Source organism: Bradyrhizobium sp. UFLA05-109 (assembly GCF_054185165.1).
The window spans coordinates 55648-113318 of record NZ_JBBIAR010000015.1; the positions used below are offsets into that span (position 1 = coordinate 55648).

Sequence of the window (57671 nt, forward strand, 5' to 3'; positions counted from 1 at the left end):
ACTTTAAGCTCTCGCGCAATGATCTCCTGATCGGTCATTAGTGTGTTATGGATCGGCGCGCCGTGGAAGTCGCCATCGCGCATAACTTCGTTTCCGCCGAGAACCTCCGTGTAAAATTCGAAGGCACGGTCCATATTTTGGACGGTGAGGCCAAAGTGCTGGGCTCCTTGAAGCCGTGCGCCTAAAGGTCCGTTATCGCGATCAATGCGATTTTGCTGCGCTGCTACTGGCGAAGCAGAGGCTAGAATCGACGAAGCGGCTCCCGCGAGTGTTGCGCCTCCGGCCGCAAGAATGACTTCGCGACGGTCGTGAGTTATCGGCTCGCTGCCAGGATTTGTCCTTCTCACAACTGCATCTCCTGTTCCGCCGTTTGATGGTGACTGGCGAAAACAATTACAGGCAGCGGCGCGCCGATGCATATCAATTGGGGTAAATTCCGATAAAAGGCGTTGCCAGCGAAGGGAAGACGCCATCCAACGTCGAAACGACAATTGTAGATTGTTGCGCATCTTCAATTGGCTGCAAGGCAACGTTAAGCCGGACCAAAGAACGTCCAACAGCGGTACCTTCCGGCTTCGAGCCTTACGGATTGCCGCGCAGAAGGATGATGATGAATTCGGTAAAATCGCCCGGCTCGGTAGCCACGTCGATCCTGCCGCCATGCTGCTTGACAACAATTTCATGGGTCATCGAAAGACCGAGCTCCCGTTCCTTCCCGTCGGCTCGGCGGTGAAGAAGAGGTTGAACATCTTTCTCGCACCTCAGAGAGATGCTGGCGCCGTTGTCGCGAATGCTGGTTTCGACAGCGTTGCCAAGATTCCTCGCACAGGAAACCGGCTTTGGATCGCAAAGGCAATTTCGTCGGAGTCTTTCGGGAAAGCGACGGGGCTGACGCCAGGTCAATATCGCGCTTGCTTCAACCATGAGGCGCGTGCTGGGATTCACCGTTTCCGCCCGCGCGTAGCAAGATTTGCGCATCGGGCCGTAATATTCGGTAGCACGCGCGGTTTCTGGGCGGTAGTATTTGTGAAGGCTCTTGCTTAGGACCGCAGCGGCGCGGGCTCCTTGCGCGTCGCTTGCGACTGAACCGATGTGAACCAGCGCTAAAATGGATGCAGTTCGCTTCGCTAAAATTGGGGATAGTAGCTTCCACATTGCGTGGAAGGACGGTGGGCGCGTTTTCTGCCGGGGATGGCACAAGGGCCCTGATGGCAGTCTCGTCGCTATACTAGCAGTGAGGCCTGCCTCGGAGCATCCGCATCCGGCCATCATCGATCGCCTTGCGCACGAATATGGATGGAAGGACGAGCTGGATCGCGCGTGGGCGGTATGTCCGTTAGACTTCCTTCATGAAGGCGGTCAGACTGTATTGCTTCTCGAAGACCCGGGCGGGGAGCCGCTCACGGCGTCGAGCGGCGTACCAATCGGCGTCGAAAGCTTCTTGCGCCTCGCCATAGCTATCGCCGTGGCGGTGGGCAAGCTCCATGAGCGGGGTCTCGTCCACAAGGATATCAAGCCGCAAAACATCATCGTAGATCACGCGAGAGGCGAGATCAGACTGACGGGATTCGGCATCGCGTCGCGGCTTCGGCGTGAACGTCAGGCCATCCAACCGCCCGAGACCATCGCCGGCACGCTGGCTTACATGGCACCGGAACAGACCGGCTGGATGAATCGTTCGATTGATTCCCGCAGCGACCTCTACGCGCTTGGCGTCACTCTGTACGAGATGCTGACCGGAAGCCTGCCGTTCGCTGCTTCCGATCCAATGGAGTGGGTGCACTGCCATATTGCGCGGAAGCCGGCGCCTCCGACCGATCGGGTGGGAAGCATCCCATCTGCGCTGTCCATGATCATCATGAAGCTGCTCGCCAAGACGGCCGAGGACAGATATCAGACCGCCGGCGGACTTGTACGGGATTTGCGACGCTGCCTGGCGGAGCTCGAAGATCGGGGCCAGATCGGAGAGTTTCCGCTGGGCCAACACGACACGTCGGACCGGTTGACGATTCCTGAGAGGCTCTATGGACGCGAGCGCGAGATCGAGACGCTGCTTGCCTCGTTTGATCGTGTTGTCGAGGGTGGAACGCCGGAGTTAGTGCTGGTGTCCGGCTATTCCGGGATCGGCAAGTCCTCAGTCGTCAATGAATTGCACAAAGTGCTGGTGCCGCCGCGCGCACTTTTCGCATCCGGCAAGTTCGATCAGTACAAGCGTGAGATCCCGTACTCGACCTTGGCACAAGCCCTTCGAGCCTTGATCCGGCTGCTCCTGGGCAAGAGCGACGCCGAGTTGGCCGGCTGGAGGGAGGCCTTTCACGAGGCGCTCGGCGATAACGGCCAACTCGTGGTCGATCTCGTCCCCGAGTTGAACCTCATCATTGGCGATCAGCCCCCGGTCCCTGTGCTTAGTCCCAGGGATGCACAATACCGATTTCAGCGTGTCTTCCGCCGCTTTATAGGCGTGTTCGCCCAACCAGAACACCCACTGGCTCTGTTCCTCGACGATCTGCAATGGCTGGACGCTGCGACGCTCGACTTGATCGAAAACCTGCTGACGCAGTCAGGGCTGAACCATCTGATGCTGATTGGCGCCTACCGCGACAACGAAGTGGATGCCTCACACCCGCTCATGCGCAAGATTGAGGCGATCCGCCAAACCGGTGCGCGAGTGCAGCAGATCCAGCTTGGACCGCTTGGCCATGAGCATCTCCGCGAATTGATAGCGGATGCCATCAGGCGCGCACCGCAGCCGGCATCACAGCTGGCAAACCTGGTTCAGGAAAAAACCGCCGGTAACCCGTTTTTCGCGATTCAGTTTCTGCACATGCTCGACGACGAGGGTTTGCTCACCTTCGATGTCGATCAGGGACGGTGGTCCTGGGATCTCGAGCGTCTTCACGCTAAGAGGTACACGGACAATGTGGCGGACCTCATGGCTGCGAGGTTGGTCCGCCGCCCGGAAAAGACGCAACAAGCCCTGCAGCAGTTCGCCTGTCTCGGTGCCGTCGCCGATACAACTACGCTGGCGATCGTTCTGGAAACCTCACCAGACCAGATACACTCCATTTTTTGGGACGCACTTTCTCAGGAATTGGTCGAGCGCCGCGGAGATTCCTACCATTTCACGCATGACCGCGTGCAGGAAGCCGCGTACTCGATGATCCCAGAAACCTCGCGAGCCGATAGTCATCTCCGGATTGGAAGGTTGCTAACGGAGCGAATGCCGGCCGAGCAGCGCGAAGAGGCGATCTTCGAGATCGTCAGCCAGTTCAATCGGGGCGCTGCCTTGATCTCCTTGCGGGAGGAGCGCGAGCAGGTCGCGCAACTCAACCTCGTCGCCGGCAAGCGCGCAAAGGCCTCCACAGCATACGCCTCGGCTCTCTCATACCTCAATGCAGGTATGGAGCTGCTGGCAGAAGAGGCGTGGGAACGCCGACAAGAGCTGGTGTTCGAGCTAGAGCAGCACCGGGCTGACTGCGAGCTCTGCACGGGTGCGTTGCAGAACGCCGAGGAGCGCCTGGCGACACTCGCAACGCGTGCCGTCGGCACGCTCCAACGTTGCGCCGTGGCGCACCGCCGTACGCATCTCTACATGATGCTTGGAGCGAACGAGCGTGCAGTCGCTGTCGCCCTTGAATGCCTGCGGCATGTGGGCATTGATTGGTCGGCACATCCTACTGAGGCGGAAATGCGCCACGAGTACGAGCGCTTCTGGTCACAGCTCGGAAATCGCACGATCGAGGACCTCGTTGACCTTCCGATCATGCAGGATCCGGAGGCTCTGGCGACGCTCGGCGTGCTCACGGGACTGGGCTCGCCGGCCTGCTACACTGACCTGAACTTGTTCACGCTTAGCGTCTGCAAGGCCACCTGTCTCAGCCTCGATCTCGGCAACAGTGACGCCGCACCATATAACTATGAAGACATGAGCCTGATCGCCAGCACTCGCTTTGGCCACTATGATCAAGCTTACCGACTCGGAAAGATGGCTTGCGACCTGCTCGAACGTCGCGGCTGGCATCACTATGGAGGACGCACCTATTTCGTTTTTGCTTCTCACCTTCCGTCGACACGACCGCTTAGGGATGCGATCGATCCGGCGCGGCGCGCATTCGAGATGGCGCAAGAGCACGGCGACCCTGCTTTTGCCGCGATGGCCTCCCGCGCTCTGAATTCCGTCTTTCTTGCCACAGGGCATCCGCTCGATCAGGTCGAACTTGATGCAGAGCACGGATTGGAGTTCTCGCGGCATTTTGGATTTTATCAGGACAGAATTTCCGCGCCCCTCGCGTTGGTGCGGACACTGCGTGGGGAGACCACGAAGTTTGGCTCTCTCGACGATGGTCGGTTCAACGAGCTAGCATTTGAAGAGCGCACAACAGGTCGACCCGTCCAACCCTTCCAGGAATGCTATTACTGGATCCGGAAGCTCCAGGCGCGTTTCTTCGCTGGCGACTACGTTTCGGCAATCAATGCAGCGGAAAGGGTTGAGGAATGGTACATGAACTTACCCTCGCTGTCGCTATTCATGCTGGAGGAGGAAGAGTATCACTTCTATGCCGCGCTGGCTCGTGCTGCATTGTGCGAGTCCCAACCGTACGAAGAGTATCGGGAGGCACTTGGACACCACCAGCGACGGCTTCGAGGCTGGGCGGCAAATTGTCCACAGAACTTCGAGGATCGGGCAGCGCTGATCGACGCAGAAATCGCCCGTATCGAGGGACGTCCGCTTGAGGCCATGGAGCTGTACAAGCGCTCCATCATGTCGGCACGCGACAATGGCTTTGTCCACAACGAGGGGCTCGCCTGCGAACTAGCGGCGCGCTTCTACGCGGCGCGCGGCTTCGACATCAATTCTTATGCGCACCTACGAAAGGCACGGCAGTGCTATGAGAGTTGGGGGGCCGATGGAAAGGTGCGGCAGTTAGATCAGCTCTTTCCGTTCCTGAAAGACAAAGAAACTGCTCTCATCGCAACCGACACCATCGGTGCACCGGTTGAACGCCTTGACCTGACCACCATAATCAAGGTGTCGCAGGCTGTATCTAGCGAGATCGTCCACGAAAAGCTGATTGACACACTGATGCGTACCGCGATCGAACAGGCGGGCGCCGAGCGAGGCTTGCTGATTCTTGCACAAGGCGCCACGCCGCGGATCGCTGCAGAAGCCACTACTGGCGACGATAAGGTGGTTGTGCATCTGCGCGACGACGCCGCGACCGGGACCGTCTTGCCGGAGTCAGTGCTGCGCTACGTCCTGCATAGCCGTGAGAGCGTTATTCTTGATGATGCCGCCACCCAGTCCCAATATGCCGCGGACCTCTACATTAGGGCTCGCCGAGCACGGTCTGTTGTTTGCCTACCCCTGGTAAATCAGGGCAAGCTTGTCGGCGCGCTTTACTTCGAGAACGGCCTCGCTCCAAACGTCTTCGCGCCCGCTCGCATGACGGTCTTAAAACTGCTGGCGTCACAGGCGGCAATTTCCCTTGAGAATTCACGGCTGTACGGCGATCTGCAAGAGCAGGAAGCGAAAGTTCGCCGCCTGGTCGACGCCAACATTATCGGAATCGTCATCTGGGATTTCGAAGGCCGCATCATCGAGGCTAATGATACGTATCTCCGCATGCTGGGTTTCGACCGAGAAGATTTTGTTTGTGGTCGCGTGCATTGGACGGATTTGATACCGCCGGAGTGGCGTGATCGAACTGCGCCGGTCCTGGAGGATATCAAGACCACCGGAACGATACAGCCGTTTGAGACGGAGTATTTGCGGAAGGATGGCGGTCGCGTGCCCGTGCTGATCGGCGCGGCGCGCCTTGAACGAAATGAAAATCAGGGCGTCGCTTTTGTACTCGACCTGACTGAGCGCAGAAGGGCCGAATCCGAAGCGCGCAACAACGAGCGGCGTTACCGCGAGACACAGGCGGAGCTGGCGCACGCGAATCGCGTCGCGACCATGGGTCAGCTAACGGCCTCGATCGCCCATGAGGTCAATCAGCCGATCACCGCGATGATGGGCAACGCTGAGGCGACGCTGCGATGGCTTGCTCGCCAGCCACCGGATTTGCAGGAAGCTCGTCAGCTTCTTGAAAGAATCGTCAAAGATGGTCGTCGCGTAGGGAATGTTGTCGAGCGAACTCGTGGTCTTGTCAAAAAGGCGCCGCTGCGGATGGAGCGCATCGAGATCAACGGGGTCGTCGGAGAGGTGATTGAGCTCACGCATGGCGAAACCGTAAGGAGCCACGTCTCCGTCCGAACGCAGCTGGCGAAAGGCTTGCCTCTCGTTGAAGCCGATCGGATCCAAATTCAACAAGTGGTGCTCAACTTGATTATCAATGCCGTACATGCCCTGGAAGAGGTCGGCCAAGCCCGCCGCGAGCTGCTAATCAGCTCTTCCAAGAACGGCTCAGACGGTGTGCTTATATCCGTCCGAGATACCGGGAAGGGCACAGACCTTGAACAACTCGAGAAACTCTTCGATCCATTCTACACTACCAAACCGGGCGGCATGGGAATGGGATTGTCGATCTGCCGTTCAATCATAGAAGGCCACGGCGGAAAGATTTGGGCGGAAGCAAACCTTCCACAAGGCGCTGTCTTTCACTTCACGATTTCTCCGGCTCGACAATATTAGCTCCGTAATCTAGGCCTCGAAGAGGTCTTTCGGATGCGGCTTCAAGTTTCCGATCCTTTCTCGATGCAGCTAACCAGCATTCCGACATCCAATGGCTTGTCACGTGGCGCTCCACTGGAAACAGCCCTTCCTCCCAGATATCACTAATGAATGATCCATGCCTAGAGAAGGGGAGCCGCTCGGTTACTACAATGGAAGAAGCGACGGTGACCATAACCAAAGCGGCGAAGGAATTCCTCGTGGCAACATTTCATCTGAAGGAGTGACAACGAACCGCAAGACGAACTTTATCGGATGTGTTGCGCGCACGATGCAAGCGCAGCGGCGCGAGATGCCGGGCGGTCATAGCCATCGGCTTCATATTGGGCCGCCAAACCCGGCTGCCAAAGAGGCCCATCGCGACACTTCGGTGGGAGGCTAAATTTGGTCGCGACCGTGGGCATAGCGGAGATGAATGCACCTTCCTGCTGTTATCACGGCGGCGGTCGCCTGACCACTGTGGCGCCGATCCTGATCGCGTTTGAGGTCATCGCGCTACGTGCCCCGTAAGAGACCAGCAGCGCTTCTCTGATGCTCCTTGATTTGGCTCAACAACTCTCGTTGGTTGCGGTGCAGCCCCGTTGGCTGAGGCGGGGGCGAGAACACGGTCCGCCGGTCTTTCAGTATCGCCTCCGGCGACGGGTCGGATTGTCTCCGCTGCCGGGGTGAATCGCGCCCTTTTGCAATCCGCCAGCCGAGCCAGTGGTGCCACTGGCCACGGCTCCAGTACCAGTAGTCCCGGCGCCTCCAGCACTCGACGACGCGCCGCCCATGCCCGTCGATCCGCCGGTGCCGACACCCGCGCCAGCGCCACCAGCACTACCTGATCCGCTAGATTGGGCATATGCAACGCTAGCGGCCCCTGCGAGTACCACTGCTGTTAGGATCGTAATCATCGTCTTCCGCATTTTAGGCTCCATGGTTCTCCGAACCTAACTAATGGTCACGCGCGGTAGGCGTTCCTAAACACGCGCGCTCGCTGGCGGTCTGCGCTCGCAGGAAGTCAGTCCGGCGCTTCACGCCCTGCGTAGGCAGTTCGTATCAATGGCCGTTTTTCGTCAGCCAACCGCCTCAACCATGCGGAGTACCAACGATTTCGTGCCAACTCGATGAAAGGCGCCCGGGTGATAGATCTGGTCGTTTCGCTCGACCAAGTAGCCGTAGAGCCGGACCTGCCGCAAGGTCCTGCGTACTCCTTCTGAAAGCAACATCATAACAGCGTTCAAGCGTCGGCTTGACAGAGCGTTGCAACGATGGCGAGGCCCTGCAGGGTGCTTATGGCCGCACGCGGTCACAGCTCCCGTTCCATAGCGGGGTGGCTGCGGTTCTTGACCTTGATCCAGAACTTTTGCCAGCCGCGCGGTACGGTCGATCGCGATGCTTGGAGACCAGGCCTTCCAGGCCCGTGCGACAGCCTGCTCGGAATAGGTCTGGCCCGATCTCGCCGCGCTCGAAGGGCGCATCGGCGATGCCGTCTGGTCGGCGCGCGAGCTGTCGTTCCAGGTTCGTCTTGCGCAGGTGACAGCGGAAGGCTCCGCAAGTCGTCGCCGTCCATCGCAGGGACACTCCGAAGGCAGTGAATATCGGCCCGCCGGTTCACACTGACGGGAGATGCCGGCAAGTACTCTGGAGAAACGGCGGCAGAGAACACCACACGCTATGGTCATTGGATGCGGCGGCATTCCTTGAGAGGAGCGGACCCGCGGAGAGATCGTCTCGGCCGAGCTGGGACTGACGAGCCGCGGCGCCCACGAGGGGAATGGGTGCGTCTATAAAGTTGTGCTGGTTAGGGGCAGTAGCCGAGACAATCACGCGGCTACGCAGGCTAAAAACTCGTTCAGCAGATGCTCTTTAATCGCCGCCGGCTCTCGCTCCCCTTGCGAGGCGAGCCACAGAATGCGCTCCGCGACCTCCACAGCAGAATGATGCTGCTGCCGAGTGAGGGCTGGGCTCGTGAGTACTTCATCGAGAATGGTGCGGAGCAACTGCACTGTCGGTGTGTCGTACGCCATGTGCCGAATACCCGATACTGACCTATTCACAGCTCAAAAGGTCCCCGCGTAGTGTGGATCGCAAGCGCGTCTTCTCGTTACGTTCGACCAGCAATTGGCCGGAACGCAATAATGTACGACGGTTTGATTGCGGGTGTATGACAACGGTGGAGCATTTCGTCGGAGGGAGGACGGAGTCCGCTCACTTCAAAAATAGAGAGGCAACGGAACCAACGAAACCCGCTCAGAAACAATTTCTCAGTGGCAGTGTTCCTGTCTCGCGGCTTTCGATTTATCTGCCTTTTTACGGAGAGTCGTCACGCCAGCGTTGCAACAAGCGACCACCCTCCGCCTACCGCTTTCGCGGTCTATTCTAAGGGAGAAATCATTATGTCTAAAAAAGCAGCCGAACATCACAAACAAGCAGCCGAACATCACACTCACGCGGCTCGTCACCACGCGGAGGCGGCGAAGCATCACGAATCAGGCAGTCACGAAAAGGCCGCGCATCACGCTCATTCGGCGCATGGCCATGCCACACATGCACTTGAACACGGTGAGCACGCCAGCAAGGCGCATACCGAAGAGCACGGACACAAGTAAACGGTCGCTTGGCTTCGATCTTCTCAGGCCGCCTCCGCTCGGAAGCGGCCTTCGTTGACATTGATGGCGCCGCCCTCGGCTTAGGGACCCCAGCTACCAGGTAGCAGTGTTGGAAGCGTCCCAAGTTGAGGAAAGTTCGGCTACGCCAAGCCTGACGTTGGCCGGAATGCCCGCTTCTCCGCATCAGATCGCAGTTCTTACACGGCGCCCGAAGTCGCGAGTAGTTGCGGCCTCGGCCGATCCTAGCCAGCTCACCGTAGGCTCAGCGAGAGATAGCTTACAGAGGAGAGCCGCGCAGACGTGCGATCCCAACTAGCAGTAGACGCATTGCACTATATTGCATCACCCGCCTTCGGGCGGGTTCTCTTTGTACTATGCTACCGAGAAAGAAAGTGGTGAAAATCCTACAAGCTAAGCTAGGGCGCGCGGCGTTAATTCACTATCCGAAGGTTATTAACGCAGGGGGATTACCACTTTTTCCCGACTGCTTTGGATGCAAGCGTTATGTTATTAGCTTTGGCGCATCATTGGTTTTTTCTCGTACCGATACAATTTGGATGAGTTTCCTTTGAGATTCCGATTGCAGACGATCGTCCTATCGGCAGTGCTGTTGACGTCGAGTCCGGGGATAGCTCGCGATCCCGGGGGCAAATATGCGCAAGCCGATCCGGAAATGCACAAATGGTTTGAGCGGTTGAAGTCCGAAGGGGGCGAAGCTTGCTGCGCACTCAGTGACGGCAACACCTTGCGAGATACTGACTGGCGAAGCCGGGACGGCCGCTATCAAGTCTTTATGGATGACGAGTGGGTTGACGTGCCGAACGCGGCTCTTGTCACGGTACCCAATCGTTTCGGTCGAACGGTTGTTTGGCCATACCATGAAGATGGTCGTCCGTACGTTCGATGCTTCATGCCCGGAAGCATGATGTAGGGCAATGGAGCATCGACCAGCAAACGGCTGAACCGCAGGGATGACGCTATTGACTGTGATGCATCCGCCTGGCTGCCGCAGAAGAGGCCGCCGGCTTAACTGGCCTTACCAAATCACGGAAAACACGGTCGCGAGCGCGAACCGCTACCAACGCCTAGGACAGCGAATGCCGTAAGCCGATCATCGAACGCGTAAAGCTGCACTTCGTCATCGTGCTTGCGGTAGTGCAGGGCGTTGAAGTCGGAGATGCCGTCGACACCAAGGATCACAGCTTCCCCGTCGATGACGAAATGCTTCCGCCGGTTTTTCGGCGCGGCCTCGGCGATCCAGGGATAGCGCTTCACGCATCTGATGGTAGCGTGAAGATGGTCGGCTCAACGCCGCATGTTCCGGCGAGGCTGCGAGCTAAGAAATAAAGCAAGAGGCCGCCTCAGTTGGCGGCCTCTGTCTTCACGAGGCGGACGTATGTGCCGGACTCGTGCAGCTCGACCCATCCGCGCTCGACTGCCTTTTGATCCCGGGGATGCTGGTGATCAATTCGCGGATTTGGCTATGGTAGTCTTCGTCGAGTTTGCGAAGTAAGTCGAGCGTTCTTCTAAGAGAACAGCCAACTTACTAAGTTGTACGTCATTGCACCGAGAGCGTAAAGCCAACCCGTGGTGAGCGCGAGTGCGACTAGCAAAAAAGCAGCTTCGAGGGCTTGTCCAGATGCGGGGCTTGGCTCGGCTGCCACTTGGTTCGGCATTCGCAGCTGATTGAGGATGGCGAACAGCAGCTCCTGCTTGGGCATGGTGCTGGCATTCTCGACCCCGTTCTCTTCCGCAAATGAGATAAGCTCGGCCGGCGTCTTGGATTTGAGGTTTATACAATTACTAATATCCCAGGAAAAGTCGAAGACCGGGCGTCGCAGCAGAAACTCGATAAGGCCGAGTGCTACGACCACCATCATGCCGATCAATACCGCCAGGGGATGTAGCGGCCCGTGCCAGAATCCGGCTGCCGTGCCGATCGTCTGTAAGGCTGTCCGTTCGAGGTCATCCAGTGTGTGATTTACGGGTGGCCCCGTTGTTGGCGCGTCCTCGTGTTCGATGACGGGGGGCGGGCTAACCTGAGCGGCATCCGCCGAGGGATTTGGCGGCTCGTGCCAAAATCCGTCTACCGTGCCGATCGTTCGTTCGGCTTGACGCCCGATGCCATTCGGCGTGCGATTTACCGATGGCTTGCCGACAGTCGCATCATCATCTGCGCGGGCACGAGAGTCCAGTGACGTTCGCGCGCCAAACTGCTGCACAGAGTCCTGATCAGGTACCGCCTTCAGGATCACTTCGCGCGACTTGAGCAAGTCGTTTGTTCGCTGAGCGTTATGAAACTTGCGAAAATCGCGCTCGAGCGTGGCATACTTCCGGCTATGCCACCGAGCCTGGCCGGCGCGTTGCTGGAACGGGACCGACGAACTAAATCCGCCACCGCCAAACCAAGCCTTGTGGCTCCTGTGGCCCAATCGGTTCGGGTAAGACCAATGGTACGCACCGGGATAAGGATTTCCCCCACCATAACTGCCACCGCCAATACCACTGATGCCGGCGGCTCCCACACTACCGCTGCCGACTCCCGCACCAACTCCTGTCCCGGCACCATGCCCCGCTCCACCGCCGCCAGCTCCTGCTCCGCTGGCACCGGCTCCACCGCCGCCACCGGCATTGGCACAGGCCTGGTTAATCACGGGCGGAGCGATCTGGGCCGTTAGCAACGTCGCTATCAGGGCAAACGTGATCAGCGATCTGGGCACTTCTGCCTCCTGGTCGTTAAGCGAGCTCCCTAACGCCGATGGAGTGATAGATTTGCAGATTGCAAATTAGCGTAGCGTGCCGGCCGTACTGGGAATTCGCTGCGTGGTAGGGTGTGAGATGGATCGAGCCTCGCTGTTGCAGTATCTTGCTGAGGCGGGGCGTCATCTTGAAGAAGACGAGCGGCATTTTGCCAGCCAAGAACAAGTGGTCGCTGAGTTGCGTCGGCATGGGCACGACGCCAAAGAGACCAAGGAAGTTTTAACATGCGGCACTCGCACGCTCTTCATGTTGATCACCGAGCCCATACACTGCGTGAACTGATTGAGCGTCGTTGAAGCATGGAAGGGGTTTTTGGCGTGCACTGCGCCTGACCGAGCAGCTTACCCCCATCATGATCGTCCTGATGAACCGCGCGAGGTCAACAACAGAAACGGCTCCGTGCTTACATCCGGCAGCAAGACCGTCTCAGGCTAAGATTGGAGGTCGAAGCGGTCCCGACTTCGGCACCACGAAGGGGTTCCCGCTATAACTTGGGATAGGTTTTCTTCTTGAGCTGGGATGGGCTCATGGAAGATGGGCCAGCAGGCCTGACGCCTTTCTAGTCGCAAGAGCCATTTCCGAAGCAGAACATCGCTGAACCGAAACGTTCGGAGGAGCTTCATCACCTCCGTGAAGGGGCGCTGAGGTGCCTTCGCGGAGGCACTAGCCCGGCCAGTACTGGCGTGCCTCTTCCATCGGCTTCGCGCGGTTATCGCGGTCTCGGATGCAGGTTTGATGTCTGCGCCGACAGGAGAGGGTGGACCTGGCTGTTACCGGACTTGGATTGGGCATCGACACGGCAGGTGGCGCCGCTCCTGTCCGGCTGCGGGCCATTGGTCCGGCGCGCTTTTGACTTGGATCAACCTCGGCTCCCCTAGCCAGTGTCTAAGTTATTGCTTGACGCAGCCTTCGGCTGAAGACGTGTGACCAATCGTGGAGCTGCTATTTGTTGGGACGGCGTGGCCGATCGGAAAACCAACGATGCGTTCTATTTTGACCTTAAGTCTTTTGGTCACCCTGTGTGGCTCTGCGAATGCGGCGACGACGCATCCCGCACACCGGCGGCACGCTCATGTTCGTCCCAATCAGGGTATGACCTACGCGCCACCTCGGCCACCGATCCAGTACCGGGCCGCACCATACAATAATTTCAATGAACCGTATTATGGAGCTTCCCAAGGTTACGCGCCTGGCGAGAAACAACGATTTCTCGAAAGTGTGAGACGCCAGATGTAACGTCCGACTTCCACCAGCCGCCGAGGCGCCGAACTCAGGCGGTCCGCGCCGTTGTATTGTCTAGAACACTCGCGATTGGAAAGTCACACAGTAGATTTTCAGAAGTTTTAGCGTGGCCGCCCAGCGTGAAAAGCCCAGCCACCGAAGGGTTCGATATGTTGCCAGCATATTGCACCTCTTTAGGAATGAAACACAAGCCGCCGCCGATGGCGCGTGGCGGCAGCAGGCGAATGCCTGATAAGCTTAGACACTCCTACCTTGCGGCGCTCGGACCCAACCACTCTAGCGCTTCGCGGTAGGTTAGAATGTGAAAAAAATGTCAGGTCGCTTGCTACTGTAATCTAGCATCCGCGAAACAACATCTCGTTTTATTGTCCAACGGCCTACGTGACGACGACTGGTGCTTTGGTCTGGGGCAATAGCGGAAGTGCGGTCTTATTCGGCGAGCAAGCCGCGGGGCGAGTTCCGCGCGATTAAAGACTTGAGCTTGTTGATGGCGCGGATGGCAATGGCTAACGGGAACGGAGTGTTCAGGCGGAGGAAGGCGAGCTTCTTCACATAGCCCTCGACGTGCCATCTAGCGTGCGCACCGCTGCGAAAAAATATCACGTCACCCACGCCATAGCGCCTCGGCGGCATGCCCTCACTCTCAAGCACGATTGATCCTTCGAGAATCACGATGGTCTCGTCGAGATCGTAGTACCAGTTGAATTTACTTTCCGTGCACGACCAAATTATGGTCTTGGCGGTGTTGCATGCGCTCGTCAACAGCACGCGCGAGCGAACTTCCGGCTTACCTTCGATGATCCAGGATGGCTCAATCGGTGATGGCGCGAGATCCATCCTCCAATTCCCAATTTCAGTGGGCGCAGGCATTGGTCACCTCCGCTAAAATGCATCCGCCGCTTCAAAACATGCCCGCAGCGCGCTTTGCCGAGCGTTCCCGTGTGCCTGATAATCAGAGTTTCGCGAAAGGTGTCTGTCTACGAGTAAACATAGCGTAGCCTGCCGTTATTTCCCAGATCGGATTCGCATATGTGATACCGACCTGGGGTGGGTCGGTGTATCCCTCCAATAGCGGCTGAGGAGATTGAGGGGCCTTCGTAGTTCGGAGGCGGCGATGATCGCTGAGATAGTGTATTTTACCGCCTTACTTGATCCGCTTGGTCCACCCTATTACGCCAAGCTACCTCCAAAGGCCCCGGCATTTAGGGTTGTGCTGGGGATGTCTCTATCGATTGGTGCCTCATGATCAGAACACCGATTGGCGCTTCGATGGCAGCCTAGTAATCGCCGCTGAAGCGCATCGGTCGAACTGCCGGCGACGCATAATCGGCGCGGTCTGCTTTAACAGGACTCGAAGCGTGTATTACCGGCGGGAGCAGCAGACGATTGGAACTCTCGAGCAGGGCTCTTGCTGCCCTGTCCGCATCGGGTCAAAGCAGCGTTCGAAGCAAGTGCGGCACGCCTCCCGGTTTACCGCCGACGGCCGACATCACAGCGGCTTGGGCGCTATTCGGCTTGGGCCACCCCCGGACGAGGGTACGCGCAACCCACCGGTCGCAACTACGCTTAGCCGACGATTAGCCGCGGTGTTCCGGGGCCCCAAATAGCCATGTTGTCGCTGAGGTTTTCACCTTAATATGGGTATCGAGTGATCCTACCAGGCCCTCGGTGAGGTAAGCCGAAATGGCACCCAGCAGCAGGGGCGACCTCAACCATCCTTCTGCATCCGCGACTGAGGGTGACGGGAACAATCGCGTAGATGCACCGGTCGAGCTGACCTTCTCGTTTGGCCCGTTTCGCCTCTTTCCGCGGCGGCAACTATTGCTTAAGCGAGATACTCCGGTTCCACTCGGAAGTCGTGCCTTTGAGCTTCTGCATGCCTTGGTTGAGCATGCCGGCGAGATTGTCGACAAAGATTCGCTTATGACTCGGGCCTGGTCGGACGTCACGGTCGATGAATCCAACCTACGAGCTCAGATCACCGGCTTGAGGCGCGTACTCGCCGACGGAGGCACAGGCGAGAACTATGTCGTCACTTTGCCCGGTCGCGGGTATCGATTTGTTGCGGTAGTTGCGCGATCCACAGGCGAAGCCGAGATCAAAGAGACCGATAAGGCACGTACCCCCCTCGATCGGCCCACCCGACTGATTGGTCGCGCCGATATCATCGCGATGGTCGGTAACCGCTTGCAGCGAAGCCGGTTCGTTACGATCACTGGACCGGCCGGAATCGGCAAGACATCGGTCGCTTTGGCGGTGGCTGACAAGCTGCTTCCCTCCTATCGAGGCGGAGCGCGATTTGTCGACCTTGCGCCTCTCAAGGATCCCGGGCTCGTGCCCAGCGCGCTCGCATCAGTGCTTGGCGTCGCCGTTCGCTCGGAGAATCCCTATCCCGCGCTGATTTCTTTTCTGAAGGACAAACAGACCCTGATCGTCCTGGACAATTGCGAGCATGTCCTGATGGCGGCCGCGGGTTTGGCCGAAGAATTGTTAAAAGCAGTACCGGGCGTCCATGTCCTTGCGACAAGTCGAGAACCCTTGCGTGCGCAAGATGAGCGTGTACAGCGTCTTCCACCGCTGGAAACCGCTCCCGTCGCGGCAGCGCTGACAGCCGCTGAAGCATATACCTATCCAGCAGTCCAACTCTTTGTCGAACGTGCAACGGCAAATGCCGGCGGTTACGAGTTCAAGGATGAAGATGTCCAGTTTGTCGCACAAATCTGCCGCCGTCTCGACGGCATTGCACTGGCAATTGAGCTTGCTGCAGGCCGAGTCGACGCCTTCGGAGTTCGCGGAGTGGCCCGTCGGCTCGATGATCGATTCCAACTCCTGACACGCGGTCGACGGACGGCGCTGCCGCGGCATCAAACACTCGGCGCAGCATTCGATTGGAGTTACGAATTGCTGTCCGAAACCGAACGCGCCATCATGCGCCGATTGGGAATATTTGCTGGACGCTTTACGATGGACGCGGCCATCGCCGTAGCCGGAAGTGCCGATATTGCTCCGGCGGTGGTGGACGAAACGGTCGCCGACCTTGTCGAAAAATCGCTTGTCGTGGCAGATGTGGGAGATGCCGCGGTATTTTATCGGCTAACCGATACTGCTCGCGCGTACGCTCTGAAGAAGCTCAGTGAAAACGGCGAAGCGCAGGCCTTTGCGAGACAACACGCGTCACACTTTCGCGAGCAATTCGAGCGTGCTCAATCGGATTGGGCGACATGGCCTACTGCCGAGTGGCTCGCAACATACGCCGCGAAACTCGATGATCTCCGCAGCGCTCTCGACTGGGCTTTTTCGCCAAGCGGCGATGCTGAAGCCGGGATAGCCCTTACAGTCGCTGCCGAGCCGTTGTGGTTCGAGATGTCGCTGATGGAGGAATGTCGCACGTGCGCCGAGCGGGCGCTAACCACACTGGAAAAAAGCGGCATCAGCGATGAACGGCGTCGGATGCTCCTCTACGCCGCAGTCGCCTGGTCGCAGATGTATACCGCCGGATCAGGCCGAGATACGGGGGCCGCGTGGGCAACCACTGCTGGGATCGCGGAAGCGCTGAACGATACGGATTACCGGTTGCGTGCGCTGTGGGGACTTTGGGCGACCCAGATCAACAGAGGAAAATTCGGCGCGGCGCGGACAATGGCAAAGCGCTTTTCCGAGTTGGCCGAGACCGTCGCCGATAAGAATGACCGCCTGATTGGAGACCGACTGACCGGCGTGGCGCTCCATTTCCTTGGTGATCAGCCCGCGGCAAGATTACACTTGGAACGAATGCTTGCCGGCTATGTTGCGCCGGTTCAGCGGTCCCACGCCGCCCGTTTTCAATTCCACCAACAGGTATCGGCGCGCATGACGCTCGCGCGCGTTCTATGGTTGCAGGGATTCCCGGAGCAAGCGCTTAGCTGCGTCGAAACCAATATCGAGCACGCCCTAGCGATTGATCATACACTGTCGCTTTGCAACGCGCTGGCCAATGCGGCGTGCCCGATCGCACTGGTGACGGGCGACCTCGAGGCCGCGGAATATTACATCAAGATGTTGCTCCGTCAGACCGAGAGGGAAGCATTTGATATCTGGCATGCGTTTGGCCGGTGCTTTGAAGGTGAATTGGACGTCAAGCGTGGGCATCTCCCGCCTGGCTTGGAACGGCTGCGCGCCGGTGTCGAAGAGCTGCGTCGAGCCGGATTCGGCCAGTATCTCACGACATTCCTGGGCAGACTGGCGGTGGGTCTGGCGGCGGCAGGTGACGCGCCGCAAGCACTGGCGACTATCGATGAAGCGATCAAGCGAAATGGACAAAGCGAAGAACGTTGGTGCACTCCGGAATTGTTGCGGATCAAAGGCGCTGTCGTGTTGCAGCAGGAAGGTGACAATGCCGCGGCCGTGGCCGAGAGGGATTTCCTGGAGTCGGTACACTTAGCGCGAACGCAAGAGGCCCTCGCTTGGGAGCTGCGCACCGCAACGAGCCTGGCACGATTGTGGCTGGATCAAGGGAGAACCAGCGAGGCATACGAGCTGATCTCGCCAGTCTTTGGCCGGTTCCGCGAAGGCCATCAAACCGACGATCTTAGAGCCGCAAACACGCTGCTGGGTGACCTCGCGAGGCATCGCTAGCTAGATACTATCCGAAACGGCTCCCTTTCAGGGCTTCCGACACTACTAAAGTCAAAGATGTTCGCGGGCCAACTTCACGCCCCCTGCTGAGAATTCGCAAGAATTCACAACATTTCCTTGGTGCTTGACCCGGGCTGCGCTCATGATGAATGAAGCGAGAGGCCGCTATGCCGAATCCGAAGCAAGCGTCACTAGATGTCGCCGATGCTGCGCTGCTCGAGCTGGCGACGCAGCAATTTGTCGATACGATCACCGACCGAGCGAAGATGCGCGCGTTGTCTCCCGAGGATGCGAGAAAATTTCTGGAGGATATCCAGTCGGGAGATATCGGCAAACCGGCCGTGCATCTAGAGGACTTGGTGATTTCCTGCGGCCCAACCGGATCAGTGCCGCTTCGCATCGTACGACCAGAGGGCGCAACTGAAGCACTGCCTGCACTGGTATACGTGCACGGCGGCGGCTGGGTCTTCGGTGACGAGAACACACACGACCGCCTGATCAGGGAAATCGCTGTCGGTGCAAATGTTGCGCTGTTTTTCGTGGGTTACGATCGCGCGCCGGAGGTCCAGTATCCCGTTGCGATCGAGCAAGTCTATGCCGTCACCAGGTACCTCGTGGAACACGGCGAGGAGCTGGCCATCGATCCTACCCGCATGGCTATTGCCGGCGACTGCGTCGGTGGCAATATGGCCGCAGCTGTCACGCTTCTGGCCAAACAGCGCCGCGGCCCGAAAATCGATTTGCAGGTATTGTTCTATCCTGCTGTCGCTTCGGTGTTCGACACCGGGTCTTACGCGTCCTACACAAATGGACCTTGGCTCACCAAGCCGGCCATGGAGTCGTTCTGGAATGCCTATCTTCCGGACGTCGCCATGCGCAAGAAAATCACCGCGGCGCCACTTAATGCTTCAATTGACGATCTGACAGGCCTGCCCGATGCCCTCGTCATTGTCGCAGAGCACGACGTGCTGCGCGACGAAGGTGAGTGTTACGCACGCAAACTGGCTCGTGCAGGGGTCCGTGTCACCTCAACGAGATACAACGACACGATCCACGATTTCTTAGTGCTTAACGCACTGGCCGATACGCCGGCGACCCGGGGCGCCATTGCGCAGGCCAGCGCCTTTATTCGATCCATACTCGAATGAGAGAGTAGCCACGAACGCAGCAATCTCGTCACAGGAGACGCAAACATGCAGATCGAACTCGCGCGCGCCCCGCAAGTTCGGACGCTGGGTGAACTGACGAATGAGCTGAATGAGGCACTCGGCGCCATCTTGCTCAACTGCGGAGCTAGCCTGCGCTGGCTCGAGAGGGCTGATCCGGATTTGAACGAAGCACTCACGTCGATGAGGCGGGTGCTTGCGGACGCGCAACGCGCCGCCCAGGCCGTCGTTAGCGTGGGGACCTTGGAGGCATCGGCGCAGACCTCGCCGGTCCACCGCCCAAATTAAGTGTTATGCCCATGGCAGCGGTTGCAAGCCGCCGCTGCCGACCGGCGGGTGCCAGTATGTCATTCCCAATGTCCGGTATGGGCCGTGAACGGACTCATGCACCGCAGCAAACCTCGGCCGCTCGCCATGGCGTCCGAGTCGTCTCGTCGAGGTTTGCTCGTGCTGCGAGACCGCCTTATAATGTTTCAGGTAGACTGCAGAGGTCACGCGCCAGTAAGAGGTATTCGCGGCGTGTCTGGTCAGCCTGAGCGAGAGAGGTCGGTACATTTCGGGATATGACGAACGTGGCGCACGTTCTGACGGACGCCGAATTTGTAGTCCTTTTGGAGGCCGGGCCCGATGCTTTGGTGGTCACGGACGTGCATGGCAACGTCTTGCTCGTGAACGCCCAAACCAAAGAGCTGTTTGGCTATGACCGCGAGGAGCTTTTAGGCAAAGACGTCGAAACGCTTATACCGGAACGGTACCGAAGCTTGCGCCCAATGGGAGCCCGCCGGCAATTGTACGGATTGCGCAAAGACGGAAGCGAGTTCTCGGTGGAAATTAGCCTCACTCCCTTCCGGAGCGGCAATCGGATGTGGGTATTCGCCGCGATCCGTGACGGTACCGACGGGAACGGCGCAGAGCCGATGTTGCGTCGGAGCGCATCATACCTGGCCGCAGCGCAAAAGTTGACGCATACGGGCAGCTGGGCGTGGAATCCACGACAGGATAGGCTGCTGCACTGCTCTGAGGAGGTTTTCCGGATCTATGGAATGGATCCGGGGAACGGCGTACCGACCTTTGAGATGCTCTCACAGCGGGTGCACCCGGACGATCGTGACTGGGTAAGAGAGAGCACCGTGCAGATTTTTCGCCACAGGCAAGAGCGCCTGTTTGAATACAGAATTGTGCTGCCTGACGGGACCCTCAAATACGTTGAAAGTGTCCGCCGTCCTGTCATGGATGGACAGGGGAATGTCAATGAAGTGCTCGGCACGTCGGTCGATGTAACTGAACGAAAACATGCCGAGGATGCACTTCGGCGGAGTGAAGCTTATCTGGCCGAAGCACAAAGGCTGACTCGTACAGGTAGTTGGGCGTGGGATCCCCGCCGTGATCGGATGCTGCACTGCTCGGAAGAAATCTTCCGAATATATGCTTTGGATCCCGCCGACGGCATGCCGGATTTTGAAACGCTGTTTCAGCGAGTCCATCCGGAGGACCGTGATCTGGTCAGAGGAAGGACCCTTGAGGGCGTCCGTCAAAGAGAAGAGCGTCTGCTGGAGTACAGAATCGTACTGCCTGACGGCGCGATCAAATACATCGAAAGTGTTCGTCGTCCTGTTCTGGACAAGATCGGGAACGTCGTTGAAGTCGTAGGCACATCACTGGACGTCACTGAACGCAAGCGCTCCCAGCAGGAGCGCGAACGATTGCATAAGCTTGAGGCAGATATCGCGCATGTCAACCGGGTGAGCATGTTGGGAGAGCTGGCCGCTTCATTGGCTCACGAAATCAAACAACCTCTTGCAGCGGTCATCTTGAACGCCAAAGCCTGTCAGATTTGGATTGATCAAGTTCCGTCAAATTCAGAAGAGGCGCGCGCATCAGCAAAGCGGATTGAGCAAGACGGAACCCGGGCGGTCGAGGTGATCGACCGTGTTCGTTCTTTCTACAAAAAAGACGTTCCGGATCGACGGGAGCTGGTCGATTTGAGCAAACTGATCGAAGAGATGATCATGCTGGTGCGTGGTGAAATGATGGGAAATTCCGTAACAGTTCGACTCGAACTAGCGGATGGCCTTCCAAAGGTGATGGCGGATTCTGTGCAATTGCAGCAGGTGTTGATCAATCTCGTGCTTAACGCAATCGAAGCTATGAGGGACAGAGGGGGCGAACTGACGATAGGGTCACAACTGACTGCCGATCGAAACGTAGTAATTTCGGTCGGCGACACCGGAGTAGGGCTGCCGACGGAAAACCTTGACCGCATATTCGACCCGTTCTTTACGACGAAACCCCAGGGCACCGGGATGGGCCTGGCGCTGACTCGTTCTATTGTCGAGTCCCATGGCGGCCGCGTCTGGGCTGTCGCTAACGCTGGCCCGGGCGCAACCTTCCATTTCGCGCTGCCTGTTCAATCAGAGCCGAGAAGAGTGTCTGCCTGAGAGAGCATAGGCGGAGCAATCTCCTGGCAAACATGGCTGTGACCAGGGCAAAGTTTGCAAGGGCAGGCAAAGGCGCGCCGACGCCGTATGAAACGGCCGGCGAGCGCGCCGGCTTTGCCCGGTGGCACCGGAGGCGCCCCATGACCGCTGTGGGTCAAACTGCGACGTGCGGGGGAGGGCCGCTTCTGGCGCAAACCGGACGTTCGGCCGGCCCCGTTTATCTCCGAAGGGCCAAAACCTGCTATTCCTGCACGTGCGGAACCGCAGATGAAGCGCAGTTGCGATTTGCACCGCCATCTATTGGGGAGCGGCAGGGATCGTGAAATGAAACGCAGTGCCCCGCGGGATGTTCGCCGTCGCCCATATTCGCCCCCTGTGTCCTTCCACAATTGAGCGACAGATTGCCAATCCCATCCCCATTCCGGTCGACTTTGTTGTGTAAAACGGATCGAAAAGACGATCGAGGTTTTCCGGGCGTATGCCCGACCCCGAATCCCGGACCGAGACAAGCACACCATCTGGCGAATTCGCCTGGGTGCTGATCTGTAGCTCGCGCAAGTCCCGATCGCCCTCGCTCATGGCCTGCACTGCGTTCAAGATCAGGTTGAGCATCACTTGTTGCAGTTGGGTGCGATCACCGGTTACGGCGGGCAGGCCTTCGGCAAATTGCGTTTTTACCGAGACGCCGCTTTTCCTGGATTCACCCTGTGCGAGGTCGATGATCTCACCAATCGCTTCATTCATATCCAAGTGCTCTTTCCGCGGTGGAGTCTTCTCGACGAGGCCACGAATTCGACTGACGACGTTTCCAGCTCTGCTACCGTCACTTTTGATCCTGGCCAGCAGCCGACGCGCCTCGTCCAAATCCGGCACATCACGATTCAGCCAACGCAGTGCCGATTCCGCGTTGACAATTGTGGCGCCGATCGGCTGACTGACCTCATGAGCAATTGACGCCGTGAGCTGGCCCATTGTCGCAACGCGATTCGCGTGCGCGAGCCCCAACTGCGTTTCGCGATAGCGTCGCTCGCTCTCACGCGCCTCGGATTCCGCACGTTTGCGTTCAGTCAAATCAAGCACAAAAGCGACGCCCTGAGTCGCGTGTGGCTCAAGGCTTGCCGCGCCGATCAGCACAGGAACCTTGCTGCCATCCTTCCGGACGTAATCCCTCTCGAACGGCTGTGCGCTCCCGGTTGTCCTTATTTCCCGCAACGTGTGAGCCGCTCGGTCGTGCCACTCCGGCGCTATCAGATCCAGCCAGCGCATGCGACCAGAATCGAGGTCGTTACGGTCGAATCCCAAAATGCGCAGAAACGCGTCATTGGCTTCGATGATCTGGCCTTTGAAGTCGAAGATCACGATACCGATGATGTTGGCGTCGACCAAGCGTCGGATCTTGGCCTCGCGTTCTGCCAGGTCGCAGTACAGACGGGTATTTTCGAGCGAGATCGCGGCCTGCGCGGCCAGCAGCTTCAGCACTGTGATCCGGGCGGGCGCAAAAATGTGTGGGGTCAGATTGTTCTCGAGGTAGAGGACGCCGATCAGTTGGCCTCGGTTTAGCAACGGCATGCATAGAACTGAGCGGGTGTGGCGCTGACGGATGTAGGGATCATCTGCAAACGGAGTATTGGCTGCGGCATCGTCGATAATGATGCTCTCCCGAACCCGTAGAACATAGTGGACAACCGACTCCGGCAACGAGATTGCAGTCAACGCCTCGTCGCGCAACTCAACGACGATGGTCTCGCCGGTTGTCGCTTCCGCAGCGATCCTCGGCTCGTCCGCGTGCGAAAGGATGAGCAGACCTCGCACGGCGCCCGATTGCTCGATCGCGGTGCGCATGAGAGTCTCGAGCAGCTTTTCCAGGACGAAGGCGCCCGATATCGCCTGTGACACCTTGATGACGGTGGCGAGATCCAGATGTTCGACCGGCGCTTCGATTGTGCCCATTGGAGTCGACGCGCGTTCGTCGAGCGTCAAGCGCGGATGCAGCTGATCGAGGTTCCGCACTTTGCCGGCTGCCCCCCACCGCAAATAGCAGGAACGAGCCTCTCGCAAATACGCACGGGAAATGGTTTCGAAGCCGCGCGCTGCGTAGAAGCGGGCGGCCAGCTCGCTGGCGATCGCCTCATTGTGGACAAAGCCGTTATCTTGCGCCGAGCGGATGGCCTGTTCATAGAGCCGCTCGGCGTCAAGCACACGGCCTTCGACCCGGGCAATCTCCGCACCGACAAGAGCGGCGCGATTCTCGAAGTTTTCCGGGCAATTCGCCTCCCATACACAGAGCTCACGGTGGTGATCGGCCAGAGCATCGACATGATTCTGGCGTTGGTCAGCAGGGGCGTCGTCGCAAAACACGGCGCGTGAGAGCGCGGCATAAAAATGAAATTCCGCGTCTTCGAAGAACGACCGCGCCGTCCACACCACGCGTTGTGCCTCCGATGATGCCTCAACGGCAGCGGCGTAATCTCCCGCGATGAAGCACGCCTGAAGCTTGCGGATCCAATACCAACACTCGGCGACGACCAGATTCGGATTCGTCGATAGTCGATGCGCTACATCAATCTCGTCGAACTCATCGCCGTCCAATGAGCCAAATGTTCGCGTCAACCCGCGCAGCATTCTGACCAGAGCAAGTTGGGTAGCGATAACATCGGCTATAAAGCCGAACCCCGCCTTCTGCGCAAACGCGAGACTACGTTCGGCCTCTCGTTCCACCTCAATGAGCGGATCACCTGCCGCCAGCATGTTGGTGATCAGATGACTGCAGCTGACGACCGCATTGGTAAGATCGCCGCTTTGGTTGGACGACACGACGGCGCGGCGCAGCAGATCGCGACCTGTCTTGACATGTTTCGTCCAGGGCAGGACGTCGCCGAAGAGTTGATAGGTTTTGGCCTCAAACCGCCTCAATCCGCGCCGTTCGGTCAGTTCATAACCAAGTCGGGCAAAGCGATACCCGGCCTGGTAGTCGCCGAAACACGGACCAGCGATCACTCCAAGGCGACTGTAGAAGGCGCACGAAGCGTCGCAGTTGCCGCGCTCGAGACTGAGATTGACGCCGCGGCAAGCCGTCAAAGAATAGAGATTCACATCCGTCACCCGTGCCGGCAGCCCGAGCCTCAGCAAAAGGTCAAAGGTGGCGAGGGACGCCGGGTCACTCACCAACGGCAGTTCGATCAGATCCTCGATCGCGCGCTCTCCGAGCTGCGATTGCATTCTGTCATATTCGCTTCGGGCCTCCTCTTGCGTCGGATGTGCCGACCATTCGATGCCCAGGTGCCGGAAATATTCGAGGCCCACCGCAACCGCGTCGCTGTTCCTGTCGAGGGTTGTGTGCACGTCGATGCGCAAGCACGCGACGATCGCTCGCTCCATCGCACTGGCGGCGCGGATTGAGAGCATCGCCAGGCGCTTGTTCGCGGCGGTAAGCTCCCCAGTGAGGAATTCGCATTCGGCCCGGAGCAACTCGAGCGCGAAGACGAGCTCGCGCCGACGCTCCCAGCGATCATCCGTCAGCAGCATCAAGCCTGCGGTGCAATATTTGAGCGCCGAGGCATGGGCGGTGGACGACTTGGCCCGCTGCCCTGCAAGCAGGTTGAGCTCGGCCAACTGCTCACGCTCGTTTAGGGAGGCGATCAATGCAGCGCCGCGGTTGAGCTGGTTGACGATTTCGAATATCGCCTTCTCTCGTTCCTCCGGCGGTGTGTGCGCCGCGAGCAGCCAGCCGATCCGCAGGTGCGTCTCCGGGCGCAGGTTCTCAGGAATGAGCATATAGGCGGCTTCCTGCACCCGGTCGTGAAGGAAACGGTAGGACTGCTCCGTGCGGAAGACGAAGCCGGCGCGGGCTGCTTCCCACAGCCGGTCATGCATCTCCTCCGTCGACTGCCGCGAAAGCATCTCAAGCAGATCGAACTCCGCGCTGCTGCCCACGCACGCCAGCAACTGCAATGCTTGCTGCGTTTCGACGGGCAGGCGTGTCAGCTTGTCGACCATAAGGTCGACCACATTGTCGGTATAACGCTTGGCGCGGATCCGATCGAGATCCCAGGACCAGCGCGCAGCATCATGATCAAAGGTAAGCAACCTTTCATCGGCGAGCGAAGCAATAAACTGGATGGCGAAGAACGGATTGCCATCCGTCTTGTCGTGCACCATGTCCGCGAGCGGCGCGCTGCGTTCCGGCTCGCAGCGAAGGGCGTCCGCAATCAGCTGTCTGAGATGCTCTGAGGCAAGCGGCCCGAGCGTGATCTCGCTGACTATTCCGCCAGCGCCCTTGATCGCGTCGAGCTTCCGCATCATCGGATGTGCCGCAGTGACTTCATTGTCGCGGTAGGCACCAATCAGCAGGAGATGCCCCAGGTCCGAGCGCGTCAGAAGATCGTCCAGCAAGTCGAGGGTCGCCGCGTCGAGCCATTGCAAGTCATCGAGGAAGAGCGCCAGGGGATGTTCCGGCCGGGCGAAGACGCCGATGAACTGCCGAAACACCTGCTGGAAACGCCGCTGCGCGTCCAATGGCGCAAGTTCAGGGACCGGCGGCGGCTCGCCGATGACGAGCGTCACCTCGGGAACAAGAGCCACGATCAATCCCGCATTCGGTCCCAGCGCCTCCCGGAATGCAAGTCGCCAATGCGCAAGGTCCGCTTCGCTCTTGCTAAGAAGGGGCCGGACGAGCCCCTGAAAGGCCTGCGCCAACGTGGCATAAGGGATGTCGCGCTTGAACTGATCGAACTTGCCGGAGCCGAACAGCCCGCGCTGTGGCACCAGCGCCTTGTGCAGCTCGTTGACCACCGAGGACTTGCCGATGCCGGAATAGCCGGAGACCAGCACTAGCTCCGGAGGGCCGCCGCCCACAATGCGGTCGAAGGAGGCGAGCAAGGCCTCGACCTCGCCTGTCCGCCCGTAGAGCTTCTCGGGAATCAGGAGTCGGTCGGGCATGTCGTCTTCGCCAAGCGCGAAATCGTCGATCCGGCGCCCAGCCTCCCAGTCGATCAGACATCTGCGAAGGTCGCTGGCGAGACCGGCCGCGGTCTGGTAGCGATCTTCGGCCGTCTTGGCGAGCAGCTTCATGACGATCGCCGAGACGACACTGGGGATCTCCTTCAGCCGATCGGCGGGCGAGAGCGGAGTCCTTGCGAGGTGACAATGCACCCAATCCATCGGATCGGTGGCGGTAAACGGTAAGGTGGCAGTGAGCATTTCGTAGAAGGTGACGCCGAGCGCATAGAGGTCGCTGCGGGAGTCGATCGAACGGTTCATTCGTCCGGTCTGCTCGGGGGCTATGTAGGCGAGAGTGCCGGCCAGCGTCTCGGGAGGCCCGGCCGCCTGTCGCTCGCGGGGCAGCCGCGATGCGATCCCGAATCCGGTGAGCCGCGCCTCGCCAGTCGTGCCATTGACCAGGATATTGGCCGGCTTGATGTCCTTGTGGACGAGGCCCCGCTGATGGAGCCTGCCGAGAGCCGCAGCGAAACCGATGGCCAGCCGCAGGAAGCGTCCCACATCCATCGGTGCGCCCAGGAGCCGATGAAGCGCCTCGCCGCCCTTATCCTCGAGCACCAGCATCGGCCGAGCTCCATCGCTCGTGAGTTCCAGCGGCCGCACCGCCCACGTCCCATCCAGTTCATCCCTGAGGGCGTATTCGTGAGCAAGGCGGTCGAGGCTCGAGCGCGACGGGTGCTCGGTGGCGGGCAATACAACCAGTACTGCGCTCCGGTTGCCGTCATCGCAGGTGCGCCAGCCCCGGCAGAAGACGCGTTCTCCGTCCTCCCACAAAACCTGTGAACTACTGTCCGGATCAGTGGTGAGCATCGGTCGGTCTCCATCATTCAGGTTTCATTCGGAATTCAGTCGAGTGTCCGAATAAGGTGACCTTTGATGGGTCAAGCGATAGCGCGTCGCGACCAGCGAGCACAGTGGCGACGGTACAATAGCATTTCCCAACGTTCATCTGTGACGGATAGGACGAATTTGTCGCAAGCATTCATTTCAGCGCCATCAAGCCCGCTTTGAGTCAAAAAGCGGCTGTGGCGAACCGATCTAACCGACGTCTGCTTTGCCCCCTCGAACCGCGTCCAGCTCTATCAAGTCGACGCAGCACGGCTAAGACAGCGCCGGAGAAAGAGACCGGGTGGTTTCGCAGGCGCCACTGCACGATTTGGCGCGCCGAACAAAGATATTCTGCGATCTCACGCGCTTGATCGTAGCTCAAAGGCAGCCCTAGCTGGGTTGATGCCAGCGCCCCCGCAAGTCGCTGGATCTGACTCACTTTTGGTGCAGTTGCTTAGGCGGCGCCGATGAGGCGTCGCTCAAGCAGAGTTTGCACGCCCATACCTGCTTACGCCAAGCTTCGGCATGATCTTGCGGCGCTGCGTTGTAACGCAGTCAGCCGCATTCAAGACGAGAGTTCTCGCATTGTTCTCGGGAGAGGCTCACAAGGCCGTCTGCTGGTCAAGGAGATTTCAAGCTCGATTGACGAAGAACTTTTTCTCGCCCCTCCTACTGTATGCCAAAGTCTTCTCCGGCCGCACAACGGGACAAGGGAAATCCGAAATCATGTTTATGGACCGTGGAATTGCCGACGCCGGCGCGATGGGTGAGGGGACTCTGCCTGGTCATCGGTCGCGGCTTGTCAACCGCCGGGCGTTTCTGTTCGGCTCCGCTGCCGGTCTCGCCGCACTGGGCCTGGCCGGTTGCGCATCCGACTACATGAGCCTGGCCGAGGCGGAGAAAGTCTACGGGCCCGTGCCCAACGAGAAATTCCCGATACCTGCTGTCGATGTTAGTAAGATCAATCCGAAATATTTTCGCAAGACAGTGCGCTACGACAGCAATGAGGCGCCCGGTACGATTATCATCGATCCCGGCAAGTACTACGTTTACCGCATTGAAGGCGAGGGAAACGCGACCCGCTATGGAGCCAATGTCGGCCGCGATGGGTTCCGGTGGAACGGGGAGGCTTATGTCGGGCGCAAAGCCGAATGGCCTACCTGGACGCCACCCAGGGAGATGATCGCGCGCCAGCCGGAGGCGGGCAAATATGCTCGTGGCATGCCGGGAGGTCTTGACAATCCACTTGGTGCTCGCGTGCTCTACCTCTATCAAAATGGGGCGTACACGCTTTACACGATCTATAGCACTAGCGACCCTGAAACGATCGGGAACGGCATTACGAGCGGTTGTACCGGCCTCCTCAGCCAGGACATGCTCGACCTCTATTCGCGAACGCCCGTCAAAACGAAGGTGATAGTGCTGCCGGTATAGGCAACGGCGTCGGCCGCCGGTCCAGGCGCCGCCAGTAGCTCTCCGAGAAGGCCGTCGGCTTGACTTCGCCACCTTGGCGCCGGCCGTCCGGCTATGAGCCTGGAGGGTGGCATCGGCTGCGATCTGCGCGCTGGTCCGCTTGCCCCTCGACTTGCTCAGGGAAACATCAAACCTCGTTGGACTGCTTGCCGTGGTCCTGGCCGGCCCTGATGCAGACACCGCCATCGACGGAATGCATCAAGTCGTGCTGCAAATCGGAGCACGCCTCGATCTGATCAAGGAGCGGCTGGAATGCGGCTCGCCCAGCTCCTGATCCTGCGAGCCCGCGTCAGGCTCGCCTGCTGGGCTCGCCAAGCTCTACAGCGTGTTGATGCCGGAAGAGCACCGATGAAGCATAAGGCCCGCCGGTTCACGCTGGCGGGCCTTAACATACGAGCCACCTCGCAGACGGCGCTTGAGACGCCGCCTGCATTAAGAGCGCGCGCTACTGAGGGTTGATGGTGCCGATCGGGCCGTACCCTCCAGGGACGACCGGGCCGGACCCCAAGAGCCCCAGCAAGGGCGGCGGTATGGGGATGGATGGCACAATGGCCTGGCCAGGGGTGAAGTTCGTATAGATGCCACCGCTAACCTCATCGAGATCGCCGATGGATAGTTCGTGAAGTTCGTTACTCATGCCTCGTTCCTGCAAATGGTTTAGGAAAAGAAGAGTGTGGCTCTCTTGGGTTCGTTCGCGTCGTGACCTACATCACAAACCCTAGGCGCGCTCGTGGCTCAGAGCAGCCGCGAGCTACTGCCTCTCGTGGGTGTGGAGAAGCTGCCAAGGTCAAAAGCTTCGGTCCTTCCGGCACCATCGACTAACGCGTGCTCTGCTCCTCCAAACCGGAACGGCCAAACTTTTGCAGTTTCGGGCGGCTTTCGAGAAGCGTCGCGGGCGCGCAATACTAGCTACGGTGACAAGCTGGGGATGTGCGAGTGTCAGAACCGACCTCGGCGGCGCAACTGGACGGTTCCAGGAAGCGACCGAGGAATGCAGTCGCCGGCAAGCTGGATAAGACGCGAGCGGCGCCACGATTGAAGGTTGCCAAGCAGCGAGCTTCGTCGCTGACCACCGGACCACAGCGCTGACAAAGATCCAGAGGTCTGGGTCGCAGACGCTCTGCCAAGACGCTCGCTGCCCGCCATAAAAATTCGCTATGGCGGCAGACCGCAGTCGTGCTTCCCCCGCGACTGGACGCAAATCTATTTTTTACCGCCGGCCGCAGCAAAAAATTCCAAGGGCAAGAACAAAAAGGCGGCGGACAGAGCGGGTGCACAAAGTTTGGCAGCAACGGAGCGGGGAAATGACGATTGACTTGAGCCGACGTGGATTCTGCGTTGGAACTGCCTTGATTGGACTTCAGACCATTTCCTCCGGTGCGTTCGCCCGAAGTGAAGACGGCACGATCAAGCTGGGCCTCGTCGCGCCGATGAGCGGCCCGAACGCCCGGTATGGCGCGTTTTCGCTGCGCGGCGCCGAGATGGCGGCGAAAGAGATCAACGGAGCGGGAGGCGTCGGCGGGCGCAAGATCAACGTCCTGCCCGCGGACAGCCAGGGAACGCCAGTCGAGGGCGTTTCGGCGACGCGGCGTCTGATCGACCAGAGTCAGGTCGACTACATCATCGGCGACGTCTCCAGCTCGGTCACGCTGGCCATGCAGCCGGTCGCCGAGGATGCGGGTGTTCTGCTCCTCAACGCGGCCTCGTCCAACCCGATGATTACCTACAAGGCGGGTGTGGGCGGCTTCAAATGGACCTATCGCAACTATCCGACCGACGAGAACCGCGCGCTGATCGTGCTGCAATACGCCGCCGAGAAAAAGGGTTTCACGAAATACGCCGTTCTCTCGGTCGACACCGACTATGGGCGCGCGGCCATCGCCTTCACCAAGAAGTACCTGCCTCGCTTCAACAGCCAGATTCTGACTGAGGATTACTACAAGGAAGGTGAAGTCGATTTCCGCAGCGTGCTCTCCAAGATCCGCGATTCCGGCGCCCAGGCCATCATCATGTACGGCAACGCAGATTCGACGCCCATCGTCGGGCGCCAGATGATCGAAGTCGGGATCGCCGGCAAGATTCCGCTGATAGGCAACGCTGAGTTCAATACCGCGAGCACGATCAAGGCGGCACCGAAAGCGCTCGAAGGAGCCATCGAGGCAGCGGCCTGGCTTCCGGCGTATGATTCCGCGAAGAGCAAGGCTTTCGTCGAGAAGTTCATCGCCGAGTACGGCGAGGCGCCGAACAATCACGCCTATGTGCATTGGGAGACGGTACACCTGCTGGCCAAGGCGATCGAGCAGGCCCAGAGCATCGACCGCGAGAAGGTCCGCGCCGCGCTCTCCGCCATCCACTACGAAAGCGCGGTTGGAGAAGTGACGTTCGACGATCACAATCAGGCCCGTTTGCCGATGATTCTGCTTGAGATCGAGCACGGCAAGCCCGCGATCAAGGGAGCCTACACGGCCGAGATCGACTATCCGAAGTAGCGCAACGGACGGCGGGTCACATGTTCTACACGGTCATCGAGCAGGTCGTTAACGGTATCGTTTCCGGATCGGTCTACGCGATCGTCGCCGTCGGCATGACGATGATCTTCGGCGTGCTGCGCGCCATCAACTTCGCCCATGGCGAATATTACATGCTCGGCACGTTCGGGGCGTGGTTCGCGATCGATCATTTCGACCTGCCTTATCCGGTCGCGGTCGTGATCGGCGTGGTCACGACGGCGCTGATCGCCGTCGTCGTCGGCAATTTCGTGATGCAGCGGATCGTGGGCGCTCCGGCGGAGGCCGGGGTGCTCGCCACGCTCGGTGTGGCGCTTATCCTGCAGAACACCGTCATCCTGGTGTTCGGCGGCAGCTACAAGTTCTTCTCCGGCGGCTACATCGAGCCGGTGACGCTGTTCGGCTTCACGCTCGCCGAGCAGCGCGTGCTGATCATCATCGTCGGCCTCATCGTGTTCGTCGGCCTCGAGCTGATGGTCACCTACAGCCGCATGGGCAAGGCCATGCGCGCGGTCTCGCAGAACATCGAGTGCTGCGCGGTGGTCGGTATCGACGTCCGCCACGTCGCGCTGTGGACGTTCATCCTCGGCGCCTGCCTCGCCGGACTCTCGGGCGTCCTGACCGCGCCGGTGAATGTCAGCGTCTATGGCGGCATGGGCGAGCTCATCACCTTCAAGACGCTGCCGATCATCATCATGGGCGGACTTGGCAACGTTCGCGGCACGTTCGTCGCGGCGATGATTTTGGGCATCGCGGAGAGCCTGGTTGCGACCTATGTCGGCCTTCAGTTCCGCGACACAGTTGGATTTGCGACCCTGATGCTGGTTCTGATATGGCGGCCGCATGGGCTGTTCTCGGCCCAGGCACGGTTTTGATTTTTGCAGTGAAGACAGCTTCTTGAGATCGTTCGAGTGCAGAACATGACGCCAGCCGAACTCTCATTGCCGATCCCGGGGCGGGACTTTCGTCTTCCGTTTGGTGTCGCACTTGCGGCGCTCGCCTGCGCCGCTCCACTCTTCCTCGGCAATTATCCCCTGCACGCAATCATCATCGCGCTGATCTTCCTGCTGCCGGCCCACGGGTTGAACCTGCTGCTCGGCTACACCGGGCTATTGTCGCTGGCGCAAGCGGCTTTCTTCGGTATCGGCGCCTATACGTCCGCGCTGCTCGCGGTGCATTTCGGCACGCCCTTCTATGTGAACTTCCTCGCGGCGGGCATCGCGGCCGGCGCCATCGCGCTGCCGCTCGGGATTCCCGCGCTGCGGCTGCGCGCCACGTCCTTTGTGATGTGTACGCTCGGCTTCGTCATCATCGGCCAGGCCATCGCCAAGAACTGGATCAGCCTGACCCGCGGCGACATGGGGCTGGCGGCCATTCCAAAGCCCTATTTCGCGCTGGGCCCGGCCTCGTTCACGGTCTCCGGAACGGTCGGCTTCTATTATCTGGTCCTCGCGATCGCCGCGTTCGCCACGCTGATCGCGTATCTGATCGTCCGCTCGCCGGCAGGGCGGAACATGATCGCCATTCGCGAGAACGAGACGCTGGCCGAATCCGTCGGCATTCCGACCTGGCACTACAAGCTGCTGGTCTTCATGATCAGTGCCGCCTTTGCCGGCCTCGGCGGCAGCCTTTATGCGCACTACCTCACCGTGGTCAGCCCACTCACCTTTCAGATGTACTATTCGACGACGATGCTGATCATCGTGCTCGGAGGAGGGGCTGGGACCATCACGGGCGTGATCTTCGGAAGCTTGTTGTTTGTCGGCCTCACCGAAGCACTTCGCGTCGCGCCTGAACTGCGCATGATCGCTTACGGCTTCTGTCTGCTCGGCCTTGTGTTCTGGTTTCCGAGCGGGTTCGCACCGCTCATCGGCCGGTTCTGGTCGTTCCTCGAGAGGCGCAAATGACCGGGCTCCCGATCCTCGAAATCTCCGGTCTCTGCAAGTCGTACGGTGCTGTGCGGGCGATCGACAGCGTCGATCTTCACGTCGATCGCGGTGAGATCTGCGGGCTTATCGGGCCTAACGGCTCGGGCAAGTCGACGTTCTTCGACTGCGTGACCGGGCTTGCCAGGCCGAGCGCGGGAGCCGTTAAGCTGGACGGCCAGGACATCACAGGGTGGTCGCTGAATGACATCGCCCGCGAAGGCCGTATGCTGCGCTCCTTTCAGAAGACGGTGGTGTTCAGCGCGCTCGATATCGAGGAAAACCTTGTCATCGCCGGCCAGATGTTCACCTTCCCCGGCATCCTGTCGACATTCGGAATAGGGGCCGCAGCCCGCAATCGCGTGGCGGCACTGCGGGAGCGGGCGCGCGAACTGATCAGGATCGCTGGCCTGTGGGACGTGCGTTTCCAGCCCGCGGGCAAGCTTTCCGGAGGCCAGCAGAAGCTGATCCAGTTCGCCTCGATGCTCATGCCCGAGCCAAAACTCATCCTGCTCGACGAGCCGATGGCCGGCATCAACCCAAAGCTCATCGAGCGTGTGGTCGACAGCATCCGTCTTGCCAATACATCCTTCGGCGTCAGCTTCCTGATCATCGAGCACAACATCGACGTGGTGACGAGCCTGTGCAGGCGCGTGGTCGTGCTCGACCAGGGACGCAAGCTCGCAGAGGGCACGCCAGACGATATCGTCCGAAACCAGGCGGTGCGGGAGGCCTATCTCGGTGGCTGAAACCTCTCTCTCGATCAAGGACCTGCGCGCGGGCTACGGTTCGCTCGATATCCTCAACGGTGTCGATCTCGACGTACCCCAGGGACAGTTCGTCGCCCTGATGGGGCCGAACGGGGCAGGCAAGTCGACGCTCCTGAAGACTCTCTATGGCATGACGACGATCAAGGGCGGCAGCATCAACTGGCGGGGCAAGGACATCAGCGCCTACAAGTCCCGCGCAATCCTTGCCGAAGGCATTTCCTGGGTTCCGCAGGGACGCTGCAACTTCCCGGTCATGACCGTCGACGAGAACCTTCAGATGGCCGCCTATACGCTGCGCCACAGCCGGGTGAAGGCGGAGCGCGACTATGTTTATGACCTGTTTCCGATTTTGAAGACGCGCCGCAACACGCTTGCAGGAAACATGTCCGGCGGCGAGCAGCAATTGCTGGAGGTCGCAATGGCCGTGCTGCAGCGGCCCAAGATCCTGCTGGTTGACGAGCCGTCGGTCGGACTATCGCCCACGGCCATTGGAATCGTCTTCGATGAGTTGCTTCGTATCAATGCCGCCGGCCAGACGATTCTGCTCGTCGAGCAGAACACGAAGAAGGCCATGGCGGTGGCACAGCGCGCCGTCATCCTGCGTCTGGGCAAGGTGATATGGGACGGCCGTCCTGCGGATATTACCCATGATGAGCTGGGCGAGCTGTTCCTGACGGGCCGCATGCGCGGCGAAACCGACGTCGAACATTGATGATCATCGCGGCCTCGCCGAGCGGCGGCCGTGGCACCATTCGCAACTCGAGAGGACGACCACAGTGACGATTTTCGTGCCGGCCGCGCGCGTCTCGCGCATCAAGATCTCACCGACCACAGCGGCTTCCGCGCGTGTTCGCGAACTGAAGGCCGCGGGTCGCGACATCATCGACATGGCGATCGGCGAGCCGGATTTCGATACCCCGGACCATGTCAAGGCGGCGGCGCACGAGGCGATAGATCGCGGAGAGACGAAGTACACCGCGGTGAACGGCACCGTCAGCCTGCGCAAGGCGATCATTGCCGATTACAAGCGGCGGCTGGGGCTTCAATATTCCGACAACGAAATCTGTGTCGGCGGCGGAGCCAAGCAAATCCTGTTCCTCGCGTTGATGGCAAGCGTGGAGGAGGGGGCGGAGGTCATCATCCCGGCGCCCTATTGGGTCTCCTATCCCGACATGGTTATTGCCAATGACGGCAAGCCGGTCATCGTGCGGTGCTCCGAGAACCAGGGTTTCAAGCTGACGGCGGATGCACTCGAGGCGGCGATCACGCCGCGGACGCGGTGGTTGATTCTCAATGCACCCTCGAACCCGACGGGCGCTGCCTACTCGCGATCGGACCTTGAAGCACTGGGAGCTGTCCTGCTGCGGCATCCCAATGTCCTCGTGCTGTCCGACGACATCTATGACCAGATCTGGTATCGCGACGAGCCCGCGACCACGCTGGCGGCCGCCGTGCCGGCATTAAGGGAGCGCATTCTTCTCACCAACGGCGTTTCGAAGAGCTACGCAATGACCGGGTGGCGGATCGGCTATGCGGCGGGTCCTGCGCCGCTCGTCGCCGCGATCAACAAGCTGCAATCGCAGATGTCGTCGTGCCCATCGTCTATCAGTCAGGCCGCCGCCGCCCATGCGCTCGTAAGCGACCAGTCCTTCGTTCGCGAAAGCGTCAAGCTCTACAAGGAACGGCGCGACTATGCGTGCGCGCGACTGAACGCGATGCCTGGCTTGTCGTGCCTCGTTCCGGACGGGGCCTTCTATCTCTACCCAGGCTGCGCCGGCGTGATCGGCAAGACGACACCTGGCGGAAAGGTCATCGAGAACGACCTTGATTTTGTGCTCTACCTGCTGGACGACGTCGGCGTGGCCGCAGTGCAAGGTGCGGCCTACGGACTTTCACCTTATTTCCGCCTGTCGATTGCAACCTCGATGGATGCGATCAAGCAGGCCTGCGACCGCATCGAGAAGGCCTGCAAGGCGCTGCGCTGAGAGTCAGACGCCAGCGGCGCAAAATCGACCGCGCATGGGCAAGACTCCCGTTGAAATCAACAGCCTAGATAAAGGATAGTGCCTACTGTCGGAGGGGAGTTGACTTGCCGCCCTCGGTCCCGGTCCAGGAATAGCGTTCGCCAGATGAGCGTCGATTTCAAGAAGCTGAAGAGCTTTGTTAAGGTCGTCGACGCCGGCAGCGTATCGCGGGCGGCCGGCCTTTTGCGTACGGCACAGCCCGCGCTCTCTCAGCAGATCGCCGCTCTCGAGAGCCACTTCAAGCACAAGCTGCTGCTACGCAGCAATCAGGGCATCGTTCCGACCGAGGCGGGCCTCATTCTCTATCGCCATGCTCAGTTGCTGCTGAAGCAGATCGAGCAGGCGCAGATCGACATCGATCAATCGACCAAGGCGTTAGCCGGGCGTGTGTCGATCGGGCTTGCGACCTATTCGGCCTCCAGCACGCTGTCCCTGCCGCTTCTGAAGGAGATGTCCAGGCTTCATCCGCAGATCATCGTCCATATCAACGATAGTTTCGGCCATGTGCTGAGCGAACTCATCATGACCGGAAAGATGGACATGGCCATGATCTACGGTTCGGGTCCGATCAAGGGCGTGAAGCTCCAGCCGCTATTTCGGGAAGAGCTGTATCTGGTATCCCGCGCCGAGGCGGCCGCGAAGAAGTCAAAGGATGAGCCGCTGCAGCTTTCGGCGCTGGCCGATGTCAAGCTGCTGCTGCCGGGCCAGGGGCATTTCCTGCGACGGCTGATCGACGAATCCCTGGCGCGGGCCAGGGTGACGCCAAACGTCGTATCTGAGATCGAGTCGGTTTCCGCGTTGGGCGCGGCGGTGACGGAAGGGCTCGGTTCGACGATCCTGCCGGCCTCGGTGGCCGCGAGCGCATCGAGCTTTCCTGGTGTCGAAGTGCGGCGACTTGTCCGTCCGGCGATCGAGGCTACAGTTTCGCTGTGCGTGTCCGATCACTTGCCGCTGTCCGAACCAGCGCTTGCTACTCGGTCCGTACTTCTCACCGTTGTCGAGAAGCTCATGCGCAACCATCCGCAGGGCATCCGGATGGTCTAGGTTCGAGCCCAGGTCGCCGCAGAGAGGCGAGCACGTGTGCTCGAAGCCGATATGCCGCGTTCTGGACGCCATAAACAAAACCTATGGCGGCAGATCGGAGTTGTGGTGGCCGGCCGCGACCGCATTTCTTACCCTCGAAAACATCGTGGAATCCGCATTTGACTCGATGCCTTGATCGCACGGTCAGCAGGGAAAATTTGACGGATCAGCGTCGTCCGAGACGTTCGCTTCGAGGAAAAAGATGGCCAAGCTCGCATTCGATACCGGCGGAACCTTCACCGATTTTGCGTTGCTGGACGACAAGGGCGAATTGCATCTGCACAAGGTTTTGAGCACGCCGAACAATCCGGCGGAGGCCGTGGTTCGCGGCGTGTCCGATCTGCTCGAGCAGTTCGGCGATGTGGTCGATCTCGACAAGCTTCAGGTGCTCGGCGCAACGACCGTCGTCACCAACGCCGTGCTGGAGCGAAAGGGCGTCAAGACCGGCTTCATCTCGACGGCCGGTTTCCAGGACATGCTGCGGATCCGCAACGAGGGACGTTACGATCTCTACGACCTCAATCTCAGATATCCGGACCCGCTGGTCACGCGTGCAAACAGTTTTGGCGCGGTAGAGCGGATGTCGGCCGATGGCGATGTTGTCACCGCGCTGAAGGAAGAGACCGTCCGGGAGATCGCCAGTCGGTTGCGCGACGAGGGTATCGGGTCCGTCGCGGTGTGCCTGCTCCACGCCTACAAGTATCCTGCTCATGAGCAGCGGATCGCTGCGCTGCTTCGGGAAGAGAACCCTGACATCTTCGTCTCGCTGTCCTCCGAGGTCTGTCCGGAGGTTCGCGAGTTCGACCGAGCTTCGACGACCGTCGTCAACGCCTATACGCGTCCGCAAATGTCGGGCCACGTCGCGCACCTCGAGCGCGAGTTCGCCTTGAAGGGCATCGAGCGGCCGGTTCTGTGGATGACCTCGTCGGGCGGCCTCGTGCCAAGCCGTCGCGCCGCGGAATTGCCGGTGCGTTTGATAGAGTCGGGTCCGGCAGCCGGCGCCGTTGCTGCAGCCGAATTCGGCCGCATTGCGGGCGAGGGCAGCGTTCTTTCATTTGACATGGGTGGCACCACCGCCAAATTGTGCCTGATTCCGAATGGCGAGCCGACTGTCGGGACCGACCTTGAAGTCGCGCACTATCATCGCTTTCGGAAAGGGTCGGGTTTCCCGCTCAAGATCCAGTCGATCCGCATGATAGAGATCGGCGCCGGAGGCGGCTCGATTGCTGCGAAGAACCCGCTTGGCCTGCTCGATGTCGGGCCGCGCTCGGCCGGCGCGCTTCCCGGGCCGGCCGCCTATCAGCGTGGCGGTACCGAGCCGACCGTGACGGATGCCGACATTCTGCTCGGCTACATGGGTACCGAGTCCTTCGTAGGCGGCTCGTTCAAGGTCTCCAAGGCTGCGGCGGAGACCGCGATGGCCAAACTCGCCGGTTCTCTCGAAGTCAGCGTACCGCGCTGCGCCTGGGGCATTCACGACCTCGTCAATGAATCCATGAGCAAGGCGGCCGCCGTTCATGCAACCGACCTCGGCGTCGATCCTCGCAGCCTGCCGATGGTGGCCTTTGGCGGTGCGGGTCCGGTGCATGCCTATGGCATCGCGCGCAAGCTCGGCATCAAGCGGATCATCTGTCCAACCGGTGCAGGCGTCACTTCGGCCATCGGGCTGCTCATCGCCCCTGTTGCTGTCGATCTCTCCGCGAGCTTCCCGATGCAGCTCGACAATTGGGATTTCGAGACCATGGATCGCTTGCTCGGCGATCTTGCGGCTCAGGGGGCGGAAGTCGTTACTGCCGCCGGCATCGCACCGAATGCGATCACCAACAGCTACACGGTCGATATGCGTCACGTCGGTCAGGGACATGAGATCACGGTGGCTGTACCGGATCGCAGTCTGCCGCCAAAGCAGTTTCTGAAGCAGCTCGTCGACAATTTCTACAAGCTGTATCGCGAGCTGTTTGGCCGCACCGTTGCCGGCTCGGCGGTCGAGGTTATCACCTGGCGTCTGCGCTCGAGCGGCCAGAAGGATCAGATTGCCCGGCCGCACAGCAGGCAGGCTGCCGAAGCCAAAAAGAGCACCCGCGCGGTCTATTTCAATGAGCTCGGCGGTTACACCGATACGCCGGTCTACGATCACTACAAATTGCCGGTCGGCGAGGAAATCCAGGGCCCTGCCATCGTCGAGCAGAGAGAGTCGACCGCGGTGGTCGGACCGGACGGCAAGGCCCACGTCGATGCCCACGGCAATCTCATCATCAACATCGCTTAAGGACTGACGCGCAATGTCCGTGAATCGAGCTGATTTCAATGATCCAATCAACCTTCAGGTGATGTGGAATCGCTTGATCTTCATCGCCGACCAGGCCGACATCGTGCTCGGACGGACGGCATTCTCGCCGATCGTGCGCGAGAACCATGACTATGTGACCGTGCTGCTGGACAGCCGCGGCAGGGCGCTCGCCCAATGCACCTGGTCGATTCCGGTATTCATCACGTCGCTGCCGATGGCGGCTCAAAAGTACTTTCTGCCGAAGTTCCCGCCCGAAACCTTGCAAGAGGGCGATGTGCTGGCAACGAACGATCCCGAGATCGGCACCGGCCATCTCCCTGACGTCACGATGATCACGCCCATCTTCAGGAAGGGCAAGATCGTTGCTTATGCGGGCTCGATCGCCCATCTCCCCGACATCGGTGGCCGCCCCTTGCATTCAGAGGCCAGCGACATCTTCGAGGAGGGCATTCGCTTCCCAATCGTGAAACTGCACGAGGCAGGCGTTCCCAACAAGGACGTGCTGGACATCATTGCCGCCTCCGTCCGCCTCCCGACCGAGGTGATGGGCGACCTCGAATCCATGGTTGCGGCCAACAACGTCATGGGCCGCGAACTGGTGAAGTTCCTGGACGAATACGATCTCGACGGCGTCGATGGACTCGCGGATGCGATCCACACGCGATCTGAAGCGCAGACGCGCAAGGCTATCCGGCAATGGCCGAATGGAACCTATACGGCCGAGGTTCTGCTCGACGGCTACGACACCGATGTGAAGCTCAAGGCATCCGTCATCGTCCGTGACGACTCCATTCACGTCGACTACGCCGGAACGTCGGACCAGGTGCTCCACTCGATCAACTGTCGCACCAACTATCGCTACGCCCATTCGGTCTATGCGCTGAAATGCCTGCTCGACCCCGACACGCCGAACAACGAGGGCTGCATCACGCCGATAACCGACGAAGCACCGCTCGGCTCCATCCTCAATCCGCAGCAGTGGACCGCCGGAAACTCACGAAACCTGATCGGCCATGTCATTCCTTCGCTGATCTTCAAGGCCCTCGAGAGTGTCGTGCCGAGGATGGTCATGGCCGATAGCGGCGGCGCTCCAATCTGGGCGGCGAATTGCGTTGGCCAGCGCGATGACGGCTCGCAATACAGCTCGGTCCAGAATTTTCACGGCGGCCAGGGTGCGCGCGCGGAGTTCGATGGTCTCGACACACTGAGTTTCCCGTCCAACTGCAAGGTGACGGCGATCGAGATGTTCGAGATTGCCGTCCCTGTGCTCACCGAATGCAAGGAGCTGATTCCGGATTCCGGCGGTGCAGGCAAGAGCCGTGGCGGCCTCGGTCAGCGCGTCGTGCTGCGCAATCTCGGGCGTAATCCGATGAGCATCTACCTCGCCTCCGAGCGCGTGCGTCATCCCTGTTTCGGCGTCGTCGGCGGGCAATCCGGTAGTGCCGGCAAGGTGACCAAAAATAGCGAACCACAGTTTCCCAAGGGTAAGGTCGTCCTGAAGACCGACGATTGCTTGGAGGTCGAGACGCCCGGCGGTGGCGGATGGGGAAAGACCTCCGAACGCAGCGCAGCATCGATCGCGCTCGACGTCGCTGAGGGGTTGATTACGGCCGCGGCTGCACGGCAGTTTTACGGCTATCAATGCTCAAGCCTGGCGGCGACGGCTGCCGAGTAGAGGAATTATGGGCCTGCTGGAGAAGAAGATCGCACTCGTCACCGGGGCGGGAACGGGAATCGGACGCGAGACCGCGATCCTTCTGGCTCAGGAAGGCGCAACGCTTGTCCTCACCGGCCGCCGCATCGCACCCTTACAGGAAGTCGTCGCAGCGATTGAGAAAGCAGACGGCAAGGCGTTCGCCCGTGCACTCGACATAGCGTCGCGGGACGAGATCCTGGCGACGGTCGCCTGGGTCAAGAGCAATGTCGGGTCGATCGACATCCTCGTGAACAATGCTGGCAGCGCCAGCAACGTGCTGAACGCACGGTTCATCAGCGAGGCCGAGTGGAACGCCACGGTGAATGTCAATCTCACCGCGGTGTTCAACCTTACCCAGGCCGTGCTGGAAGACATGATCGCCAGGAAGGAAGGCACGATCATCACTGTCTCCTCGCTGGCGGTCATCAATCCGAACCTGCTCGGCGGCGCCGCCTATGGTGCGGCCAAGGCAGGCGTCAAGAATTTCATGACCTTCCTGCATAATACCTACCGCAACCAGGGCATTCGCGCGACGACGATTCTGCCGGGAGAGACGGACACTCCGATCATGGACAATCGCGCGCGTCCGCCGGCGGAAAGCGAGCGCGCGGTGATGCTCAATCCGCACGATGTCGCGCGCGCGGTCCTGCTCTGCGCCAGCCTGCAAAAGGGTGCCGTGATCCCGGAGCTGCATATCTGTCCGACTTTCATGCGGGATACGTCCGCGGACATCGAGGCGGCCCGCTGGGTCGGATCCCCCGCAGGCCTGAGCGACAAGCCCAAGAGCGAGTAGAGAGGATTTCCCATGAACGGAGCCAAACTGCGCGAGCGTCTTGCCAAGGGCGAGGCGATCACCATGCTCACGCCCCACCATGCTTCATCGGGACTGGCGGTCCGCCTGGTCGAGCTCGGGGCTGATGCCATCTTCGTCGATTGCGAGCACGGCACCTGGAGTTTTGAGGATGTGCGCGTGACCGCGCAGGCGATCCGCGGGGCAGGTGGTACGGCCGTCGTTCGCCCGCACTCGCATGAGCGGCCGATCCTGATCCGCTATCTCAATGCCGGCGCCGATGGTCTCATGGTTCCGATGGTCGATACCGCCGACCAGGCGCGCGCCATCGTCGATGCGGTTCGTTATGCGTGTCCCGCTGACCACGAGAAACGGCTCGTCATCGCGATGATCGAGACGCCGAAAGCGATCGACGACATCGATGAGATTCTCGCGGTGGAGGGGATCGACGTATTCTTCATCGGACCCGGCGATCTGTCCCAGAACATGGGGTATCCGCCAGCCCCACCGTTCGGCCAGCCTCGGCCGCTGGCGGTCACCGAGCGGGTCGGCGTTGCCGTGAAGAAAATTCGCGCGGCCGGCAAGGTCGCCGGCACGCTCGTGACATCGGACGAACTGCCGTCCTGGCTCGAGCAGGGTGTGCGGTACTTCTACATCCATTCCGATCCGTTCCTTCGCGTCGGACTGGCCGGCGTGAAGAAGATGCTCGGTCGGTAGGATCAATCAAAAGCGCGGTTGGACCCCTTCGGATGTCGGCTTCGGGTCGAAGTGACACGTGGCGGAGAGGACGGCCCGGCGCTGGAGCTTGTCAGTCGCAGGCCGGCTGCAGGTTGAGTTGCCGCAGGAGGGGAGCCAGCCCGTCTGAACTGCAGTTTCTCACTTCGCTCACTTGCTTTGGCTTTTCGATCGGACGTGTCTGTGGCCTCTTCGCCTCAGCGGTACCGCGGTTTTGGATCTTGTTTCTGGAAGCCGACGGATCGTGCCAGTGACGAGGAGTGAACTCAGGCAGCTTTCGATCCGCCTTGGGTTCGGCCGGCGGCGGAGCAGCAGCGATTTGGGGTGTCGGCACGGCCGGCTTTTCCGCCTCGACGGCGACCTTCGGAGCGATTGCTTCACTGTGGATCGGAAGCCGATCGCTTTTGTTGGCGCTGACCGCCGGATAATCCGACGCGGTGCCAACTTCGGTAGCTGGTGCTGGCGCGCGGCTGGGGCCGAGCGGGGTGACCACGCCAACCACGCATATGATGCAAGCGGCAATAGTTCTGATCATGCCGATTGGTCCCGAGCGTCGCCCGATCCAAGCGTCGCGTCGGAATCAGCCTAGAATAAGACGAGAGGCGCGTTGCAATGAATGGATCCACTTTGCCGGCGCCGGGGCCGTGCTGAACTTGCTGCGGCCCTACTAAAATCTATCGAGTGTTGCAGCCGAGCAATTCCCAAAATCGCATTCTTGCCTCAATATCGACACTAGCCGGTCAGGGTTCGACCAGCCGGACTGGCTAGGCCCGGCACACGTTTCGGCGGGGGCAGTGTGCTGGGCCGCCGATAAGGGCACATTGTGGCGGGCAAATTCGATGAAATCCATCGGTCGGCTTCGTTGGGCGGTAGATAACGACCGCAAGGACCTCGCAAGCTATGAGGCAGGCGAAAGTTCGCATCGCGAGAGCGATGCTGAACAGGAGTCGTTGGCCGAGCGCGTTCTGAAAAATCTTGCGCTGATCCGAGCGCATGAGGCCAAGACGGACTAGAAGCTCTGGCCTCTGGCTCTTGGCCGCCGATACGGCTTTGGGCCGGCGCTCCCATGCGCGCAAATGAAATGGCCGCCGGATGGATAATTGTCCATCCTGGCGTTGGCGGACTGCGGCCCTCAGACCGCGCTGGGGACGTCTTGCTCTTCCTCTCCATGCGCCACGACAACGGCGTGACCTGGCAACGACCAACTTCGCCGAACACCCAGCGGGATTTGCGCCAAAGTCTTCCTCAGTCGCCGCCACCAAGGCCGCCCAACAGTCGACAAGGTTCCCTCCAGGTGGGCGGCTTTCTCTCGAGCCGCCGTAGTTTCACTGTTTGCCTTCAGCAATTCCGCCAGGAGCTTGCTGGTGCGATCGCACTCTCTTTCGAAGTCCGCCCGGTGACCGCCGGCGATCACCTTCATCTCCATGAGATCCGCCTGCAAAGTCGCGATGTGATCCTTTAAGGCGCTGACCACCTGGTGACCGGCAGGGGGCTGGGATACGCGCGTGATGGGAGAATGGCTGATCTCGCTGAGGTCAACCTGCACCAACGTCTTGCCATCGTTCGAACGGGAGCGCGGCAGTCGATGTCGCTTGACGAGCGCTCTTGCCGCTTCCGGAGAAATATTCAGCCTTTCGCCGAGTTCGGCGTAAGTCAGCATCTCGACGGGCATGGGTATTCGCTCCCGTTTGATCGGAAGGTCGCCACCCAGACCGGCCGAAGCTACCAACGACAGGTTAAGGGTTGGTTTACTATTAATGGGCTCGGTACGGCTCAAGTCGCGGCGGAGGAGTTTTCCTTTCCGCTGTCGACCTCTTTCGCTCTTACGAGCGCCCCGGCGAACTGCCTACCGCCATCTTGCGATCGGCCCACCCTTTGATATCGCCTACCGTCAGTGCCTTGAGAAACGGATTGGCATTGACCAGTTTTTCGCGTGAGGTGCGACCCGTTGCGTCAGCGGCAGCCATAAGTGAAGCCGCATCGGCATTTTCGGCAGCCGACAATAGCGCTACTGCGCCGGCCGGTCCCGCGAAATGCGCGAGGTAGAGAGAGCCGGGTGTGACCGGCAGACCGTGCTTGTTGAGGATCGCGGCATACTCCTCGACCAGTCGCGTGGCGATCTCTCGCGCAAGCTCGGGATCTCGCCGCAGGTCCAACACCTCCTTGTCGCTGCGCCCCTGAATCAGATCGCGTCGGTGCTTTCGAACTGTTTCGAGCCACGTGTTATCGAGGAACTGGGCAGCACCGGTGGCACTCGAGCGCTTGTTCCTGGCATTCGAGTCACCATTGGACTCGGCGACGATGATGCGCTCGACCAACGCCTTTGCGGCCGTCTTGTCGATCAATGTCCCGTTCAAATGCGCATCGCGAAATAGGACGACACTTGCGACGAAGGCCAGGCCGATCGCCACTCCAAGGACAGTCGTGATGGATTCCGCCGACAGCCAGTGCCGCCCGGTAACAACGTACGCGCGCTCGTCCGGACGAGGTGGGCGAATCTCGCCGGGGCGGGATGTTTGCTCTGACGCATGCGCGAGGCGCCGCGCGAGACCGTCGGCCACCTCATTTCTGAGGAATGGTTGCGCTAGGTCGGGCATCGTGTTGGCAGGTTCAACGCTCGGAGCAGGCCATCGACGACACCTGACGGGCAAGGTTTGACCTCTGCGACCGGTCTGGCGCGGTCAAGTTTCGCGGTTGTCTTGGAAATTCGCTGTTCGGGCCGAGCTCTGGGCAGCACGACCGCGGATTTTCCGCGGTGTGCGCTCCGTTGCTCTTCAATCCTCGAAGGCCCAACATTTGAGGTTTGATCGGGCGGAGGAGTCACTTTGCCCGAGGCGATCGGCTGCGGCGGCGCTTGAAACATATGCGGGATGTCAAGGCGGTCCGCGGTCGTCAGCGTATCGTATGAGACAACGGCCGCCCGAGCGGGCGGATCGTTCACAGGCTTTGCCGTGCGCGGTGGTGTCTTGAGTTCCATCACCGCGAGCGTACTGAGGCCAACAAGGATGAGAGCTGCTCTCATCTGATTTCACGCTGTCCGAGGAGGAAGCCTTGCTCAAAGCCCGCCGGAAATGAGCGCCCGAAAATCGGAGACGATTGCAGATATCCAATGAGGCGGCTTAGCGGCAGAAGTGAACCAGCCGGCGTGGATACGGGACAAGATCAGAGACAGGGTTAATGCGGGGCGATGAGCAAAGCATGGAAGGCATCTCGCGATCCGGAGACCTGCGTTCGCGATAGCAACAGAATGAACGTGAGGGCGCCCGCGCAAGCGTTGTGGCGTCAACTAGAGGACCGGCTGGCCCGCGCCGCGGCTCTGGTACCTGGTCACCGGGTGGTCACCAACGCCGGTCGGAGCTGCAAGGTGCTTCCTTGATGAGGCGAATGGCAAGTTCGCAAACGCTCCGCTCAGGATCAAATTCGACCAATCCGGGTTAACGACAACCGGAGTGAGGCAGCGATAGGTTATTCTATGCTCGGATTGGCAATTCTGCTCGCGGCAATCGGTTTGGGTTTTGCCATAGGCTACGGCACTCGCGAAGTCGTCTCACGCAGACGACACGCCGAATATTTGGCATATGCGCAATATCTTGAGCCTCCGCGGCCAAATGTTTCACGTGCCAAGGATGACGGCCGGTTGGGACAGCAGCCATCCACGTCGATCAAGAACATTTTCTCCGGGGTGGCCGATCGCCTCAGCTTTGCACTCGCTTTGGATTTTACGCTGGCGCTGCTGCTGATCCTGTTGCTGCCAAGGCCGTCTTGACCCTGCGGACGATCGCAGCGACACCGCCCCTTGGTGGTCGAGATTCACATCTAGTCCGGGCTCAAAGCCCGAAATCCAGTTGCGGCTCGGCGTCATCCCCGACGTGGAGGGAAGACAGCGACACCCCGAGGAGGCGCACCGGCTTCGGCAGAGGCATGTTGTCCTCCAGCAGAGCGATCGCCAATCCTGCGAGATCGCGACGGCTCGCGACAATCGAAGGGGCGGACCGGCTGCGCGTGATGATCTCGAAGTCGGCGAACTTCACTTTGAGCGTCACCGTTCGGCCTCGGGTGCCCGCCGACTCGCAGTGTCGCCAGACCTTGTCGATCAGCGGCTTGAGCTCCGCGACCATTGTGTCGAAGTCGGTCAGGTCGGTCGAGAACGTATTCTCCGCGCCGACCGACTTCCGAATGCGGTTGGCTCGAACAGGCCGTTCGTCGATGCCGCGTGAGATCCAGTAGTAGTAGGCGCCCGACTTGCCGAAGTTTGCGTTCATGAACTCCAGCGTCTGGTTGCGCATGTCGAGACCCGTGAAGATGCCCAGGGCATTCATCTTCGCGCTCGTTGCGGGACCTATCCCGTGGAATTTGCCCACGGGCAGTGCCTCTACGAAGGTCGGTCCCATCTCGGGCGAGATGACGAACTGCCCATTGGGCTTGCGGTGATCGGAGGCGAGCTTCGCCAGAAACTTGTTGTAGGAAATACCGGCGGAGGCGTTAAGGCCGGTCTCGACCTTGATTTTTTCGCGGATTGCCAGGGCGATGTCCCTGGCGAGCGGGATGCCTTGAAGGTTTTCAGTGACGTCAAGGTAGGCCTCATCGAGCGACAAGGGTTCGATGATCGGTGTGTGCTCGGCGAAGATCTCGCGGATCTGTCGGCTGATGGACTTGTAGACCTCGAAGCGCGGCTTGACGAAGATCAGATCGGGACACTGCCGTTTGGCGGTGATCGACGGCATCGCGGAGCGAACGCCAAACTTGCGGGCCTCGTAGCTTGCGGCCGCGACGACGCCGCGTTCTGCCGAGCCGCCCACCGCGACCGGCTTGCCGCGCAGTTCCGGGTTATCGCGCTGTTCCACCGACGCGTAGAACGCATCCATGTCGATATGGATGATCTTGCGATGAGGCGCCGTCGAGACGCTTTGCTCCGGATCGGGTGGGGCCATGCGTCGATTGTACAGAGAGCCAACAGCGAAGTCGCGGCGAACTGGGCCTCGATCCGAAGGCCGGGACTCCGGGCAGCTGTCGCCGATCGAGTCCAGCATCTCGACGACCGCGACGGCGGCCGCCTCTGGAGAGATCCCGGCCGGCGGGTCCTGCTGCTGTGTCAGGAATCGAACAGTCAGGTATCCGTGGTTAGAGTATCCTTTGCTTTGGAAGATATTTTATTGATTCGGAGACTGCGACATTGGCGATGGGCAAAGTAAAGTGGTTCAACGCGACCAAAGGCTATGGCTTCATTCAGCCTGATGAAGGTGGCCAAGATGTCTTCGTGCACATCAGCGCCGTCGAGAAGGCCGGGTACACGGGCTTGGCCGAAGGCGCGCGGATCAGCTACCAGCTGAGGGCGGGGCGCTCGGGCAAGATGTCGGCGGAAGATCTGCGGATTGGCTGACGGAGCGCCGGCGAGGACGTAGTACGAACCACTACGCGGCGACGTCGAACGAGGCGATCAGGGTACGCATGTCGTGAGCCAATTCGCGATAGTGCGCGCCCAGTCGCTGGTACAGCTCGCGCTTGTTTCCATCCAGTCGCGTGGCCATCAACTCACACTCGGTAGCGAGGCCTTCAAAACGTTCTAGCTTGGCTTGGAAACCGGTCATGGGACGCCCCGAACTGTTACTAAAGCGGGCGCTGACCGTAATCGCGTGATTACGTCAGAACAAACATTGTTATCAAAAATAACTATTCTCTGTGGAACTGAGCACCGCCGCCAGTTGGTGGACGCCAATTTCAACAACTGAATACCTTATGGTGGCCGTCGGCCGGAAGCGGACCCAAGCTTCCCGGATAATCGGCACGACGAGCGCTGCTGATGCCGCCAAAACGGCGGCTGTTGATGTGCCTCACATGCAGACCGAGGTCGCCCAGGTTTCCGTCAATTTCCAATTTCGTGGCGGGACACTATCGACGAATGGCGGAGAAATCAGTGGGGCAATGGTGGTGACAAGATGCGCGTACCGGTTCCGACGCGCGCCACACCGTCAACGCGGTCAGAAGCAATACGGCGACGATGAGTTTGGCCAATGTGGTGTCGCTCAGCTTCGCTTCTCCTTCTCAGCCCGTCTGCGTTCGGTTGTTCACGCCGTTATCGACGGCGCATGCTCTGGCAAACGCAGGGCGAGCGCCAGGCGTTCAATTTGTCGGCCTCGACCTCCAGCCGTATTCCTGATGTGGAATCGTGGCGGTGATGTCGATGTCTTTGCCGGCCGACTGGCGCCAAGCTGCTACCCCGAAGCACAAGGTCAGGGTGAGGGCGATGGCAAGCAGAAGGATCGAGACGAAATGGCTCAGCATGTATGCCCAGCAGTTCGGAACTACCAGAAGAGAGCGAACACGAGTTGCCGATTCGGAAAATGCAGGTGCGCTGACCTACCGCTCGTTTTCCCCTGAGAGCATCTTCTCGATCTTGGCCGATCGCCTCAACTTCGCGCTCGCCTTGGATTTTACAATGCGCCGTTGCCAGCCGGCGCCAGTCGCACGGGAACCGCAACCGGGAAGGCCCGCATGAATCTGTTATCCCAGAGGGGATACGTAGTCCTGGTGGAGGCAAGTTGGTCTTGCCCCGCCATCAAGCAACACGGTGATACCGGTGGTACGAAGACTGACTTCGACGACCGTACCAGTCTTGTTAGCCAGATCGGGGCACTGAAGGGCGCCGAGCTGGCTTATCTTGATGCGGGTGCCGACCACAAACGTCGTCTGGGCAACCATGCCATAAATCCGAATTTATAAATATTCATGGTTCGAAACACCGCAAAAGTACACCCAATCTCTGCAATTTGCAACTTGCAGTAAATTTCAAAGGAGGGCGCACCGACTTCCGATGTAGTCCTCGTAACCGTGGGCCAGGTGCTGGCGTCTCCAACCCGGAGGTGCCAGGCTACTCCTCTGGGAGCAGTCCCATCGTGTCGTCCGCCTCACCGATCCAGTACGCCTCTGTGCCGCACCCATATGCCGCATTTGCCGTGGCCGCGATCAGGGCTCGCGCTCCATCGCCGGATGGCTGCGGTTCTTCACTTTGATCCATGTATTGTGACTGCCGCGGTACGGCCAATCGCGACGCTCAAGGATCAAGCTATATTCAAGCCCATTCGGCACGGCCCGAAAAAATCGACGCCGATTCCCGCTGCCATTTGGTGGTCAGGAACAAGCGGCAATCTCGTGTGCTCCTGACGTGCTGCGGTCACTTCAATAATCCCCCTGTAAGGGGACACGAGCCGATCCCAGATCGTAGTTCGCTGCCAGCCCACCGGGGCCTTCTTTGTTGTCGACACAAAGAGGCCGCCTCGCAGGCGGCCTCAGTTCGAAAGCGCTGATCTAATTCCGTGTTGAAATAAGTCCGCAGCCAACCCTTAAGCTGCGACCAGCCCCGGATACAACAGTAGATCGGGAATTCAAACGTCTGCCCGGCGAGACAAGGCTACCCACGACTGCCGATGCCGCTATAACAAATACAAATCAAGTCGGGAAAAACAGGCAGATTTGAATCGGTTCCTGTGTGTAAAATTGGACAGTACAAAAAGCCGGACCGCTCTAGGCTCGCTCGGCTTGGCCACTCAATTTCGCCAAGCAGACTCCAACGGCCCCGGCATTGTAGGTGGTGCCGGGGCCGTCTTTCGGCAGTGTCCTAGTTCCGAGGTCGGCCTATGAATAAGGATCGGATCATATCTTGCCCCGAAAACCTGGCGGCCGAGATTGCCCTCCATCAGCTGCGTATCGGAAAGGTCATGATGAGGTCGCTCAGGATCCTTGAAGAAGCCGACCGTCAGGACACGTTCCTGGGCCGCCAGCATTACAAGCCTACCCCACTTCCGTACCAAGAGGAGTAAAAGCGACTTAGCCGGCGGCTGTCGTCAGGGGGCGCAGGGCAGAAGCTATGTTACGATCCATACGGCAGCAGCCCAGAAGGCGCGTGCGAGCAAGTAAATCCAAGCGCCCGTTGTCGTCAGCAGGGCGGCCAACAGCAAAAATCCGAGCACACGATCCTCTTGCGGGGTCTCCTCGACCTCATGAGCGGATGCGTGCACGGTGTCATCGAATGTTGGCAAGTGCGCGGTTTCTGGCATCACTCAACGCTCCGACAAGCGAGGTTAGCCCCCCCGATTGGAAACGCCGCGGCGCCAATTGCCGCCTCGTCCTAACTCCGTCAGTGCGTTCCAGAAGCAAGGCCGCTGTCGCGATCAGCGGTCTTCCAAGATTTAAAAGCCCCGTGATCGCTGAGTTTTCCCTAGAGGCTTGGTTCCTGCGAGCACATAAGTGAATCGAGGGTTTATTTCGTCGGCCTCCATGCGACTGCCGTCCGATGGGTGCCACGTCAGATATGACAGGAGCCAAAGGACAAACCCGCCCACGCAAACCAGTCCGCGCCAAGCTGAATGCCAGTGCGAAAATGCGTAGGCCGTGCCGTGCCTCCATTGAGGCCGCAATCACAGCACACTCAGTATGTGGCAACCGCAGTTTGCATCCAGCAAGTCAGGATGCTGGCAACCATCCACTTGGGACAATTGGCGCCAGGCACGGAACGGTACGCGCACGCTTCAATCAAAAGACCCGGTTTTTCGCCTGGGCTGCCTGGGAGGGCGCGGCGCGCGGCTTGATCGGCGTCAGTTCGCCGTAGGGAGAGATGATGGCAGCCTCCTGACGGCGGCACTTCGGGCAAACGAACGTCACCTCATGCGGTCGGCTCGACCAGCTTGCGTGCTTGAGGTTGGCCGACATCGGCCAGGCCTCGCATTGCGGACACGAGATCAGAAAGCGACCAGGGTCGAGCATACCCATCCCAAAGCTCCAAGAGCCTGCCCTAAGCTGAAATGTCCAACATATGTAAATAGTTCCGGGGGCGGGCAGGGTCGCGATGCAGGCCTGCCGCATTCCCGGTGCGGTCACATCTTTGAATATGACCGGCTGCGAACCGGCTCAGCTTCGCCTTTCTTTTGACCTCGGCCTCATCTCGAGTTGCTTGCGAATTGTCTTTGCGAGAGGCCGCAACGCCGCGCCGGCGAAGCCGCAGAGAAGCATGAGCCATGTTGCCAGGGCCGCGCACCACAACAGGTCTTCCAGAATCTCGGGCATGATTTGCCCCCAAATGAACTGCTTGAAATGGGAACAATGTCCCTCAACCTCGGAGCTGCCACAAGGCGTCCTAAAAGTAGCAATGGAGCGACGGACGTGCCGAGCCCCGGACGGGATAGACAAAAATCACGATGGCAGTCGCGGAGCCGGGGAAGTTGCCGAGCGCTCACTTGCCGGGGGCAACGGGCCGTTCCGCACAATCCCTCCGATCGGTGATTGCGAAACCGAGGATCAATTCTCGGGGTAACCGGTTGGATGCGCATGCGCACCCGGGTGATGAAATCGGCAGGTTCGTTGACCCTTGTTGGTATGCTTCTTTCTGCTTGCGCGAATTCCGACCACGGGAGGCCGACGGTTCGACCCGGCGCACCATGGGCTCGCGACCTCAACGAGCCGCCCCCAAATCGAGAGTCCGCCAACGGAGCGGCGGTCTCGGAGATAAAAGCGGATCTGAACGCTGCGCGGGAGAAAGCCGCGCGCTAAAGCATGAATCGGAAAAGTGCGAAGCGGTTTTCCCTCGCGACAAACGCGGAACGCGTTTGCGCAGAGATCGTTCGCAAACAACAACCTAAAGCGCGATGACGATTGATTCTAATCTCATCGCGCTTTAGAGCGGACACTTCGGCCCGCGACACCTTCAGCACGGGACGTCTCAGTGCTGCAGGGTCACTACCCGATCATCCTTTCGAGGGCGACGAGGGCGGTAAAGACGATCACGACGACTCCAACGAAGGTAATGCCAAGGAAGACGTTGTGCATGGTGCCGCGTTTCCCTATCCGCCGCCGCGGCCAACTACCGTCTGAGCTGTTCGCGCGTCTTTCGGTTTCCAACCGCGCGTCTGTCCGCAACGCGGGCACGAGGTGATCCCCGCGCAATCAGCCTTCAAGATCAGTGGATTTTGACTTCCTTCAAGGGGAGCCGCAGCTCGGCCGCGCGCTCTTGGCGATCCTTCTTGCGGAATTCGATCTCTCGCCGCTCGAACTCACTGAGTTCCCTTTGAACTGCTTCCAAAATGCGATCACGCGGCGTCGTTCCTGGTTGTGTCCGTTCCGTCATCACTTACCCCGGTGTTTTGGAAGGGGCAGAGCGCCGTAAAATTGCGGATTTATGACGGCAAGCGCGCGGAATATCGGCCAGGCACTCTCCCAGGTACTCTCACGGTCGCGCGCGGTCGCGCCAAGACAAGCTGCTGGCGCGTGCGGCTAAGCCCGATGGTTGTGCTGGGAATTTTGCCCGGCGTGTCAATCGCGGGCGCCGCCGAGGCGATCCGCGCCGGCAAGGCCCCGCGCTACTGTGCATGGGGTTGTTTTCGGCATTTTTGATTGAGCGTGGACCGTGCCGGTCCCGCGGCCTGTTTTTCAACGCCGATGCTCTGATGCCGCTGCGTCGAGCGGAGGCCTCACTGCCTGCGGTACACCCGGGGCTGCTGCGCGCCCGGCTGCTGTCCGGTCTGCTGCTGCCTGAACAGGACGCGCGGGTTCAGATCGCAATAGGTGTTCCAGCGCCCCGAGGCAGACGCCAGGCACTGTGCCTTCGTTTCATACGAGCAGTCGCCGGACCAGCCGAGCTGCTCGCCAAAGACACACCAGGGGTATTCATAGGAGGCGGGAAGGGCGGAGCCCGCGTGAGCGGCTGTTGCCGCGGCCAGCAGGGCCAGGATGGCTAGCGTCGTGCGCATGATCATATCTCCTGTCGTAAGGTCTCGGCGCGGGCTGGACTTCGAACCGTTGCACATGCCGCCTTAACGCGATCGACCGCGTTGAGGCCATGAGGCCCGCCCGTCCGCCCAGGCGCGATTTTTTCTCGCCATGTGTGAACTGCTTCACATCCGATATGTCCGTCGCCTGCTAAAGATCACCTATTGCTTTACTTATCCATTATTTAAAAAACACACCCCCGGCAGTTACATGCCGGGGGTGTTTTTGTGTGGGCCGATGTGTAGCGAGGGGCAGCCTCCGGCAAGCCCACGGCGGTCCTCCATAATGAGTAGTAAATCGGGCGGGGCTGGCCCCAGGCTGGTCGCCGCGCCTGTGCTATACTCCAGCGCATGACCTGATCCCCGACGGCCCGTACCGGCGGTTCCATCGTTTGGCCGACGGCTCGACCAGGTAACCGACTCGGTTGGCAAAGCGACCACGGAGACGGTCGCAACGGGAGGGAGCCTGACCATGACCACGTTCGACAAGCGCGAGCAGGGCTTTGAGGCCAAATTCGTTCACGACGAGGAGCTGATGTTCAAAGCCACGGCCCGGTCCAACAAGCTGCTCGGCATGTGGGCCGCAGGGCAGCTCGGGCTGAGCGGCGATGCCGCAACCAGCTACTCGACGGAGCTCGTGACCGCCAATCTGGACAACAAGACGGTCGATGATGTCCTGCGAAAGGTCTCCGGCGATCTCGCCGGCAAGGGAATTACGCCCGAGCAGGTTGCGCAGAAGCTGCAGGAATTCCTGCATCAGGCCGTACAGCAGCTGAAGGGGCCCGAATAGGATGGTCCCGAGCATGCAGATGTCTTTCGGAGGTCACAGCTCCATGTGGACGATCTCGATCGGCTCGCGGCCGAGGCCGTGGGAGAAGTAACCCCGCCTGATGCTCCTGAAGCCGTGCTTGCGGTAGAAGCCTTCGGCGTTGATGGTCGCCTCGAGCCTGATCGGCCCCGCGTGGCCGACCTTCGCCGCGGCTATCCCGATCTCGAGCAGCTTTCGCCCAAGTCCCGTGCCTGCCGCTTCGGGCAGGATAAACAATCGGGTGACTTCGCCCGGCTCCGCGTCGACAAAGCCGACCACCTCGCCATCGCGAAGGCCCACGGTCATTCGTTCCCTGGCGATGAGATTTTCGTAGAACGCCACCGTGCGGTCGCCCATCCAGTTCACGATCTGGTCGCGGGAATAGGATGTTCCGGAAAGGCCGCTGATCGACGCCTTGGTGAGATTGAAGACCGTTTCCGCGTCGTCGCGGCGGGCGGCCCTGAATGAGAAATCGGTGTCCGTCACGGGAGTTGGATTGGGCGTCATTCGTGATTCCGCGTGGCCGTGTCGCTCAGGCGGTCAACGAAGGCGATCCCGATCGCCGACGCCACGAAGGTGATGTGAATCAGGACCTGCCACATCACGCCCTGCTCGGTAAAGCTGGCGCGGCCGGAGCCGAGATTGCCGGCCTCGATGAAGGTGCGCAGCAGCGCGATCGAGGAGATGCCGATGATGGCCATCGCAAGCTTGATCTTCAGCACGCTCGCATTGACGTGGCCGAGCCATTCCGGCTCGTCCGGATGGCCCTGGAGATCGAGCCGCGAGACGAAGGTCTCGTAACCGCCGACGATCACCATCACCAGGAGGTTCGAGATCATGACCACGTCGATCAGCGCCAGCACGCTCATCATGATCTGCTGCTCGGTCAGATCGAGCGCGTGCCAGGACAGATGCCAGAGCTCCTTGACGAACAGCGCAATGTAGACGCATTGCGCGACGATCAGCCCGAGATAGAGCGGCAGCTGCAGCCAACGCGAGCCGAAGATGACCATCGGCAACGCGCGCAGGCGCGGCGAGGCCGGAAGGCGGGGCTGGCTCGTCGTCTCAGGCTCGCTCGACATTTTCAGGCAATTCCCCGCTTCGGTTGCACGGTGGCCAGATGTAGCCCGACATGATGGCCTGCGGAAGACGCGACGTCAGGATCGTGCGCCACCTGCGGCGAGATGCTATCCTGACCTCCGGGCGGCGCTGATTTTCAGCTGACATCATTGGAGACATCGTGCGGACGATTGCGGCTGTTGCAACCATCGTGCTCTGCGGAGCCGCGATCACCGAAGCGGCCGCGCTGCCGTTGACGCCATTTCGCTACGCGGACCAGGCGCAACGCTATTGTCCGAACGACAAGGTGGTGTGGCTGGATTTCAGAAAAGGGCGCTACTACGCCAAGGGCCAGAAGCTCTACGGGCAGGGGTTTGACGGCAGCTTCGTCTGCCTGAACGAAGCCAAGAGTAGCGGCTATCGCCGCTCGGTGCTGGGCGTACGCTGAGCTGGCGCAGATCGCGTGCGTTGCTGGTTATTTGCTCTCGCTCGGCAGCTTGACCGGTACGTGCGGGGAGCTGCTGACGACGCGGGGGCTTCCGTCCGGATAACTGCGGCTCGTCCGGATCAGCGTTTCCAGAACCAGAATGAATTTCTCGGCAAGCATGTCTCGTCACCCTCGTTGGTGATGGCCTCTTGAAATTGAGTCGAGGCGCGAGTGGCGGAAATTCAATCAACTAAAAGGGAGGCGGGCGGTCCGAAAACACTGGACAAGCCGACCGGGCGGGCTATTGCGCCGCAACATCGCGGCAGACGGATAGGGAAAGGTTGGCGCGCCTCAGGCGAACGCCAGAGCCATCAAACTCGAGCAGAGCAGAACCAAGCCGCCTGCGGTCAACGCCAGAAAGCCGTCGGACACCAGATCATGGTTGTGCATAGGACACCTGCCGCTCTCTTGCTCGATGCTCGACCGGATTGATTAAAAGTTTCCGAACGCGCTCAACTGAAAGAGGTGATGCTTCCGCGCGAGGCATTATGCCCTCGTGCGGTATCCTTCGAACGCATGGGCAAGGAAGATCGCCGCGCTTACCAGACCCATCAATGCCGAAACCGTCTCAATCATCGCAAACTTCCGTTGCGCCCCTCGCACACACGACAAGACGCGTACCGCCTTGCACAGTCAAAAGGATTCCAATGTGCGCACTTGCAATCGGGAAGCAGTGAGGATTCGGCGCAACAGTTTGTCCAGGACTGGGACGGGAATAGGGCGCTTCGTGCGCCGGCACGCCGTAGATAAACGGGGAGAATGCCAACCTCCGGTTTACCATCTCGACGGGAGAGTCACGCGCTCCCCATTTCCGCCGTGATCACGTTGCGATATCGTCACCACTTCCGAACCGGTGGTGGGCCGTTTCGGGCAAAGTCCGGCAGAAGGCCTCCTTGTGGGCACGCGTCCGGCGAGATGGTATTGGGGCGAATGGGGATCCGACGGTCAGATTCGATGGTGCGGGCCGCGCGTGGTGTTGCGGCTGCCGCAACCTGCCTCGTGCTCGCGAACTGTGCCTCATCGGGCAAATTCGCCAGCCGCGTCGATCCGAAATACGGCGTGTCCTCCAGCCCACGCGTAGTGGCCTGGGGTGATCCCGTGCCGAAGGGCGGCGGCACCTACCGCGTCGGCAAGCCCTACGTGGTGGCCGGCAAGACGTATGTGCCGGAGGAAGACGCCAACTACCGCGCCGAGGGCCTCGCGTCCTGGTACGGCGACGATTTCCACGGCCGCCTGACCGCCAATGGCGAAATCTTCGACATGGGCTCGCTCACCGCCGCGCATCCGACCTTGCCGATGCCGTGTTACGCGCGGGTGACCAACCTCTCCAACGGCAAATCGCTGATCGTCCGGGTCAATGACCGCGGGCCTTATCACGGCAACCGCCTCATCGACGTCTCGAACAAGGCCGCTGAGCTGCTTGAATTCAAAGGCAATGGTGTCGCCAAGGTCCGTGTCGAGTATGTCGGCCGGGCGCCCCTAGAGGGCTCCGACGACCGCCAGCTGATGGCCACCTTGCGCACCGGCATTCCGGCGCCGACCCCCTCGATGGTCCGCGTCGCCTCGGCGAGGCCGTTCGTCCCGGAGCTGTTAGCCTCCAACCATGGCGCGATCCGTGGCGACGTTCCGCTGCCGGAAGGGCGGCCGTACAGCCTCGGCAATACTTCGGCCGACGTCGCCTCGATCAATGCGACCTCGGAAATGTCGGCTTCGAGCCGCGGCCGTGGCCGCGCGCTCCAGAACGCGCGCGCAGTGTCTTATGATGAGGACGGCCGCGATACCTCGGATACGGCGCCATCGGCGGCCTATGTCCCCGACGACGGCGCGGCAGAGGCGCGGAACATCCTGAGCGGCCGCGGGCTCTACTGAGCCGCGCTTTCCTTCAGGAGTTTCACCAGTGCCGCATTGACCTCGTCAGGCCGCTCCTGCTGTACCCAGTGGCCGGCACCGTCGA

Annotated in this window: 45 protein-coding genes and 2 pseudogenes (2 of these 47 only partly in view); 27 read left to right on the plus strand and 20 right to left on the minus strand. The window is 60.1% G+C overall.

The annotated features are described in order from the left end of the window. Window positions 1-509 carry the 5' portion of a VOC family protein gene (locus tag Q3C01_RS13450; protein WP_458145875.1) on the minus strand. It extends 505 nt beyond the left edge of the window, so 509 of the gene's 1014 nt are visible here — the first part of the coding sequence; the start codon lies at window positions 507-509; its stop codon lies beyond the left edge, outside the window. Between the two features lie 73 nt (window positions 510-582). Then, window positions 583-1155: an ATP-binding protein gene (locus Q3C01_RS13455; protein ID WP_458145802.1), complete on the minus strand. Its 573-nt coding sequence runs from the start codon at window positions 1153-1155 to the stop codon at window positions 583-585. On the opposite strand from Q3C01_RS13455, the gene Q3C01_RS13460 reads away from it, so the two are divergent. Then, window positions 1109-6634 carry a trifunctional serine/threonine-protein kinase/ATP-binding protein/sensor histidine kinase gene (locus tag Q3C01_RS13460; RefSeq protein WP_458145803.1) on the plus strand — a complete coding sequence of 1842 codons (5526 nt, stop codon included), beginning with the start codon at window positions 1109-1111 and terminating at the stop codon, window positions 6632-6634. The genes Q3C01_RS13455 and Q3C01_RS13460 overlap by 47 nt on opposite strands. A gap of 1847 nt (window positions 6635-8481) precedes the next feature. On the opposite strand, the gene Q3C01_RS13465 is transcribed toward Q3C01_RS13460, so the two are convergent. Next, complete coding sequence (locus Q3C01_RS13465; protein ID WP_458145804.1) at window positions 8482-8685, minus strand: hypothetical protein; 204 nt, start codon at window positions 8683-8685, stop codon at window positions 8482-8484. Between the two features lie 369 nt (window positions 8686-9054). On the opposite strand from Q3C01_RS13465, the gene Q3C01_RS13470 reads away from it, so the two are divergent. After that, a complete protein-coding gene (locus Q3C01_RS13470; RefSeq protein ID WP_458145805.1) occupies window positions 9055-9267 on the plus strand; it encodes a hypothetical protein in 213 nt (70 codons plus the stop codon). A 580-nt stretch (window positions 9268-9847) separates the two neighbouring features. Beyond that, complete coding sequence (locus tag Q3C01_RS13475; protein WP_458145806.1) at window positions 9848-10198, plus strand: hypothetical protein; 351 nt, start codon at window positions 9848-9850, stop codon at window positions 10196-10198. Between the two features lie 182 nt (window positions 10199-10380). Here Q3C01_RS13475 and Q3C01_RS13480 read toward each other — a convergent pair. Continuing rightward, window positions 10381-10539: pseudogene (locus tag Q3C01_RS13480) on the minus strand (ATP-dependent DNA ligase); the annotation flags it as partial. A gap of 401 nt (window positions 10540-10940) precedes the next feature. After that, window positions 10941-11075, minus strand: a pseudogene (locus Q3C01_RS13485) (Rho termination factor N-terminal domain-containing protein); the annotation flags it as partial. A gap of 1030 nt (window positions 11076-12105) precedes the next feature. On the opposite strand from Q3C01_RS13485, the gene Q3C01_RS13490 reads away from it, so the two are divergent. Further along, on the plus strand, window positions 12106-12309 hold the full coding sequence (locus Q3C01_RS13490) for a hypothetical protein (protein ID WP_458145807.1): 204 nt from the start codon (window positions 12106-12108) through the stop codon (window positions 12307-12309). 1389 nt (window positions 12310-13698) lie between these two features. On the opposite strand, the gene Q3C01_RS13495 is transcribed toward Q3C01_RS13490, so the two are convergent. Further along, window positions 13699-14106, minus strand: a complete 408-nt coding sequence (locus Q3C01_RS13495) for a cupin domain-containing protein (RefSeq protein WP_458145808.1) — start codon at window positions 14104-14106, stop codon at window positions 13699-13701. Between the two features lie 846 nt (window positions 14107-14952). Here Q3C01_RS13495 and Q3C01_RS13500 point away from each other — a divergent pair. The 4 genes from Q3C01_RS13500 to Q3C01_RS13515 all read left to right on the plus strand — a co-directional run bounded on the left by Q3C01_RS13500 (window position 14953) and on the right by Q3C01_RS13515 (window position 21487). Next, window positions 14953-17883 carry an ATP-binding protein gene (locus Q3C01_RS13500; protein WP_458145809.1) on the plus strand — a complete coding sequence of 977 codons (2931 nt, stop codon included), beginning with the start codon at window positions 14953-14955 and terminating at the stop codon, window positions 17881-17883. 167 nt (window positions 17884-18050) lie between these two features. Beyond that, window positions 18051-19031, plus strand: a complete 981-nt coding sequence (locus Q3C01_RS13505; RefSeq protein ID WP_458145810.1) for an alpha/beta hydrolase — start codon at window positions 18051-18053, stop codon at window positions 19029-19031. A gap of 45 nt (window positions 19032-19076) precedes the next feature. Continuing rightward, complete coding sequence (locus tag Q3C01_RS13510) at window positions 19077-19337, plus strand: hypothetical protein (RefSeq protein WP_458145811.1); 261 nt, start codon at window positions 19077-19079, stop codon at window positions 19335-19337. A 284-nt stretch (window positions 19338-19621) separates the two neighbouring features. Then, entirely contained in the window at window positions 19622-21487 is a 1866-nt protein-coding gene (locus Q3C01_RS13515) for a PAS domain-containing sensor histidine kinase (RefSeq protein WP_458145812.1), read from the plus strand. Between the two features lie 297 nt (window positions 21488-21784). Here the strand turns inward: Q3C01_RS13515 and Q3C01_RS13520 are convergent, their stop codons facing one another. Beyond that, a complete protein-coding gene (locus Q3C01_RS13520) occupies window positions 21785-27295 on the minus strand; it encodes a trifunctional serine/threonine-protein kinase/ATP-binding protein/sensor histidine kinase (protein WP_458145813.1) in 5511 nt (1836 codons plus the stop codon). A 744-nt stretch (window positions 27296-28039) separates the two neighbouring features. On the opposite strand from Q3C01_RS13520, the gene Q3C01_RS13525 reads away from it, so the two are divergent. Continuing rightward, window positions 28040-28747: a L,D-transpeptidase gene (locus Q3C01_RS13525; protein WP_458145876.1), complete on the plus strand. Its 708-nt coding sequence runs from the start codon at window positions 28040-28042 to the stop codon at window positions 28745-28747. 106 nt (window positions 28748-28853) lie between these two features. After that, window positions 28854-29060: a hypothetical protein gene (locus Q3C01_RS13530; protein WP_458145814.1), complete on the plus strand. Its 207-nt coding sequence runs from the start codon at window positions 28854-28856 to the stop codon at window positions 29058-29060. Between the two features lie 171 nt (window positions 29061-29231). On the opposite strand, the gene Q3C01_RS13535 is transcribed toward Q3C01_RS13530, so the two are convergent. Beyond that, window positions 29232-29423, minus strand: coding sequence for a hypothetical protein (locus Q3C01_RS13535; RefSeq protein ID WP_458145815.1), 192 nt, complete (start codon window positions 29421-29423; stop codon window positions 29232-29234). A 667-nt stretch (window positions 29424-30090) separates the two neighbouring features. On the opposite strand from Q3C01_RS13535, the gene Q3C01_RS13540 reads away from it, so the two are divergent. From Q3C01_RS13540 to Q3C01_RS13590, 11 genes are all read left to right on the plus strand, one after another. Beyond that, on the plus strand, window positions 30091-31275 hold the full coding sequence (locus Q3C01_RS13540) for an ABC transporter substrate-binding protein (RefSeq protein ID WP_458145816.1): 1185 nt from the start codon (window positions 30091-30093) through the stop codon (window positions 31273-31275). A gap of 20 nt (window positions 31276-31295) precedes the next feature. Then, complete coding sequence (locus tag Q3C01_RS13545) at window positions 31296-32168, plus strand: branched-chain amino acid ABC transporter permease (RefSeq protein WP_458145817.1); 873 nt, start codon at window positions 31296-31298, stop codon at window positions 32166-32168. 45 nt (window positions 32169-32213) lie between these two features. Continuing rightward, window positions 32214-33200 carry a branched-chain amino acid ABC transporter permease gene (locus Q3C01_RS13550; protein ID WP_458145818.1) on the plus strand — a complete coding sequence of 329 codons (987 nt, stop codon included), beginning with the start codon at window positions 32214-32216 and terminating at the stop codon, window positions 33198-33200. Continuing rightward, window positions 33197-33967 carry an ABC transporter ATP-binding protein gene (locus Q3C01_RS13555; RefSeq protein WP_458145819.1) on the plus strand — a complete coding sequence of 257 codons (771 nt, stop codon included), beginning with the start codon at window positions 33197-33199 and terminating at the stop codon, window positions 33965-33967. The genes Q3C01_RS13550 and Q3C01_RS13555 overlap by 4 nt, the downstream gene beginning before the upstream one ends. Beyond that, window positions 33960-34700, plus strand: coding sequence for a branched-chain amino acid ABC transporter ATP-binding protein (locus tag Q3C01_RS13560; RefSeq protein ID WP_458145820.1), 741 nt, complete (start codon window positions 33960-33962; stop codon window positions 34698-34700). The genes Q3C01_RS13555 and Q3C01_RS13560 overlap by 8 nt, the downstream gene beginning before the upstream one ends. Before the next feature lie 64 nt (window positions 34701-34764). Next, window positions 34765-35973: an aspartate transaminase gene (locus Q3C01_RS13565; RefSeq protein WP_458145821.1), complete on the plus strand. Its 1209-nt coding sequence runs from the start codon at window positions 34765-34767 to the stop codon at window positions 35971-35973. 144 nt (window positions 35974-36117) lie between these two features. After that, window positions 36118-37056, plus strand: coding sequence for a nitrogen assimilation transcriptional regulator NAC (gene nac / locus Q3C01_RS13570; protein ID WP_458145822.1), 939 nt, complete (start codon window positions 36118-36120; stop codon window positions 37054-37056). Between the two features lie 241 nt (window positions 37057-37297). Then, window positions 37298-39364: a hydantoinase/oxoprolinase family protein gene (locus Q3C01_RS13575; protein WP_458145823.1), complete on the plus strand. Its 2067-nt coding sequence runs from the start codon at window positions 37298-37300 to the stop codon at window positions 39362-39364. 13 nt (window positions 39365-39377) lie between these two features. Continuing rightward, window positions 39378-41060, plus strand: coding sequence for a hydantoinase B/oxoprolinase family protein (locus Q3C01_RS13580; RefSeq protein ID WP_458145824.1), 1683 nt, complete (start codon window positions 39378-39380; stop codon window positions 41058-41060). 7 nt (window positions 41061-41067) lie between these two features. Further along, the gene (locus tag Q3C01_RS13585; RefSeq protein WP_458145825.1) at window positions 41068-41874 is read left to right on the plus strand and encodes an SDR family oxidoreductase; all 807 of its coding nucleotides are present in this window, start codon (window positions 41068-41070) and stop codon (window positions 41872-41874) included. A gap of 12 nt (window positions 41875-41886) precedes the next feature. Then, complete coding sequence (locus tag Q3C01_RS13590) at window positions 41887-42588, plus strand: HpcH/HpaI aldolase family protein (protein ID WP_458145826.1); 702 nt, start codon at window positions 41887-41889, stop codon at window positions 42586-42588. A gap of 91 nt (window positions 42589-42679) precedes the next feature. Here the strand turns inward: Q3C01_RS13590 and Q3C01_RS13595 are convergent, their stop codons facing one another. The 3 genes from Q3C01_RS13595 to Q3C01_RS13605 form a co-directional block, all read right to left on the minus strand. Continuing rightward, complete coding sequence (locus tag Q3C01_RS13595; protein ID WP_458145827.1) at window positions 42680-43141, minus strand: hypothetical protein; 462 nt, start codon at window positions 43139-43141, stop codon at window positions 42680-42682. A 597-nt stretch (window positions 43142-43738) separates the two neighbouring features. Further along, window positions 43739-44278, minus strand: coding sequence for a hypothetical protein (locus tag Q3C01_RS13600; RefSeq protein ID WP_458145828.1), 540 nt, complete (start codon window positions 44276-44278; stop codon window positions 43739-43741). 151 nt (window positions 44279-44429) lie between these two features. Beyond that, window positions 44430-45167: a transglycosylase SLT domain-containing protein gene (locus tag Q3C01_RS13605; RefSeq protein WP_458145829.1), complete on the minus strand. Its 738-nt coding sequence runs from the start codon at window positions 45165-45167 to the stop codon at window positions 44430-44432. Between the two features lie 911 nt (window positions 45168-46078). Here Q3C01_RS13605 and Q3C01_RS13610 point away from each other — a divergent pair. Next, window positions 46079-46372: a hypothetical protein gene (locus Q3C01_RS13610; protein WP_458145830.1), complete on the plus strand. Its 294-nt coding sequence runs from the start codon at window positions 46079-46081 to the stop codon at window positions 46370-46372. A 61-nt stretch (window positions 46373-46433) separates the two neighbouring features. On the opposite strand, the gene dinB is transcribed toward Q3C01_RS13610, so the two are convergent. Beyond that, window positions 46434-47537: a DNA polymerase IV gene (gene dinB / locus Q3C01_RS13615; protein WP_458145831.1), complete on the minus strand. Its 1104-nt coding sequence runs from the start codon at window positions 47535-47537 to the stop codon at window positions 46434-46436. A gap of 242 nt (window positions 47538-47779) precedes the next feature. Here dinB and Q3C01_RS13620 point away from each other — a divergent pair, with 242 nt between their 5' ends. Beyond that, window positions 47780-47986, plus strand: coding sequence for a cold-shock protein (locus Q3C01_RS13620; RefSeq protein WP_458145832.1), 207 nt, complete (start codon window positions 47780-47782; stop codon window positions 47984-47986). Between the two features lie 31 nt (window positions 47987-48017). Here Q3C01_RS13620 and Q3C01_RS13625 read toward each other — a convergent pair whose 3' ends face one another. Continuing rightward, a complete protein-coding gene (locus tag Q3C01_RS13625) occupies window positions 48018-48194 on the minus strand; it encodes a hypothetical protein (protein ID WP_458145833.1) in 177 nt (58 codons plus the stop codon). Between the two features lie 904 nt (window positions 48195-49098). Here Q3C01_RS13625 and Q3C01_RS13630 point away from each other — a divergent pair. Then, the gene (locus tag Q3C01_RS13630; RefSeq protein ID WP_458145834.1) at window positions 49099-49326 is read left to right on the plus strand and encodes a hypothetical protein; all 228 of its coding nucleotides are present in this window, start codon (window positions 49099-49101) and stop codon (window positions 49324-49326) included. A 1142-nt stretch (window positions 49327-50468) separates the two neighbouring features. Here the strand turns inward: Q3C01_RS13630 and Q3C01_RS13635 are convergent. The 4 genes from Q3C01_RS13635 to Q3C01_RS13650 all read right to left on the minus strand — a co-directional run bounded on the left by Q3C01_RS13635 (window position 50469) and on the right by Q3C01_RS13650 (window position 53345). Further along, window positions 50469-50660 (minus strand): hypothetical protein, encoded by a 192-nt coding sequence (locus Q3C01_RS13635; RefSeq protein WP_458145835.1) that lies wholly within the window; start codon window positions 50658-50660, stop codon window positions 50469-50471. 475 nt (window positions 50661-51135) lie between these two features. Then, window positions 51136-51372: a hypothetical protein gene (locus Q3C01_RS13640; RefSeq protein WP_458145836.1), complete on the minus strand. Its 237-nt coding sequence runs from the start codon at window positions 51370-51372 to the stop codon at window positions 51136-51138. 1183 nt (window positions 51373-52555) lie between these two features. Then, window positions 52556-52723 (minus strand): hypothetical protein, encoded by a 168-nt coding sequence (locus Q3C01_RS13645; protein ID WP_458145837.1) that lies wholly within the window; start codon window positions 52721-52723, stop codon window positions 52556-52558. A gap of 343 nt (window positions 52724-53066) precedes the next feature. Then, window positions 53067-53345 (minus strand): DUF3551 domain-containing protein, encoded by a 279-nt coding sequence (locus tag Q3C01_RS13650; protein ID WP_458145838.1) that lies wholly within the window; start codon window positions 53343-53345, stop codon window positions 53067-53069. A 490-nt stretch (window positions 53346-53835) separates the two neighbouring features. On the opposite strand from Q3C01_RS13650, the gene Q3C01_RS13655 reads away from it, so the two are divergent. Next, a complete protein-coding gene (locus tag Q3C01_RS13655) occupies window positions 53836-54153 on the plus strand; it encodes a DUF1476 domain-containing protein (protein WP_458145839.1) in 318 nt (105 codons plus the stop codon). Window positions 54154-54186: 33 nt separating this feature from the next. On the opposite strand, the gene Q3C01_RS13660 is transcribed toward Q3C01_RS13655, so the two are convergent. Both Q3C01_RS13660 and Q3C01_RS13665 read right to left on the minus strand, forming a co-directional pair. Continuing rightward, entirely contained in the window at window positions 54187-54678 is a 492-nt protein-coding gene (locus Q3C01_RS13660; protein WP_458145840.1) for a GNAT family N-acetyltransferase, read from the minus strand. Beyond that, window positions 54675-55253, minus strand: coding sequence for a TIGR00645 family protein (locus Q3C01_RS13665; protein WP_458145841.1), 579 nt, complete (start codon window positions 55251-55253; stop codon window positions 54675-54677). The genes Q3C01_RS13660 and Q3C01_RS13665 overlap by 4 nt, the downstream gene beginning before the upstream one ends. Window positions 55254-55420: 167 nt before the next feature. Between Q3C01_RS13665 and Q3C01_RS13670 the strand changes: the two genes are divergently transcribed. Both Q3C01_RS13670 and Q3C01_RS13675 read left to right on the plus strand, forming a co-directional pair. Further along, the gene (locus Q3C01_RS13670) at window positions 55421-55678 is read left to right on the plus strand and encodes a hypothetical protein (protein ID WP_458145877.1); all 258 of its coding nucleotides are present in this window, start codon (window positions 55421-55423) and stop codon (window positions 55676-55678) included. A 993-nt stretch (window positions 55679-56671) separates the two neighbouring features. Further along, the gene (locus tag Q3C01_RS13675; protein WP_458145842.1) at window positions 56672-57586 is read left to right on the plus strand and encodes a septal ring lytic transglycosylase RlpA family protein; all 915 of its coding nucleotides are present in this window, start codon (window positions 56672-56674) and stop codon (window positions 57584-57586) included. On the opposite strand, the gene Q3C01_RS13680 is transcribed toward Q3C01_RS13675, so the two are convergent. Continuing rightward, window positions 57580-57671, minus strand: partial view of an alpha/beta fold hydrolase gene (locus Q3C01_RS13680; RefSeq protein ID WP_458145843.1) — the final stretch only. The gene runs 865 nt beyond the window's last position; the window shows 92 of its 957 coding nt (coding positions 866-957); its start codon lies off the right edge, out of view; the stop codon is at window positions 57580-57582. The genes Q3C01_RS13675 and Q3C01_RS13680 overlap by 7 nt on opposite strands.

What these genes read in the sequence shown, in the direction of transcription:
- Q3C01_RS13505 (WP_458145810.1), top strand. Translation starts at nt 18,051, where the DNA reads ATGCCGAATCCGAAGCAAGCGTCACTAGATGTCGCCGATGCTGCGCTG.
- Q3C01_RS13610 (WP_458145830.1), top strand. Translation starts at nt 46,079, where the DNA reads ATGCTCGGATTGGCAATTCTGCTCGCGGCAATCGGTTTGGGTTTTGCC.
- Q3C01_RS13465 (WP_458145804.1), bottom strand. Translation starts at nt 8,685, where the DNA reads ATGGCGTACGACACACCGACAGTGCAGTTGCTCCGCACCATTCTCGAT.
- Q3C01_RS13635 (WP_458145835.1), bottom strand. Translation starts at nt 50,660, where the DNA reads ATGCCAGAAACCGCGCACTTGCCAACATTCGATGACACCGTGCACGCA.
- Q3C01_RS13655 (WP_458145839.1), top strand. Translation starts at nt 53,836, where the DNA reads ATGACCACGTTCGACAAGCGCGAGCAGGGCTTTGAGGCCAAATTCGTT.
- Q3C01_RS13520 (WP_458145813.1), bottom strand. Translation starts at nt 27,295, where the DNA reads ATGCTCACCACTGATCCGGACAGTAGTTCACAGGTTTTGTGGGAGGAC.
- Q3C01_RS13525 (WP_458145876.1), top strand. Translation starts at nt 28,040, where the DNA reads ATGTTTATGGACCGTGGAATTGCCGACGCCGGCGCGATGGGTGAGGGG.
- Q3C01_RS13630 (WP_458145834.1), top strand. Translation starts at nt 49,099, where the DNA reads ATGAATCTGTTATCCCAGAGGGGATACGTAGTCCTGGTGGAGGCAAGT.
- Q3C01_RS13650 (WP_458145838.1), bottom strand. Translation starts at nt 53,345, where the DNA reads ATGCGCACGACGCTAGCCATCCTGGCCCTGCTGGCCGCGGCAACAGCC.
- Q3C01_RS13500 (WP_458145809.1), top strand. Translation starts at nt 14,953, where the DNA reads ATGGCACCCAGCAGCAGGGGCGACCTCAACCATCCTTCTGCATCCGCG.
- Q3C01_RS13665 (WP_458145841.1), bottom strand. Translation starts at nt 55,253, where the DNA reads ATGTCGAGCGAGCCTGAGACGACGAGCCAGCCCCGCCTTCCGGCCTCG.
- Q3C01_RS13645 (WP_458145837.1), bottom strand. Translation starts at nt 52,723, where the DNA reads ATGACGGAACGGACACAACCAGGAACGACGCCGCGTGATCGCATTTTG.
- Q3C01_RS13590 (WP_458145826.1), top strand. Translation starts at nt 41,887, where the DNA reads ATGAACGGAGCCAAACTGCGCGAGCGTCTTGCCAAGGGCGAGGCGATC.
- Q3C01_RS13545 (WP_458145817.1), top strand. Translation starts at nt 31,296, where the DNA reads ATGTTCTACACGGTCATCGAGCAGGTCGTTAACGGTATCGTTTCCGGA.
- Q3C01_RS13585 (WP_458145825.1), top strand. Translation starts at nt 41,068, where the DNA reads ATGGGCCTGCTGGAGAAGAAGATCGCACTCGTCACCGGGGCGGGAACG.
- Q3C01_RS13575 (WP_458145823.1), top strand. Translation starts at nt 37,298, where the DNA reads ATGGCCAAGCTCGCATTCGATACCGGCGGAACCTTCACCGATTTTGCG.
- Q3C01_RS13640 (WP_458145836.1), bottom strand. Translation starts at nt 51,372, where the DNA reads ATGGGTATGCTCGACCCTGGTCGCTTTCTGATCTCGTGTCCGCAATGC.
- Q3C01_RS13625 (WP_458145833.1), bottom strand. Translation starts at nt 48,194, where the DNA reads ATGACCGGTTTCCAAGCCAAGCTAGAACGTTTTGAAGGCCTCGCTACC.
- Q3C01_RS13660 (WP_458145840.1), bottom strand. Translation starts at nt 54,678, where the DNA reads ATGACGCCCAATCCAACTCCCGTGACGGACACCGATTTCTCATTCAGG.
- Q3C01_RS13460 (WP_458145803.1), top strand. Translation starts at nt 1,109, where the DNA reads ATGGATGCAGTTCGCTTCGCTAAAATTGGGGATAGTAGCTTCCACATT.
- Q3C01_RS13470 (WP_458145805.1), top strand. Translation starts at nt 9,055, where the DNA reads ATGTCTAAAAAAGCAGCCGAACATCACAAACAAGCAGCCGAACATCAC.
- Q3C01_RS13555 (WP_458145819.1), top strand. Translation starts at nt 33,197, where the DNA reads ATGACCGGGCTCCCGATCCTCGAAATCTCCGGTCTCTGCAAGTCGTAC.
- Q3C01_RS13535 (WP_458145815.1), bottom strand. Translation starts at nt 29,423, where the DNA reads ATGAGTAACGAACTTCACGAACTATCCATCGGCGATCTCGATGAGGTT.
- Q3C01_RS13675 (WP_458145842.1), top strand. Translation starts at nt 56,672, where the DNA reads ATGGTGCGGGCCGCGCGTGGTGTTGCGGCTGCCGCAACCTGCCTCGTG.
- Q3C01_RS13540 (WP_458145816.1), top strand. Translation starts at nt 30,091, where the DNA reads ATGACGATTGACTTGAGCCGACGTGGATTCTGCGTTGGAACTGCCTTG.
- Q3C01_RS13490 (WP_458145807.1), top strand. Translation starts at nt 12,106, where the DNA reads ATGGATCGAGCCTCGCTGTTGCAGTATCTTGCTGAGGCGGGGCGTCAT.
- dinB (WP_458145831.1), bottom strand. Translation starts at nt 47,537, where the DNA reads ATGGCCCCACCCGATCCGGAGCAAAGCGTCTCGACGGCGCCTCATCGC.
- nac (WP_458145822.1), top strand. Translation starts at nt 36,118, where the DNA reads ATGAGCGTCGATTTCAAGAAGCTGAAGAGCTTTGTTAAGGTCGTCGAC.
- Q3C01_RS13595 (WP_458145827.1), bottom strand. Translation starts at nt 43,141, where the DNA reads ATGATCAGAACTATTGCCGCTTGCATCATATGCGTGGTTGGCGTGGTC.
- Q3C01_RS13510 (WP_458145811.1), top strand. Translation starts at nt 19,077, where the DNA reads ATGCAGATCGAACTCGCGCGCGCCCCGCAAGTTCGGACGCTGGGTGAA.
- Q3C01_RS13495 (WP_458145808.1), bottom strand. Translation starts at nt 14,106, where the DNA reads ATGGATCTCGCGCCATCACCGATTGAGCCATCCTGGATCATCGAAGGT.
- Q3C01_RS13550 (WP_458145818.1), top strand. Translation starts at nt 32,214, where the DNA reads ATGACGCCAGCCGAACTCTCATTGCCGATCCCGGGGCGGGACTTTCGT.
- Q3C01_RS13600 (WP_458145828.1), bottom strand. Translation starts at nt 44,278, where the DNA reads ATGCCCGTCGAGATGCTGACTTACGCCGAACTCGGCGAAAGGCTGAAT.
- Q3C01_RS13455 (WP_458145802.1), bottom strand. Translation starts at nt 1,155, where the DNA reads ATGTGGAAGCTACTATCCCCAATTTTAGCGAAGCGAACTGCATCCATT.
- Q3C01_RS13580 (WP_458145824.1), top strand. Translation starts at nt 39,378, where the DNA reads ATGTCCGTGAATCGAGCTGATTTCAATGATCCAATCAACCTTCAGGTG.